Consider the following 57376-nt stretch of genomic DNA (forward strand, 5'->3'; position numbering starts at 1 on the left):
AAGGGCGTTAAAGAAGAGGTGATTGAGCAAATCTTAGAACATATTGAACTGGAAGAAGTTCGCGCCCTAGATGAAGCTCGGAAAAAAATGCGTGGATTTAAAAATGATACAGATGAGACGATAAATACAAAATTGGCTCGTTTCTTAAGTGGCCGAGGTTTTTCCCATGCTACGATAAAAACCGTACTTAAACAGTTAAGTGAAGAACAGACTACTTAAAGTTTTAGATAGTGTAGTGGATGAGTACAACAATCATTTGCATCCTTAAGAAAAGAACACAGTAAATTAAACTCTGAATGAAATGATAAACTTACAACGCATCATGATTATTGGTCGACCAGGAAGTGGCAAATCCACTTTTTCTGTTAAGTTGCAAAAGAGTCTAAATATTCCCTTGTTCCATTTAGACAAATATTTTTTTATTGCCGATTGGGTGCCACGAGAATATGAGGATTTTTTGTCACTCCAAAAAGAATTAGTTGCTAATCCTTGCTGGATTATTGATGGTAATTCCAGTAAATCATTCGAGATACGTTATCGCGAAGCCGACATGTGCTTGTACTTTAATTTACCCAAATGGCTATGTTATTGGCGGGTATTTAAACGCTTGTTTTATAAGGCTTCAGAAATCGATGATAGAGCCGCTGGTTGCAATGAAACGGTACGATGGTCGCTATTAAGTTATATGTGGAACTATGAACAACGGATTAACCCTTTATTAAATGCTTTAAAGAACCAATATCCAAAAGTGAAATTCATTGAGCTGCGTAGTCCATATGATGTGGCGCACTTGATGCGTGTGCTTACACATAAAGAAGAGTACAGTATTGTGACAGGATTTTAATAAATGATGCCGACGAATATGATGATACTCTTGATGGGTATTGCAGGTACCGGTAAAAAAACCATAGGCGAGGCAATTACAACACTGGCTTCTCAGTTTCGATTAGCGCATCACCATGCTTGGATCGATCCGGTTCTAAAACTTCTAGGTAACGATGATCAAGTATTTTGGTCTCTTGATGATAAAGGATGGGCAGCGCTTAACAAGGCCCGAGATGTGATTTTTGATACGATGACTGAGGTTTGTTCTAAAGAAACGAGCTTTGTTATTACCTATGAGCTCTTAGCGAATAATTCTTGGCATCAGGAGTTTTTTAATCAAGTACAAGCCGTTGCTCAAAAACGGGAAGCTATGTTTGTTCCTATCCGATTGATTTGTAATGGTGCAGAGCTTGTTAAACGCTTAAAATATTCAGATCGAAAAGGCTATTTTAAAACACAGGATGAGGCACTCATTACAAAAAGACTGTTTGAAGAAGACGTTTATTTTAGCAAAGAGCCGTATGAAATGACTCTAGATGTTAGCTGTCTTTCAGCAGAGGAGTCAGCGCGTCGTATTTTGGATTGGACTTCCTTAGTTTATGGGAGTAAAAATCAGAATCTTGAATTTAAACCATTGGGTCAAAGAGATTTGAACTTAATGACCCAATGGTTTGCAGAGCCTACGGTAAAACAAGGATACGCACGAAATCAACAGTTTTCTTTGGAAGATATTAGTGCAAAGTACTCACCCCGAATTGAAGGCATTGAGTGTATCCCCAGTTTTATTATTTATTTAAATCAAAAACCAATTGGTTTTATTCAATATTACTGTCTTTCCGACCATTTACCCGAAGGAATTTCAGGACATAATGCTTCCTTGTTTGACGAGGCAACACCTGAACAATTGGCTGGTATCGACCTTTTTATTGCAGAGCCATCGTTTCGTGGAGTAGGGTTGGGCAGACAAATTATAAGGCGTTTTATTGCCGAACAACTCTCCAAATTTAAAGCCGTTGTGGTTGATCCACAAATTGGAAACGAGCAAGCCATTGCGTGCTATCAAAAGGCTGGTTTTCTTCCCACGCAATACAGTGAAGACGCTAATTACCTACTCATGATAAACATGCTTTCTTATAGAGGCTCCTATGAATATTCTTGAAACTTCCCGTCTGATTTTACGTACTTGGAGAGAAGCTGATCTTGATCCTATGTCACTTATTGATCAAGATAAAAAGGTATGCCAATTTTTACCCGGAATAGGGAACAGGAGTGCTACAAAAGCAGGCATTGAGCGGATGATTGCACATGATAAAGAGAAGGGATTTTCTTTGTATGCTGTTGAACTAAAAAATACTGGAGAAATGATAGGATTTTTAGGGTTAATGACCCCTTCTTTTGAAGCGCACTTTACCCCTGCTGTTGAAATTGGCTGGAGACTTTCCTCAACGCATTGGAATCAGGGTTATGCTACGGAGGGAGCAAAAGCGGTTTTGCATTATGCATTTACCTCTTTAAATCTTCCCGAAGTAGTTTCATTTACAGCAGTGAATAATCTAGCTTCAAGACGTGTTATGGAAAAAATTGGTTTACAACATAATACAAAGGATGATTTTGATCATCCCAAATTGGAGCACAATAGTCCATTGAAACGACATGTGCTTTATCGATTATCCAGAGCTGATTATCTGAACAGTAAGAGTATCCAAAAATGATTTGGGAGACCACATTAAAAAAAATTACGGATGAAACGGCAAATCGTGCTGCTAATAAGTGGGTAAAAAACCCTACCCATCTTAAGCTTATCAATAATCAAATTAACTGTGTTTATCGATTTGAATCTAAGAACCAAGGCTTTTACCTTCGCATGACGCATGAAAAAATACGAAAAGCTCATGAACTTTTGAGTGCCATTGATTTTCAGAAGCATTTATATTTGCATCAGGTTCCTATTTGTGAACCGGTTGTATCCCAAGAAGGAAATGATGTCGAAACGGTACACCAAGATGATTTGGAATTTTTTGTTCATGTTTGCCGTGAGGTGCCAGGGCAAATCATGAATTTTGATTATCCAGATAAAAAAGCTTATCTAACATGGGGCCGTGCCCTAGGTCTATTGCATCAAGCCTCGCAAAGTTATGTTGCATCGGAACATCATTTTTTAACTTGGGAAGATTTGTGGCGTGAAACTTGGGATTATGCGCGTCAAGAAGAGGCTCTGATCCAGGATTTATACCAAACCATCACGACACGCTTCAAAACTTTTTCAATCAACTCAGCACATTTTGGCCTAACCCATGGGGACCATCGTCCTGGCAATGTGCTTTATGATGGTGAGAGCGTTCATCTGATTGATTTTGATGAGCCAGTTTATCATTGGTATCTTGCCGATATCGCTAAACCTTTTTTGGACTTATGCAATAAGCCATGGCCTCTCTGGAAACCCCTGTTTGAATGGTTTATAGAAGGGTATAGGCAAATCCGGCCATTGAGTTCAGACGAATTAAAAGAAATGAATCATTTTTCGCAAATGAAAAGCTTGGATATCTACCTTTGGTGTAAATACAACTGGTTTGAAGAAACAGCGCCAGGAGGAAAGCCACGCAATGAGTGGCTTCATGACTTAAAAACTATGGCATTAACGCCTTTGTTTTATGTACCATAATCGATTAAGGCGATTTATATTGGGGTGGGTAATGAATAATATCATGGATGCGCGATAGTTCATTGGTTGGATTCCGGTAGCCATGCGGTTGATTGGCATTAAAACGAAGCCCTTCTCCTTTAGAAAGTTTTTTCCAGCTCCCGCCTAACAAAAGCTCAATGGTTCCATCCACAACAATGACATGCTCAATGACTCCATGTTTATGGGGAGGTGAAAGATGTTCACATTCGGGCAATAACTCAATAACAAACAATTCAAAATGTAACTGCTCATCAAAAGGAAATAGAGGCAGTACTCGTATTTTTTCATCATCTGGATGCAAGGTTTCAGCATGTCCCGCCCTATAAACAGGATTGGTTGAATTATCCAGACTGTCTTCAATAAACGAAGAAAAGGAGGCTTGAAAGCCGCTCGCAATTTTCCATAAGGTAGAAATCGTTGGACTTGATTCTTCTCGTTCAATTTGCCCGAGCATCGCTTTAGAAACGCCGGTTTCAAGCGCTGTTTTGTCTAAACTCCAACCTCGTTCTTGTCTTAATGATTTTAATGTTTTTGCAATACGTTTTGAAATTTCTTGCATGATATCTCTTAATAAAAAAGCTTGTGCGTTTTAGCGCACGGGCATATACTGGTTTATTATGCGTTATAACGCACGAATTGGGAAGTAGATTGTGGAGAACTGTATGGTTGAACACCCTTTTAAAAACAAACTGGTTGCGGTACTTAATAAGCGTATTGAGCCAGGCAAAGTGATGAATGCGCTTGCTCATATGTGTATTGGTTTAGGTTCCGTAATTGGTGAAGAAGAGCTGCGTTTAACCGATTATCGAGATGCAGATGGAGGATCTCACCCTTATATTTCAGAAATACCTTTTATCATTCTTTGTGAGAACCCCAACAAAATTAGAACATTACGCCAGAATGCTTTAGCAAAAAATGTTCTTTTTAATGATTTTACCGATACGATGACTGTGGGTACCTATCAAGAGCAAATTGAAAGAACGGCACAGGTTAAAGAGAATGATCTGATTTACTATGGCATTGTTTTGTTTGGAGATTGGGATGTGGTGACAGAGCTGACTAGAAAGTGTTCTTTGTGGCGATGATGGGTGGGTGATAGCGATGAATGAAGGTAAAAATTTAAGTAAAAGCGCGCAAATCATACAGGATTTTTTATCTCAAAAGGGGATATCGTGTGAGGTCAAGGAACTTGATTCGAGCATACGCACTGCAAAAGATGCTGCTGATACTTTGGGTTGTGGTGTTGCTCAAATTGTGAAATCACTATTATTTTGTACTGAAAAAACCAACAAGCCGGTATTGGTATTAGCAAGTGGTGTTAATCGTGTGAATGAGAGCCTGATTGGGAATCTCATCAATGAATCTATTGGGAAGGCTGATGCAGATTTTACACGAGAAATAACTGGTTTTGCGATTGGTGGGATCCCTCCAGTTGGCCACAAAAATGTTATTAATACGGTTCTTATCGATGAAGATTTGTTATGCCATGAAGTCCTCTGGGCCGCAGCAGGAACGCCCAACGCAGTATTTTCATTATCTCCAGAAGCACTTAAGCAGCTAACCAATGGGATAGTGGTAAAGATTAGAGAGTAAGTTATGCAAAAAATATTTTGGGATAATCCCTATCAACGCCAATTAATGACTAAGGTGGAGTCGGCAAATGAGAATCGACTACTTTTTGCAGAGACTATTGGTTTTTCGTTTTCCGGTGGTCAAGAAAGTGATACAGTTCGCGTGAATGGCCTGATGGTCACTCATTCTGAAATAGAAGATGACTTGATTTATTATACATTACCTTCGGAGCATGGGCTTTCTGAGGGCGATGTTGTCCTTATGGAAATTGACTTCGTTCGTCGCTACAAATTGATGCGTCTTCATTTTGCTGCTGAATTAATCTTTGAACTTGTCCAAAGAATGTTTCCTATTGAAAAAATAGGTGCTCATATTGCTGAGCATAAGGCTAGAATCGATTTTAACTATCAGCACAATATCTCGGATATCTTTGACACTCTCTTGCTTGAATACAATCAAATTATTGCAAAAGATATGTCTATACGCACTGGGTTTTCTGATGAGAAGAGTCAAAGACGTTATTGGGAAATCGAAGGATTCTCTAAGGTTTCTTGTGGTGGAACACATGTAAAATCAACCGCGGAAGTGGGCTATATTACGTTAAAATGGGCGAATGTGGGTAAAGGTAAAGAGCGAATTGAAATTTATCTGGTACAATAAATCAGCCTAAACGTAGAGTGTTGGATGTTAGCCAAAAAAGAAGTTTTTAATACCATAGGAATTACGTGTGAATGCACAAGAAATTACAGTCTTAAATGATTTAAAAAACGACATAAACCAATTGCTGGGATTTCATGAAGAAACACCAAGGATTAATTATGGTCCTTGTGGTGCGTTTGCCAAATTATTTTTTGATGCGTGGAATAGCCGATTTAAGGATAAAGTGCATATTGTTTTTGTGATGGTGACATCCCATGAAGAGTGCTGGCATATTGCATTACGTATGCCTTCAGGAGAACTTTACGATGGTGGAATTGGCCTTCATTGTGAAGAAGTTTATGGAGAAGGTTATTTATTTGAAGACATGATCGAATATGACCATGAACGTTTGGAAAAATGGTCTTATGGTCTTGAACGTGACTATCCACGATTTTGTCCTGACTTTAATAAAGAAGTGGTTAATTCATTGATTACTCATCATCTAGATCGATTGCAATCTCAAGGAATTTGACTTAATGCGTTATTTACCTCAAGAAGCAATTCAAAAATTAAGTAATGAGCATCAACCCGAACCGCGTGCTATTTTTTGGCTGGCTCTGTTTCTCGAGAGGAAGGAATGCAAGCTCAGATATTTGATGAGAATATCGCTATGAAACAAGAACACCAACTGATTTATGAGCTAGAGATTTCTCTTTTAAATCCGCAAACGAGAAAATCGATTACACAACTGAAGCTACTGATTGCTGATGAATTTATTGAGTATGGTGCTTCTGGTTTAATTTACAATAAGAACGACTTACTTGATTCTCTCCCTGAAGAAGAGCCACAGAGCTATATGGTTAATGATTTTTCAGTTTTAGAGGTGTCGTCCGAAGTCATGTTGGCAACTTATAGGGTCACTGTTGCCTCAAAAAGTTCTTTACGTTCTTCTCTCTGGCAATACAAACACAATCGTTGGCAAATGGTGTTTCATCAAGGCACGCCTTGCCAAGAGTAATAATTTATTTTTACAGGTATTATGATGATTACAATAGCCTATTTAAAACATCACTCAGATTGCATACCAGAGCTTGCTAAGATTTGGCATGAAGTATTAGGGCAAATTTGGGTTCCTGATGTGCCCACCTCACGTGTAGAAGAAAATTTACGAAATCATTTAAACATCGAACAGTTACCGCTCACTATCGTTGCCTTTGATGAAGATAAACCTGTTGGGATGTGCTCTTTACGCGTGAATGATGGAATCCGCCCTGAATTAACCCCATGGCTAGGCTCATTAGTGGTATCACCAAGCCATCAAAAACAAGGTATTGCAAGACAGCTTATTCATCGAGTAAAAGAAGAAGCCCAAGCATTAGGGTTTAAAAATCTTTATCTTTTTGCTTTTGATCCTACTCTTCCAGAATATTACAGTCGTCTTGGTTGGTGCATGATTGGCATGGATGAATTTAAAGGACATCCTGTAACAGTTATGGAGATAATGTTGTGAAGATTAGACAGTTGTTTGATACGGATTGGCATCTATGGAAAGAAATTCGTTTGGAAGCTTTGAATAATTCACCAGAAAATTTTGGCTCTTCTTATGAAGATGAAGTGCATATGTCCGATGCTGATTTTCAAAATGGATTAAGTAAAGGATATGTATTGGGCGCATTTGTTGACGATTTATTGGTGTCTTGTGCTGGATTCTATACACTTAACTCAATTAAAACAAAACACCGTGGTGTGCTTTGGAGTATGTATACTCGTCTTGAATACAGAGGGAAAGGTATTGCAACAGCATTAATTCAGACCCTGATCCAACATGCAAAAACCAGCGTTACTCAATTGCACCTAACCTGTGTAGTAAGTAATTTTGTGGCTCAAGCTTTTTATCAAAAGCAAGGATTTCGAATTTATGGTACCGAACCTAAAGCACTTAAAATTAATGATACCTTTTATGATGAATATTTGATGGTATTGGATTTCAATGAGGAACCCATGAAAAAACTGGATACTTATCAGAGCCTTTGTACTGAAGTATATGATTTAAGTAAACCTAATGCACCACAAGATGAATACTCATTCTATCGAAGCTATGCCGCAGAGGTTAAAGGCTTGATTTTAGAGCCTATGTGCGGCACAGGTCGATTTTTACTGCCTTTGGCTGCAGAAGGATTTGATGTTCATGGCTTTGATGCAAGTCAACCAATGCTAGAACGACTGCATGCAAAAGCGAAGAGCAAAAATCTTAAGCCAAAAGCCTGGCATGGTTTTATTGAAGATTTAAATCAATCCGCTAAATATTCTTTAATTTTTATACCCAGTGGTTCATTTGGTCTCATCACAGAAAAGGTGGATATCCAAAAAGCCTTAAAAACCATTTATGAACATATGGAAGATAAAGGACTTTTTGTATTTGAAGTAGAAACACGCTATGCGGTTCCTAAAGAATTAGGTATATGGAGAGGCACAAGATGGCCAAAAGAAGATGGCACAATCATCCTACTCAGCCAATTAGCTATGCTCGATGAGGAGATTTGTTACTCTATAGGTAAATATGAACTGATTGATAACAACCGTGTCATTCAAACAGAGGTTGAGGAATACAAAATTCGAATTTATCAAGATCTTTCTTTCTTGCTCAATTTGCTCAATGAGGTTGGTTTTAGCAATGTACGAACGGTTAAAGCATTTGACCGAAATGCATCGCCTAATGAAACAGACGAAAGTATTGTTTTTGAGTGCAGAAAATAATTGAGGTAATAAATGAATATTCTATGTCCAGAACCACTACAAAGAGGAGATATCGTGGGGCTTATTTCTCCCTCGAGTCCTATTACGGAAAAAGCAATAGAAGTAGGAGTTCATTTATTAAAGTCGAATGGATTTAATGTAAAGTATGCAAAGCATATGTTTGCATCAGAACGATTTTTAGCTGGTAAAGACCGTGACCGTGCACAAGATGTGATGGATTTCTTTATAGACTCAGAAGTGAAAGCAATTATTGCAACCCGAGGAGGACAAGGTTCGCAACGACTTTTACCTTTCTTAGATTATGAATTGATTAAGAAAAACCCAAAACCATTATTCGGGTTTAGTGATACTACAGCGTTGCAATTAGGCCTATTTAAAAACACTGGCTTAGTAAGTTATACAGGGTTTACTTTGACCATTCATTTAAGTACCCAAGTTAAAAAAACATTATTTTCTTCTTTGTTAGGCCAAGAGTACACAATTCGCAAAGGAATAAAGGTTCATGGAGGCGTTAGCCGAGGTACTCTTCTTGGTGGCAATTTAACCCTTATGACTAATTTAATGGGCACGCCTTACATGCCTACTTTTAAAGGATGTATTTTGTTGGTAGAAGATGTTGGCGTCGAGCCCTATAATATTGATGGCATGTTCTCACAATTAGATTTAGCAGGAATTTTTGATGAAGTTTCCGGCGTTATTTTTGGTACATTTGAACAATGTAAAAGTAAGAAGTCGAATCAGAGCGATGGTACGGTAGAAGATGTAATCAATGAATGGGCTTCTAAATTAAAAGTCCCTTGTATTAAAGAGTTTTCCTATGGACATGGTAAGCAAAATTGCATTCTTCCAATTGGCAAAGTAGTTACTTTAGATGCAGATACTACTTGCGTTACGATTCAAAATTAAAAATGAAGAAATAACCACTTGATAAAACTGATGAGAGCATTGGTTTAATAGAGGCATAAATGAATACACAAGAAATACCCAAAGAATATCAACACACTTCACCAGCAGGAGCTGAAGTTCGATTGCTGATGAATAATCATTTAGGTGGAATGGCTCACTGTACTTTGAAGGCAGGCACAATTTCCAAAGCAGTTCGTCATAAAACTGTATCTGAATTTTGGCATGTCCTTTCTGGTGAGGGTGCAATTTGGCGTAAGTTGAACGATGAAGAGAGCATTACCCCTTTAACTGCTGGAGTCAGCATCGATATTCCCTTGGGAACACATTTTCAATATCGAAGTGATGCAGCAGATTTGGTGTTTATTTGCGTTACTATGCCACCTTGGTCAGGCAGTGATGAGGCAAGTTATGTGGAGCATGGTGCCTGGCCTCCTACAGTGGAATACATTAAATGACTTTAAAATTATCGTTTTTAGAAAATCCAAACCCTGATGATGTTCAAATATTAACGAATGGGATTAAGGCGTACGCCAAACAAGCAAGGGGCTTCGAGTCCTTAGATTTCTTTGCATGCTTTATTCGTGATGCAGACAATAGCATTGTGGGTGGTTGTAGTGGTGGAACACTCTATGGAGGACTTCATGTCGATAATCTTTGGGTGAGTGAGTCCATCAGGCATCAAGGATGGGGAACAAAGCTTATGCAAGAGGCATTGAAGTACGGTAATGAGAAAGGCTGTGCTTTTGCAACAGTTAATACTATGGATTGGGAAGCAATAGAATTTTATAAAAAATTAGGTTTCGAACTTGAGTTTGAGCGGCATGGGTTTCAGAAAAACTCTATTTTTTATTTTTTGCGTAAAGAATTTCAGGGAACAAGAGACATCGGGCTCTTAAATGATGATTCAGTCTCGGACTTAAGTCAAAATCTAAAATCGTCTATATCAGAATCTGTAGTGAGAGAAGAGGTTGTCTCAATAAGCAATGCGCCTCATTTTAAGTGGGGACAAAATTGTGATGCATGGTGGTTAAAAAATGATGGTCAGTTTAACGTTCTTTATGAAACGATGCCCTCAGGCAGTTTTGAGGTAAAACATTATCATCAGGAAACAGAACAATTTTTTTATTGTTTGCAAGGACAATTGGTTATTGAGTTTGAAGACTATGAACAGGTGTTACAGGAACAGGAAGGAATAAGTATTAAAGCAGGGATAACCCATAAAGTGAAAAATAGTTCCGGAAATTTGGTTTCTTTTTTGGTAATTTCATCTCCTAATCTAATCGGGGATAGAGTCAATCTGGAGTCATAAAGTGTCTTCTGAACTGATTATCCGCAAAGCATTAATTGATGATGTTCAACATCTTCACCCTTTAATGGAGCAATTGGGTTATCCACAATCGTCTGAAGAGTTGCAAAGACGACTTGAGCTATTTACTAGTGAACTGCATTACGGTGTTCTTCTTGCGGAAATTGCAGGAAAAGTTGTTGGTTGGATTGCTTGGTCTAAGAGCTATCTTTTTGTTTCCGAAACAACAAGATTTCATATTGAAGGCCTTGTGGTCGACCAAAGTTATCGTAATCAAGGAATAGGTAAAAAGCTTATGATTACTGTTGAGGAGTTTGCCAGGCAATTTAGTCCCTGTATCATTGATTTGACATCTGGACTTAGGCGAGCGAAAGAGGGCTCCCATGATTTTTACAAATCGCTTGGATATCAGAATGAAGGTCATATGGCGAAACTGTATTTAAGGAAAATGCTGTGAACATCAAAGAATTACAATCTGCTTTAAAAGTTGAGACAGCAACATTAGATGATTATCCTACCATCCAAAACATGGCACGATTTTATGTATATGAACTCTCGCGTGACTGTGGTTTTATTTCAGATGATTGGGCTTTGCCTTCCGATGGCCTGTATGAAAGCTTCGATTTTAAAAAATACTTTGAAGAGCCGACAAGAAAAGCCTTTCTGATTAAAGTTGGTAATAAATTAGCTGGTTTCGCTCTATTAAATCACGAAGGAGTTTACCCTGATACTGCATGGAATATGGGCGAGTTTTTTATTACTGCTAAGTTTCAAGGCAAAGGTTTAGGTTATTTAGTTTCCTCTGAATTATGGAAAATGCATCCAGGCTTATGGGAGGTTTCTGTGATTCCAGAAAACAAGCGAGGACTTAGTTTTTGGCGCAAGGCTATTTCAAGCGTTACAGCGGGCAATTATCAGGAAGAAATTAAAACAATCAATTATGATACGCACCAACCACAACGAGTTATTTTTCGTTTTGATAGTACAGCACATGAATGCAGCGAGCCTTTAGAAAGCGAGAACGAATATCAAATCCAATTTGTTGATGAGCTTGATGAAGCTACGGAAAAACGCATGACAAAAGGATTTATTGCCTATGAAGCTCAGCATGGTATTGACGTCAATTATCGACGTTTTTCAGTGACCATCTCTTCTGCCCAAGGAAAAATTTTTGGTGCACTTAATGCCTTTACTGCATTTGCAGAAATTTATGTGGATGATATTTGGGTAGACAGTGCTTATCGTGGTAAAGGGTATGGCAAGCAGTTATTGCTTGCTCTAGAACATCACTTCAAAGGCCAGGGCTTTAATAATATCAATTTAGTGACCAGTGCTTTTCAAGCCCCAGAGTTTTATAAGAAGTGTGGCTTCATAGCAGAATTTACGAGAATAAATAAAAAAAATCCCAAGTTAAGCAAGACATTTTTTGTTAAATTTTTTAACGAGGAATCAGAAACACAAGGCACTCTTAAGGCAGCTCATGGTGAATAAAAATCAACTGGAAACAATCTGTAAAAAATTAAAGATGAACCAACCTTGCGACTTGCCTCAAAGAGTTCACGGTGGTCTTTTACATAAAATGTGGTATCTGAAGTGCAATGGCTCGCAATTTGCTGTAAAACAGCTCAATAAAAGGCTTCAGTTAACTGAAGAAGTTAAATCCCAATATGAATTGACAGAAGAGATAGCCTTCCAATTTTCCCAGTGTACTATTCCCGCAGTTCATGCTCTAAAATTAGAAAATAATTACTTAATCCTTTCAGAAGATGAGGCCTTTCTTGTTTATCCTTGGATAACAGCAAAAACATTGGATAAAGACGCTATATCTGAGATGCATGCGCTTAAAATAGCCACTCTTTTGGCTAAAATTCATCGTATTAATCTTAATGTTCCCCAGCTAAGTGCTCAAGAATTTGATATTCATCCCAATGAAAAAATTAGTGTGTTAATAGACCAGTCAGCAAGCAAAAATTTGGTGTTTAAGGAGCAATTAAAAAGTAATCAACGAGTTATAATTGAGCTTAACGATATCTATCAAAAAGCAATACCTATTTTACAAAGTAGTAGTGTAGTAAGCCATGGTGATTTGGATCAAAAAAATGTTTTATGGGATAAAAATGATACTCCATTTCTCATTGATTGGGAGTCTGCGCGAAAACTTAATCCCACTTATGAAATAGTCAATTGTGCTCTTGATTGGAGTGGAATTACTACTCCGCTGTTTAATAAAACTTTATTTATAAAAATGCTAAAAACATATGCGTCTTCTGGAATAACAATAAATCAAGATCATTTGGAAGCTGCTTTTTATGGTGTTCTTGGCAATTGGATCAATTGGCTAGTATATAATATAAACCGTTCTTTTAGTTCTGATAAAGAGCAGCAGGACATTGGTATTGAGCAGGTGCTTCAGGTTTTACCTACTATTATTCAAGTCAAGGCGAGTATTCCAGAATTAACTCAATTAGTAACACATGAATTAGGAATAACCTTTTAACTTTCGCCAACTTTGATTACCATACCGCACGAAAGTAACTTAAGTTTCAAGGAATGCTTCATGACGAACATCAACAATAATAAAGCTGCATTAGTGACCGGAGCCAGCCATGGAATTGGTCTTGAACTTGCTAAAATTCTTTTAGGTGACGGCTGGGTTGTCTATGGAACAGGGCGGGATGTGAGCAGCTTAGAGGATACTAAAGCGCTATTTCCTCGTTTTGTTCCCATTCAATCGGATTTTACTCGCAATAGTGATATCGAACAGGTTGCTAAAACTATTAATGATTCTGGAATACCGCTTCATCTTTTAGTTCAAAATGCAGGAATGAAAAGTCCTCCACGTCCGTTGACCGAATACGATTGTGACAGTATTGACGAAGTTTTTCAGGTTAATTTATTAGCTCCAATGAAACTTACGGCACTACTTGCCGCGCAGATGCCTGAGAAGTCTCGGATTTTATTTGTTACATCAAGAGCAGCTACTCTGAAACTTAAAGAAAGTTCAACATACTGTGCCAGCAAAGCAGGTTTGGATGAAGTAACTGCTATTGTGAGAAAAGAGTTAGCAGAGAAAAATATTGGTGTGTCTTGTATTATTCCAGGAGAAGTGGATACAAGAATTCAAAAAATTTTAAGAGAAACGACTTCATTTCATTTACATAAAATGTTTGATGAAGCTTATCAGTCCGGTCAATTAATAAGTCCGGAAACTTGCGCGGAATTCCTTAAATGGTTTCTTTGCGACTTATCTTTTGATGAATTTAAGCAAAGCAATATGCCCGTTTCCATTTATGAAGAGTGGCACCATCCATTCTGGCTTAAAGATAGGAATCAGTTACCTCCTTTTCCTTTCTAATTTGTTTATGAACTTTTACGAGCATTTCCAATAAAAGTTTAACTTTGGAGAATAGATGCTTCGTTTCTTCTGTTCCTTTTTCAAGGCATACTCTCTTATGGGGGATATGCCCCACTCTTTCTACAATTGTTTTCTAAAATAGATCCGATCATGTCCTTCTAAATAATTTTTAATTGTCCCTATGTGCTGATAACCTTGTTTTAAATAAAATCCTTCTGCTTGAAAAGAAAAAGTATCTAATGTTGATGCAGGAATACCTCGCTTAATTGCTTCGGCTTCAACGCTGCGTAATAGTTCAGCACCGATACCAAGGCCACGGTATTCTTCCTTAACCCAGAGGACATCAACGTATATTGAGCTTTTATGAGCATACACAATAGCTCCGCCAATAATATTACCCTCCTTACCTTTCACATAGACTGAGTAACGCTCTGGTTTGGTTCCTGTAAAAGGAGCATTATAATTTACTATCCCATCACGAATAATTTTATCTTGCTGTTCCAGTAGATTGGTGTCTATAACAAGCTCTAGTTGGTAATTTATTTGCGATTGATTCATGAGTTATATCTTCTAAAATTAGCTTGAATACAATAAATCATTGACCACTTCCATAGTAATTTCGGGTAGTTTTTGTGTTTGATCAATACACTCTTGGATGGTTATAACCGCTTTTCTAATTTCATTGGGTAACATCTCAGATGGTGCATTGTCGCCTGGCCAAGAAGCATCTCGAGTAGCTTTATCGGGCCAACGAGAATAAGCAAGCCACATACCATCGTTAGTTTTATGCAGGCAAGAACCTAAGGCACCGCGATATTGCACAAAATAGGAAGCAACCTGATGCCAAGCTTTTTGATACTCCATCTCAAGTCCAGGCTTAATAAAGGCTCGGTAAATAACAGCAAAACATTTTTTTGAAAGCAGCTTAAAATGTTCAAGCGCTTCTTCAGGTGTTAAATCCTGGGTACCCAAAACCTCCTCTGCTTTGAATATGTTTATACCTTTGGGAATTGAAAATTGGGAAGTAAAATACATCTGATCAAGGCCTATTCCGAAAGCACAATCCTCATAGCCTAGAACACGAAAGTAATTAATTGATTGCTGATTTTCATTAGTTAAGACATAGTTTCTGAATTTGGGATTATAAAATCCATAAGTCATGTAGTAATGAATACCTTGGCTTTCAAGATGTTGAATGATTTGCACCAAATTCTGGTGCAGTTTTTCAGGCGAATAAAGTTCAATATACATCCCAGCTTTTTCAAGCGTCGAATGTTCATTCTCTGGATAAGGAGGATTCAGTGCCACAAAATCACCAGGTGTCGCAATCGAAATCACGTCCATAAAATCACCACTTCTGAATGAAACTTGATTCGCATTAAGAAGGTTAGATACTCGGTCAATCTCACTCAAGAACATTTCTAGGGACAAATTCGCATGCTCAAGAAATCGATTAGCCTTTTTTCCTTCAAATAGTTCACCTTCACGGTAGATAATGTTTAATTCCTTATCATAAAAAAGGATTCCACCCCATGAATGATTAATGATAAAAGGGAGCAGTAATGCTTTTTCTTCATCAGTTATTTGGTTGTAATTCCTAATCACTTCAAGGAAAAAATCTTTTTTTGATAATGAGGCATCATATTTTTCTACTAATGCTGCATAGGGCTCTTTGATTAGATCTGGTTTGTCTTTAATTAATTGAAGTGTATTAATAAGAATTTTATTGCTGTCATTGATGATATATTCCTCTGCAAGACCGATCTCCATTGCGGCCATACTCCAGGAAGCAGACCCTGCAAAAGGTTCGATTGCTTTCTTGTATTTTTGACCATTATTATTTGCCAATAATACAGAGAGATGCTCATTCAACCAGCTAGTATCAGGGGACATATGCCCTGTCAAATCTGGAAGAGTCAGGTACCTATTTCCGAGATAATGGAGCGGTCCCCCATGATTTTGAGTTAATTGAATAGAACGTGGATTCATAATGGTCACTATGTGGTAAATTTATTTATAAAGCTGCACATCTTAACATGAAATAATAAATTTTTTATTGTATTGAACAAGCATATCTTATTTTTTAATTATTGATGTGGCTCATTATTGTGATATTAAAACATACTATTTGGATTAGCTGATTTTACCGGAATATCTTGTATTGCGTCCCAATGCTCTATGATTTTCCCGTCTTCTAATTTGAATAAATCAAAAATAGCTCTACCCCGAGTGCCAGGCTCACGAATAGAATGTACATGAAGAATAACATAGTCCCCCTCAGAAAAAATTTTTTTAATTTCACTATGAGAATTAGGATAATATTCAATTAAATATTGAATAAATGCTTTTAAACCTTCAGGTCCATCAGCGGCAGCAGGATTATGTTGTTTATAATTTGTTCCCAGGTACTTTGATGCTGCTTCAAAATTTTTTTGATTAATTGCTTTTTTATAAAACTCAGTAACTATTTGTTTATTCATTTTTTGTTGCTCATCAATAAATGCATAGCTATTGTTAATAATTGATAGAAACAAACTTATAGCAAAGATTTTTGATTTATTAATAATCATAAAACACCATTGGTTATTTATTCTCAGGGTTTATCTTGAGATAGCCATCAAAAAATTCGGGTAAATCTTTCAATGCTTGTGCTCTTGCTGCTTCATTAAAACCAATATGATAATGTTCTCCTTTTTCGTCAATAACTTCTTTTGAAACTGGAAACTCAAAGTTATCAAATCCATGCAATGCATTTTCATAAATTTGGATGGAAACATTTTGATTGCTACCAGTACTTTGGTTGACTAACTGAATGCAATCTTGGGTTGTTGCACGATCATCATGTTCTCCAATAAATAGTTTGGTGATTGCCCTTAGTTTTGTTCCTTCTTCAAGTCGATGACATACGCCATAAAAAGAAGCCGCTGCTTTAAAAGAGAGCTTTTGGTATGGTTTCGGATCTTGTTGTGATAACGCCATGATTTTCAATACATCAAAGCCTCCCATAGAGAATCCCAAAAGTCCTATTCGGTCAGGATCAACAGAAGGAAGCTGCTTAAGGTATTCATAGGCAGGAACGATATCATCAAGTTGTGCTTGTGTTGCTCTTTCCCAGCCTACTGAGCGACGATCTTCCCAACCTCTGGGTTTAAAACTGTCTATCATATAGACTACGTATCCATGCTCTTTTAATCGGGTGGCCCAATCATAATTCACTTTTTCGATACCGGTACTCGCGTGCAATAATAAAATAGCAGGGGATCTCATCGTTGCATCAGGAATATAAAGACTGTGATGTGGATCATTGGGATCAAAGATATAATCTTCATTATGTGCTAGTACTTCAGTACACACTAATAAAATAAATAACATAAAAAGCATTTTGGGATGGAAAAACATAATTTTAATTCCTTAGTTTTAAACAGTTAGCTTTAGACTGGATGCCTCATTATTTTCTAGCTTTTCCATGTGCTCTTTTAGATTGCAAATTTCATCAAAACGAGCACCTTCATGAATTCGAGTGAGGGCAGCCGCTTCTTTTTCCTTAATCTCTTCCGCTTTATTAATAGCATTAACTGCTTCTTCTTTATTCATGACAATAATGCCGTCTTCGTCAGCAAATATCAGCTCACCAGGATTTACCTCAACAGAACCACAATTGATTGGTTTTCTTATACTGCCAATTTTATTTTTACTTCCTGATTTGGCGCATTGTCCCTTAGCAAAAAAAGGGATATTTGTTGTTCTGACTTCAGAAACATCTCGACAATTTCCATCAGTAATAATGCCACCAAAACCCTTCGTTTTTGCTACATCTGCACACATGCCACCTGCTACAGCAAGCTTGGTGCCGCAGGAAGCGATAACCAATAAAATGGGAACTCTATCATCATAACAACCAAGGGCAAGCATAAAATCAGGCAAGTCATCCAAAGCCTGCATGGTAGATAAAGAATCTTGAGCCGAGTTAACAGTATAAGCTCTTCCTACAATTCTTGTTTGTGGCGATGTGTTAAAAGAATGAATATCTGAATCCATGAGACGCACACTGGGTAAAGCATCACAGATTAAGGGCGTTGTCAGTTGAGATAATCGCTTACATAGTTCAACATAGCTATGTTCGATCTTTAGTTTCATAATAATCCTTAATATATCGATTCAGTTCTATCCAATTTGTATGAGGTTTTAGGGATAAAATAGGTGAAAATCTCCCTCATTTAATAAAGTTGTTATTTGTTGATAATCTAAAGTATTTGCTGTTTGAGAAGCATTTTGGAATTTCAATCCGATGACGGATGCCATTGCTGACCAGGAGGAGGGTTTAAAATTGTACTGTGTAACATAGCCTTTCTCATAAAGGTTTGTTGTTACAAAATAATCATAACCTCGAGCAATATTATCAGGTTTCCAAAGTATTTCTTCTCCAGGTGCTGGGGTAAGGATAATTTGGTTTGCTTCTGCTATTTCTTTTTCAAGATTGTAATTATCAATACCATAGGTAGATAATAATATTTGTATTTGATATTGCTTGAGTAATTCCTGAGTCAAGCTTTTGAGTTTATCTTTCTGGGATTCGGTGTCTAGATAAACAATATCGGGATCATAAACTTGATTGTCAATTAAAAGTCCACCGCTTTTGATAACAGTACTTTTCCAATATTCATATCCTCTTAGCATTTCACGACCTTTAGAACCATCCTTCCCTGTCAATGGTAAAGCAACTCCCATGCGCAGTTTTTTGTGTGTTCTTTGGGTAAACTCAGGGATGAATGCTAAACCATTTGGTCCAGCATGGGTTGGAATAGAGATGAGTTCAAAATTATGCAAATCTATTTTAGATAAATGCTTGTCTGTTGCATTAGATACATAAGCATATTGACCCTCTGGGTCAATTAAAACGTTAATCGGATTTAATCCGGTGACTAATCGTTTTATCACTTGGCCTGAATGAACATCAATCACTGCAACTTGGTGATCAAAGGGCGCCGGTGCTAATATATAGTTTTGATCAGGAGTAATATCTGAGTAAAGAATCGGTCCTAGATTCAAATTAGTGAATTGTTTTTTAATGGCGAGGGTATCGGGATCAATAAAGACGATCTGATTGACAGCTGATACCATCAAGGAACGATGATCTGGCGTATATTTTAAACCCCGTACAGCTGAGGGCAATGTGAGGTTTCCAGTAATTATTCCTGAATCAGGATCGATTCGAATGACGCCATCTTTACCCGCCATTAACCACAAGGTTTTTCCATCATTAGAAAAAAACAGATTATGTGTATTAGGACTGACCGCAATTTTTTTGACGATGGTTTTGGTATCAACATCAAAGACGAGAATCTTACCGCCTTTTTCCACATTCACAAAAAGTTGTTTTTCAAAAGGAGGTCGTAACTTAACACCATGAGGCGCACTATCGATGTCTGCATAGTCTTTGTTCTCTAGTGATTCAAAAGTAAATAGCCGATATTTCTCGACTTGATTTAATAAATCGATAACAGAAATGGACACACCAGGTATACCAGAGCCACTATCGTAGTCTCTAATGCCGAAATTGCTGACAAAAGCTGTTTTCCCATCTTTTGTAACAGCAATCTCATGAGGGAGGAAGGCAAGTTTCAGGCTACCTTTTCTTGCACCTGTATCGGGATTATAGAAACTGATACGATCGGCATTTTCTTCAACAACAGCTAACGTGGTGTTGATAGAAGAGGAATAAGTGAGGCCATTGAAAATCGATAGAGCAATAAATAGGCTGCTAACTTTTTTGAACATCATTAAATCCCTTTATAAACACAAAAAGTGCCGCCATGATAGTAAGGGAATACGATATTGTCAATATATATAGGTGCCTATATAATAGCGCAAAAAGGAACTATCCATGACATTTAATTTGAATGAACATACTGGTGTCTTGATTAAAAAGGCAGCTCGCTTGTTTGAACGTGTTTCAAATCTCAACCTTGAAGAACTTGGTGTGACCTATAGTCAGACTATTTTTCTGGTTCGCTTGTGGGAGCGGGACGGCCAAACGCAAATGGAACTCACAAAAAGTGCGGGACTGAAACAACCTACCGTAGTAGGTATACTTGATAAGATGGAAAGAGACCAGCTTATCACACGTGTTCGAAGTGAACAGGACAAACGTTGCTATCATTTTTTTCTTACTGAAAAAGCGAAACATGCTTGTCGCGAATTAGAAAAGCAGGGGATATTGATGCAGAATTTGTCTGCGGGTAATTTACCCAATAAAGAAGTTAGCAAGTTAAATGAGAATCTATTATCAATTATAGAAAACCTAGAGCGTTTTATTGAAAAAATTCAGGGGTAGACTTGATGGCCCCATGTTCAGTCACCTGAAATGTAGAAGCAAATTGATCCATCACCAAATCTACATCACGATAAACCATAAATGAAGAATGTGGTGTAGGAACAGGATGATTGTAATTTGCTACAGGCCCTATACAAACTAGATTTTCATGTACCTTTCCGTATGTATCGATCACTTGATAATGATCCGTTAAATGGATGCCACCATAAGGCTTAGTGCTTATTAATCCGGTTTGTGCCAACTTGTCTAATAACATGGGCTTGACACTATTGGGATCTGGTTTGTAACGATATCCAGTTGCATCAATAAGAGTTGCAGCATGCAAGACTTCGCCTGATGTAAATAATAATTGGAATCTGTGATTTACTTCATCATAGCTTACAGAAGCCAAGCTATGATGCTCAATAATTCTATTTTTCTCATAGAGATGGAGCATGATTCTAGCATTCACTGGTGTGATACCAGTCAAATAAGCCATTAAAAGAGAATAGAAGTATTTTAGAAATTGTTCTTTGCCTTCAACATTCAAGCTTTGCCACATGTGAGTATAACAACCACTAAAATAAAAAGTTTTAATAAATGCTCGTAGCTCATCAATATTACCCAGTATGGGATTGTTTTCTGGCAGATGATCAAATTTATTCATTTGATAACGTAAAGTCTCAAGAGCACCAGGGGAATGGGTAGGAGTAATAGGATTTTTAGCATCATTTTGATAAGCATTCCAAAATAATGTTTTTGCTTCGGAAAAGGTTAAACTGTCAGGAAAGCGTTTTTGTAGACTATTTGATAATTCCTGTTGTTTCGTAGTGTCACAACTATCTGTATTGCCTTTGGTTGTTAATATATTAGGATTTCGCGTGACACTGTGTATTTTTCCTGAGTACTGCTTTTTCATAGTTAACCAAAGTGCGGCATCAACAAATGCTGCCTGACCACCAATGATATAAACATCATCTGCTAAATCCCATGCATCTGGATTTCCTGTTGTGTTTTCAAAACGGAGAAAACCTGGTTGATTCTCGACAGTATGAAAAAAAGGATTTGTTAAATGTCCAGTTGTTATAAAAAGTCTATCAGCGATATAATTTTGATCCATGCATGCTATCTGATAATTCCCTTCTTTTAGTGGACAAATATCTGAGATTGGCAAAAAAATTTCTTTGACTGTTATCCCTAGTGATTTAACCAGTGTTTTATGTTTTTCATATTGAGCGCGTAAATAATGACCCACTACAGCACGAGGAATATATTGTTTGTCTCTATGTGGATAATGATCTTGGAGCAACTCTGGATTAGCATCTATCCATTCTGTTAGGCTATCTGTAGTAGAAGTAAATTTGAAACCATCAGCTGGATTATTTAAAGTCCAGAATTCTGGGCTATCAATAGAATAAGCAAATCCTGTAGCAAGGTATTGTGGATTTTGTTCAAAGATTAAGATAGTAATGTCATCGTCAGAATATTTCATTGTTGCAAGCAAGTGACTTAAACGGCAAAAAATAGCATTTCCGCAGAGTCCCATTCCCGCAATAGCAATTACTTTTGGCATTATATCAAGACAATTGTTGGATCAGAGGAAAATTCTAGGGTTTAACCTCGATACTGTCAATTTGTAGATTTCTTATCTTTAAATGACAACAGATTGATCGATCCACATCCTTAATTTAGAGCTAAATCGTCCCTGACGGCAAAGAGTTTTGACGGCCTTTGTAGTGATGCTTTTAATTAAGCGATATTCCCCCAGTACTGCATGTATAGACCAACATTGGTTAATAATTGTATAGTCTATTATTCTTCAGTTTCACTGGTGTAAAATTGAAAGTGTCTTTTAAATAGGAGTCCTTAATGCAGGATGCAATAACGATTGAGAACAATTGGCGCTCTCGTGGCTTTAGTTTTGAGCTTTGGGAAGATCCCCCAGGTCAAATTTGGAAGGATTTTAAGCATGAAACGGATGAGTTATTCATGTTGCTTGAAGGTGAAGTCATTTTAACCGTGGGCAATAAAACGTTAAAACCTGCTATTGGAGGTATTGATTTCAGGAGGAGTAGATCATACGGTTCAAACCAGTTCCACCACAGGAAGTCCTTGGTATTATGGTTACAAAATAAGAAGGTAAGGGAATGACACAAAAGAAAATATCACTAGAAAATGATGCTGTTCTGCAATTCATTGTTGATGAATTAATATCTTTACATCATTGCCATACAATTATTTTATATGGCTCGCGCGCACGAGGAGACTTCACAGTAACCAGTGATTATGATTGCAGGGATTAGGGAAAAAGGAGATAAGCAACGAATTGCACGCTTTGATGAAGCACATCAAGTTTATCATGATATTTTTGTTTATCCCGAGAATGCTTTTGATTCAATTTCTGATGAACATTTATGTATGTCAGATGGCATCGTTGTTCTTGAAAAAGCTCATTTTGGCACAGAGTTATTAAAAAAACTCTCTGCTTTTTTAATATTGCCTGAGTCCCTCCCTCCTGATGAAATTACAGCACGTAGAGTGTGGTATCAAAAAATGCTGGCAAGGGCGTATACTAGAGATTTAGAAGGAAAATATCGCCATATTTGGTCAATCTTCACAATTCTAGAGGATTATTTTGTATTCAAAGAATTGCGTTATCAAGGTCCAAAAAAGCATTCAAGTATTTAGAAACACACGATCCAGAGACTTTATCATTATTTGATGAGGCCATAACGAATATCGATAATTTGGATGCCTTAAATAGGCTAATTACAAGAGTTATAAAGATAGACAAAACGTAGGATAATTATGCCAGAATTAGATATTGAAATTATCAAAGATAATCCAGAGTACTTTCTTGTGAAAAGGCATCTATTATTTTTATTTAGAGTGCCTAGTAATGAAATTTAATATTTATATTAAAATTTTGACTGCGTTCTTTGTGATTTTTTTAATTCTTGTTTTGGCATTTTTTAAATATTTAAAGTCAGTTGAGACAAAGATAGTTGTTAATGCTGGAAAAACGACCTCGCAAGGGCTTTTAATTAGTTTAGAAAAAGAGTTAATTAATAACCCGAAATCAAACTGGGATGCGATAATAAAGAAGAAAACAGATAATGTTATTCATCTTATAGCAATCGACAGTCTAAAACTCACCCTGGTGCAGAATAATCAATTAAATAATGATGAAATCATTTTTTTATCAGGTACAACCTATCAATTTCTAAACGAGGTCATTGTAGAACATACTGCGTATAAAAAAATTGGTAATACCCCATATGCATTAGCTTACAATTTTTCAGATCCTGGCGAAATTATTTTTAATTATATGAATCCTGTTTTAAAACAAGTCGTTCAACATTTATTATCAAAATCAAAAAATACCTGGAGTAATGAACTATTACATTTAGAAAAAATATATGGTTTCCCTCTTCATGTTTATAAAACTAAAAGTAAATACTTACCAGGTAATATAATTAATTCTTTATCAACAAAGCGTCTAGTATTTGAAACAAATAAAAACTCGTCACAAATTGTTATTCTCTATTATCGTTTTAGTGGTGGAATACTCAAAATTGGCCCACTAAGCTATCTGCCAGTTATGGCAAGAATCAGTGATGTTATGTATTATTTTATAGGAACTTTCTTTTTTATATCCCTTTGTCTTATTGCCTTATTTTCATTGCTTTTTGTTAGAAATATGAAAAAGGTGTATCAGATAACTAAAAATTTCAGTCAAGGGAACTTTGATTTTCATCGGAAAATAGGTACTACCTCTGTTTTGTATGGGCTGTATAGAAATATCATCCAAATGGGTGAGCAATTAAAAGAACTGATTGAATCACATAAACAATTGTGCCGGTTTGTCGCGCATGAAATTAGGACCCCTTTGTCAACCATACAAATGGCGACGGATAGTATCAAAAGGAAAAACGCTGAAGATGCATTGCTCAATAAACAGATAAACAGCATACAAGAAGATATTGCAGACATAAATCGCATCGTCAGCACTTTTTTGATTTACTCAAAAATGCATTCAAACGAATTGAAATTAAAACAGTCTGAGACCGATATAATAGTATGGTTAAGAAAGTTATTAGAGTCTTATTCTTCCTCAACATTTGAAATTACATTTTATTCTAATGAGTTAAATTCTTTGAAAGCATACATAGATGAAAATATTTTAAAACACGCTGTTACCAATTTGATTACAAATGCCATGAAATTTGCAGAGCACACTATTTCTTTAACCATTTCGCTGGATAATAGTCATATTTTACTTCACGTAGACGATGATGGCCCAGGCTTGCCGGAGGAGGGTGCGGATGACATTTTTTCTGAATATACAATTGCTGAAGACGCAGGAATTGGAGATAAACATATTGGGTTAGGATTAGCTATTGTTAAAAAAGTTGTTAATCTCCACGGAGGAAAGGTCATGGCTACACAATCACCGATATTAAAAGGTGCTCGATTCACCATAGTACTTCCAATATATTCTTAACGATTAAGATTTTAGTTTTGGAAGTTGGTCCTCAACTGTAGTATCTTTTGAAGTATCCATCTCTTGTTTCATCCCAACCAGTGCGTCGATAACCGCTGTTAACTGGAGTTTTGCATTTTCAAAACGTTTAGGGATAAATTCATCTTCCTCACCATCAATCGCTTCTCCAGTTCCAATGCCTTTTTCAAGAGCGCTGATAACCACACTAAGCTCTGATTCAAACGCCGATAATAGTTCATTACTCCCCGTTGCAGATTGCAAGATTCCATGCAATTTTTCCACTGCATCTTCAGGAATATAAAGAGTGCCCTCACTGCATTTGCTATATTCACGTTTCGCAATAGGTAATGAAAGTAGTTCATCAGCCTTGTGTTGACTCATCTGAAATATTTGTCTAACAGATTGTTTTAGTTCTATGGGAGTTGGTGGCGAATTGCTAGATTTCAAAGATGCGAGAAGCTTATCACTAGCAGTTACTCTTCCATCTTTGCTATGTTCTTGCGCTGTCTCGATAGGAGTCTGTCCTTTTTCATTTCGCACTTCAAGACTAGCACCACACTCTAATAACTTTTTAATGAGATGTAACGGCTCTTTTCTATAATTATAAAAATTCTGTACCGCATAGTGCAAAGCCGTCATGCCTTTTTTATCAGCACTATTAATATCAGCGCCATGTTTTAATAATAAAGCAATGACGCTATCATTACTTGGGTTACCAATAAGGACTTTTCCACAACTTACCATTGCCAGGTTTAACAAAGCTTTATTAGCTAGAATTGACTCTAGCAAGTCTTCATGACCTTTAAATACAGAAGGTTCTTTTAAACCTAAGAGAAGTTCTAGTACATCTCTATCTGTCAGTTGTTCTATAGGGTCCGCCCGACCTAAGATATCACGGACATGTGTTAAATAATTTTCTTGTTCTTTACCTAATATTTGATTTTCCTGTTCAACAAACTTTGCAACATCTTCTCCTTCAAATCGCAATTCTGGAAAACCCTCAATTTTCTTTAAATCTTGAATGTTTAGAATATCTCGATTTAAAGCGATTTTTGCTATCAGTTCATCGGCTCCGTCTTTACCTAGAATTGCACGGGCATATTCTATGGTGTTAACTTTTAGTTCTTTAGCTGTTTGTGTTGAGGCAAATAAAGATTTTCGAACGGCAACTTGATATTCACCATGATGAAAAATAACACTGTTTCCAGCCTTCCAAATATTTCCTGCCATCGATGTGATAGGGGATGCCGGCGAAAGGGATCGGAAGCCGGTCTGTACATCTTGCGCATTCCATGGTCCAGTTCCACCAAACGTGATTTCTGGATGTTTCACTGATACTCTTTCTAAAAATGTTTTTTCCTGTGAGTTTGCTGCAGCATTAAGTTGATTGTCTGTATTACAACCTTCTAAAGTCACAAAAACTTCACCATGATGTGCGGGCAATGCTCGTTTAAAACCATGTAATAAATTATCAAAATTATCATCATATAACTGCTCACTTGGGCCATGGCAATTACCCATACCATATTCGCCACCACCAGCATGGCCCATAATAAATAATTTTGGGTTCTTCTCAAATATATTGTCTAGTTCTTTCGGTAAGTCTCGTTTGAGTTCATCCAAACTACTATAGATTTTTGGGGATTTATCACACTGATCGAAAAAATAATACTTCAAATCAGAGCCTTCTAAATAGACGCCAATTGGAACAAATTGCTTGAACCGTTGTTTTAAGTGAGGATTTATCACCACACCTCTCTGATTTTCAGGCAGTGGATGATCTGGATCTGGTTTATATATTAAGATTTCTATTGCAGCGTCTTTCATGACTCATCTCGACTATTACTTAAAATAATAGGTTGATTTTATCAAAAACACTCGGCTCAAATGTATATATATTGTACAAACGTTCTAAAATGATACTTTTGTCGAGGGCAAATGATTATAGATTTGCGATATATTTGGTGAAGCTTTCATAACTGGACGAAAAATCTCAAGATCGAGGCAAAAGAATTTTTTACTATTTTTCATAAGTCTTACATAAGATCGGTGGCTGTGATCTGTATTTATTCCCAAGCCGCTGATACAAATATATATCCTTTTTTATGGATTGTTTTTATACGATAGGGCTTTTTATTATTATCATTCAATGCTTTTCTTAAACGTGATATTTTTAAATCGATACCTCTATCAACCCCATCATATTCATGCCCAGAAAGAGCATACATAATGCTATCTCGACTCAGCAACCTATCATGGTTCTTAACCAACAAAGCAAGCATTTCAAAGTCACTGGTGCTTATTGAAATTTCTTCATCAAAGAGATGAACACTCTTAGTACTAAAATTGATAGAAAAATTGCCAAATTGAAATTGATTTTGATTATTAACTAAATTGGGTCGACGTAACAATGCCTCTATTCTTGCTTTCAAAACCTCATCTGCAACAGGTTTAGTTAAGTAGTCATCTGCTCCTAAATTTAAAGAGGATACTTCACTTTCAATATCATTAATTGCTGTTAGCATGAGTATTTTCCCCAAATACTCATCTCTAATGGTATGGCATATTTGATCTCCATTCATGCCAGGAAGCATTATATCTAATATGACTAGGCAAGGTTGCTCACGAATGATGCGATAGACCGCTCTATCACCACGTTTTTCAATAGAAACATCATAACCTGCTTCTTGTAAGCTTTCTTTGAGGTAATTGGCTAACTTAACGTTATCTTCTACAAGCAATATTGATTTATCTTTCATTCGTTCTGTCTAAGCCTCTTTAAATAAGAAAACTCTCTAAACAAATTTAGTCTGAATTGATTTTTAAGTTCAGTGTTACATAGATATCAGTAGGTAAGCAAACACACGGCGCATCCGTACATTTTATATACAATTGATCTGTTTTAACTCGATATAATGATAGCTAATGGGCGAATCTGTGGAGATAAATTATGAGCGCTTATGTTAAAAATTTTGATGAACATAAAGAAATCAAGTCTTCACGTGACATTTGCAAATCATTAAAACCTGTTCCCACAGCATATATGGACAATAAACATTGTGAGCATTGCTATCCCGAAAAACGTTCTCATTTTCGAAGAAAATTTTTTAATTTATTCCATTATTTTATATTCAATCCATTTATCTATCTTTTATCTAAACTCTTTCTCCTATCAGAGCATGATTTTTTACGATTCAATAACCTATTAAATCAGTTGGTCATTAATATTTTTCAAAAACTAAAACTATATACCAAGACTCAGACCATTGATAGGAAACAATTCAATAACAGTGTCCTTGCATTTTGGGATGAAGCACAAAAAAGAGGGCTAGAGCTGTATAATTTTAAGGAATCTAACTTGCATACTCTGTATTTTAAGTTGGTCTACAATAAGAAAAAATATTATTTCATACAGACTCCAATCTCTCTTATTTCTCAAAAAAATACACGCTTTGATGAGGATACTAAATATGATAATAAATGGATCTTCAAGAAAAAATTATTAGATAGCCAAATTCCCTGCCCCTTAGGGAGGGTTTTTATTTCCAGCAAAAAAGCCTACAACTATGGCATTTCATTGGGATTTCCTCTTGTGGTTAAGCCATTATCTGAATCTCTAAGTATTCACACTTCATGTACTATTCAAACTCCAAATGAATTAAAAGAAGCGATAAACATAGTAAAGCAAGTTGATTTTCGCGTGCTGGTTGAAAAACACATACCTGGGGATGTTTATCGGTCATTAATTATTAATGATTCATTAATCGCTTGTGTGAGGCGACAACCTGAGAGCATTGTTGGCGATGGTGTCACTATACTTCAAGAGTTAATTGATAAAAAAAATAAAGTTACGTGGAAAGAAGGTCATGGTAAATATCCATATAAAATTACTCCAAATAGCAACTTGATAAACATTTTGTCAGCCCAGGGAGTTGCTCTTAATACGGTAATAAACAAGGGACAACAAATCTTTATTGCAAAAAAAGTTACTATGAGTAGTGGTGCAAAAATCAGTGATGTTACCGATCTGATACATCCTGAGAACAAACTATTATTGGAAAAAGCACATAAAATCCTCAATATACCGCTTACGGGTCTTGATTTTATTTGTCAGGACATTTCTCTTCCATGGCATAAGCAACAATTTGGAATTATTGAAAATAATAGCTTCCCTTACATTGAATTACATCTCAATCCGTCTGATGGGAAAGGAATTAATGTAGCAGGTAAAATTTGGGACTATGTACTCGATGTTTTAAGTCAAAAAAACGAGTAACCCAATAAATGTACAATTTATATACAATTGGGTTTTTTTAACTCGGTATAATAACAGATAAGTAAATCTTTATTCGGATGAAACCATTATGAACTTGCACTGGAGTATTCTCATGAAAAAAGACAAAGAAAAGCATCAGCCTGTCCTTGAATCCATAACGGCAGATGAACCCAAAACCTCTTCTATAGCATTAGCTTTACAACAATTTAGAAAGGAAGCAGAAAAAAAAGAGGCTGCTGAGGAAGGTGCAAAAGTACGCTGTCCGACTTGTTTTAAAGAAATCGCACCTAAGCGCCTTTGTTCCGGACATGGCGCAGGTGGTAGCGGAGGTGATAGTGCCACCTCTGATAAGAAGACATCTGAGGAAAAAGCGAGTCCTGGTGAAGATAAATTCCTAACTAAATCAGGCAAAGTAGTTGGGTCTGAAGATGAATTGGTAGGAGTGTTTGGTTCAGAAGAACTTGATTTAGAGTCTGGTTTTGACCCAGAAATAATTGAAAAATTAATTGCTGATGGGAAATTGTTGGTTGATAGTGATCGTGAATCAATGACTCTTAAGCTTGAATTACAATGTGATCCTAATGAATTAACTCCAAAGCAACGACATGAATTAAAAAAATTCATGGAAGCGATTATAAACGAATTCAGTGAATTTAAAGAAGAAAATCATCTTTCTGATGATTGCATACAAATCCTTCAGGATGAGGAGGGAAACATACATTCTCTTCGCATTACCATGCCCACATTAGCTTTATACGATGCATTTATCCAACAGCTAGCAAATAATTTAGTACCCGTACCCAGTCCGAAAGCACAAGAAAGAGATGAGGTAACAAAAGAGCAAAGCTTTGCTCCAAATCCACTTTCGAGGGAACCCAGGCCGTCTAATAAAGATCAATCCTCCACACAAGAAGCTAATGAGATACATACTAAATCTGAAGATGGGGAACAAGAAATTTTTAACCCATCTCCTTTTAATATGAAGCCGTGGTAATAAAGAGCAGGGGTTTATTGATTATTGAAAAGAACTATTCAAGATCCCCTTTCGTATCCAATAATACGATTACGTAATTGGGAAATACCATTTATGCTTTCTCCAAGACGGAGCCCTTAAGTCTTGGCACAAGAGCGTTGAGGTCATTGGTTGTAGTGTTGATGCTCTTCAGTGGGGCGTCGATTTATAACTGATATTTATTTTTCTGGTTTTCCTATTTATCTGATTGAATGGTGTAGCTTTTTAGGCTATGATTGAAGCTTAGTTGGCTTCAAAATAAAAATCATGTTTGATACTTCAATATTGTTTTCTGAATATCGGCGGCGTGTGCTGGCACTTTTATTGCTTCATCCTGATGAGCGTTATCATGTCCGAGAGATTGCGCGGTTAACGAATACCACAGCGGGTACACTTCATCGAGAACTATCCAAACTTGCTAAATCCAAAGTACTTCTGCGCGAGCAGAGTGGTAATCAAGTTTATTACCAAGCAAATCGAAATTTTCCTATTTATATGGAGCTTACAAGCATTTTAAAGAAAACGTCTGGTTTGGTGGATGTGTTGTTTGATTTTTTAACTCCATTAGCTGAAAAAATTGAAGTGGCTTTTTTTTTGTTCGGTGGCCAAAGGAACTGAAAACCTTGGAAGTGATATTGATGTGCTTATTATTGGTGAGGTTGACTTTACAGAAGCAGTTGAGGCTCTTTATGCTGCTCAAGCTAGTTTAGGGCGAGAAATTAATCCCAAAATATATTCCAGGGAACAATGGAAGGCATCTTTACAAAAACAAGATCTTTTCATTCAGGAGGTTTTAAATAATCCCAAGCTATTTATTATGGGAGCTGAACATGACCTTGGATAATTTAATTGGCATCAGCCTGGAACAAATGGATGTGTATCAATCCGATGAGGTGCAGGATTCATTTGATGGTGTTAAGCCAAGCATTAATGGGTTTTATGCAATAAAAAAAGAACCTCCATTTTTGTCTGTCCCTACCCATGGAGTTGCGATGGTCGCTGTAGTAAGTGGAGCTATTTTTCTTGAGGACTGTGTTTGAACAGGCATTGGCTTTAAGATTAAAATGCCCGCATAGGGAAAACCCATCAATTAATGCTTTTTTGCAGCATTTATTTTGAACTAAAACGAGTAAACTAACATGGAAATAAGAACCGTAGCCTTTGAATCCGATTTAATTATTACCCTGGAAGGCAATCAGAAGGTAGTTATTACTCCCTTTAAGACTCTTGAGCCTGGCAACTTTAAGTTGGGTATTGAGGCTCCTAAAAATATATCCATTAACAGACAGGAAATCCATTTAAGAAAACAAGAACAATTAAAGAAATATGAGGGTTAGGGAAGACTGGTGCTATTTTCGTAATCTGCTGCATCGCAAAGAGGTGAAAAAAATTATTCAATAGGTAGAAAGTAGATTGAATTAAAAGGAGGTTCCTCTATATTGATATGATGGTGATCGTGTTAATGGGTATTTTTGAGCATTAATTGGGAACAAGAAAAGGCCATTCTAATATGTCAGTCAAAATCACACTGTATCGTTGGGAAGGACAATATGGGGCTTTCAAAATCAAAGTCCCTTGTGGTGAATGTTCGCTCACCAAGGATATTATCTTGGATGCGATTGCAACGGATTTAAAAGACATTCCTGTCGAATTGGACATTCATGCCTGGCTTAATGAGTGGTGGAAGCCGTTATTGAAAGGGGCGTGGCATGCCCCTATTGTACTGGTTGAGGGTAAAGTGATTAGCCAAGGCCATGCTCTGAATCGTGGGGTGTTAACTCAAGCGGTGATTGAGGCCCATGCAAAACAAACCACATTAACGGGGAATCATATTTTTGGTAAACCCCATTGCATCCACTGCCAGCATGCCAAACAGTATTTCGAAGAAGCCAAACTTTCTTATGAATTTCACGATGTGGTAAAAAATCCAAGGGATTTGTATGAGATGCTGGCACGGGTTAAGCCCATTGTTGGTGCAAAAACACCGATAACTGTTCCTCAAATATGGCTTGATAGTCAATACGTTGGAGGAGCTGAGGAATTAAGTGCCATTCTTGGGCGAGAGGTTGAGCCTAATCCTGAGCGAGGGATTTGCTCTCTTACCGCAAAAGGCCATGAGAAAAATTAAACCACTGATTAAATCAGTTCAACGTCTTCTGCTTGCAAAGACAATGTGATTAAAGATACCAAAGACTGGAGAAAAAGTAATTATTTTCTTGTGCTGATTATTATTGCACCGCCTAAGATAATCATAGTTCCATGTGAATTAGTCATGATGATTCTCCTTAGGCTCCAATGTGGTGAAAAGAAGGGCAGAGGTTATTCGGTCGATGCTGTTTACACGGATGCAGTAAGTGCTGCAATGCCACCTTTAATCGCCTTAACTCTTCAATTGGTGGATATCATTATTCTGGGGATTTTCCAGCAAGATTTTTATGAATTTACTGTAACTCCAAACGGAACAAACAGTGTTTTCCCATCGATTTGCACTTGGGCGAACATTTTAATAAATCCTACTTTGTTAGGTTTTATATGAAATAGCAATTCAGGTCCTCCTCGTTCCGTATTATTTGTAGGCTCCTTGCCCATTGGATGAACATGAGTTACTGTTTTAAAGTCCTCATTAAAACCAACGATGTGGGCATAAGCACCCATAATGGGCTCTAAGGTATGAACTGGGTTTTCCTTTGCATCGGTGATGTCAATTTTGCCCATGACTGCTTGACCGACGTGCAATGGTGTTTTATCAAAAGACAATTTAAAATGGTAGCCATCAACACTACTTTCAAATAATGGTTGTCGATGAATAGGATTTTCCAATTTCTTTTTTGTCTTTGGGAAAGGTAAATCGGCAACTACATATTCTTGGGTTTTTGTATTAGTCGGTATAAGATCAGCCCATGCTCGATAGGAGGCACTCTTAAGCGTAGGCTGCCATTCAAATTGATAGATGCCTGGTATCGTTGTTTCGACTGGATGGACATGACTATAGTCAAGGAGGCTATCATCGATAATCAACAAATGAATCTTTTGTGTATGTGCTTCAATAAGATCGTTTAAGGTGATTGGTTTATTGTTTTTTGTGTCAATTAATTTGATGAACACCAGTTTCTTGTCCTTTTTATCCATTATCTCTTGAATAGATAATTGCAAGGTATTTTTTGATTTCAAAGAATGTGTTGCTTGATTGTTCATCATGCGCTGATTAGGCTTTTCCGAGAAAGCAGTGGGATGATATAAGTTAATGAATATCAAGCTCATTAGGGTGATGGCAAATTTCTTCACAATATTTTTGTCTCCAAGAAAACCAATTGGTTATAAAATAATTTCTTATAGTCCTATTCTGTAAGCTATTTATTTTGATCAGCATATAGAATGATATCATGATTGTCCTTTTAAGACAGGCATTAAATATAAGTAGAGGTATCTTAAATGTTTATTAGGAGCGTCATCGATGTAATTGATTGGGATGACGAAATTGATGTGATATGTGTCAATTAATAGTTTAATATTTCAAAAAACCAGCTCAAATTTTGAATCGGTTTAGGATACGAAAAAAGTGAGCTAAAAACAATTCAACTATCATTCAATTAATTCAAAACAAAGGGACAAAATTTTCTTTTGCACGCTAAATCTTTTTAGGTTTTTTTGAGGACACATCAAGACATTTTAATTGGGTTTCTCAAAGGTTATTCTTAGCTAACTGTCTGTCAAAGCAGAGAACACTTTGTTTTGACTTATCCATACCAAAGAGTCTATATTGTAATTATTTCCCTTTAAAATCAAGGATAGAAATCATCATGAAACAAAGTCATTGGATGGTTTTGGCGTGTTGTTTTATTCTTACTGCATGCATGAGCAGTGGCACGAGCAGTAAGAATACTAAGAGTCTGGAAGAACATGTCGCTCAAGGCCATGTTGGTCATGGTGGCGGTGGTGGTCGCTAACACTAAAATCTTTTACTCAATCCTAAAGGTTAACATGAGCGCTCACTCTATTAAATAAGAACTATTTGGGCACTAAAAATTGGGATAAAATGATGCGCACCACATCATAATGGATGGCGAATGCAAAGGATGGCTGTTATGGCAGAACAGTGGCACGAAAAATCACCTGCAGATATGGCATTGTTGTTTGAAACTGACTTATCTTTAGGACTATCTGAGAAAGAAGCACAACAGCGGTTAAAAGAAGTGGGACTCAACCTGCTGAGTCAACAGAAAAAAACGTCTCCTTTCCTCATTTTTTTGCAACAATTTGCAAGTGTGGTCACCTGGGTGCTTTTAGGTGCTGTTGTTGTGTCTTTTTTGTTGGATGAAAAAGCCGATGCCATTGCCATTTTGGCCATTGTCATTTTAAATGCCATCATTGGATTTGTTTTAGAATATCGTGCCGATCGCGCCATGCTTGCTCTTCAACAAATGGCCGCTCCTAAAGCCACCGTGTTGCGAGATGGCCGCGTGAGGGTGATAGCTGCTTCTGATATCGTACCAGGAGATATTCTTCTATTTGAAAGCGGTGATTTAATCGCTTCCGATGCTCGCCTTTTTGAATTATCAGCGCTTAAAGTCAATGAAGCACCACTCACCGGAGAATCGATACCAGTCGCTAAAAACCTAGAGATTTGTGCTAAAGAAACGCCTCTAGCCGATCGTAAAAACATGGTGTTTATGGGCACCTCTATAGCCGATGGCACAGGTCGCGCGCTTGTCGTGGCGACTGGTATGCAAACGGAAATGGGGCACATTGCCAAAATGCTGGGTGAAGCGTCTCGTGATGAAACGCCTTTGCAGAAAAAACTCAATCAAGTGGGTTCTCGTCTATTGTGGCTTTGCTTTTTCATTATCATTGCCATTTTTGGCTTAGGTCTCTTACGTAACATCCCTATCTTCAGTTTGTTCATGAGTTCAGTCAGTCTTGCAGTGGCTGCAATTCCTGAAGGATTACCTGCTGTAGTCACAGTGGCTTTAGCGCTTGGCGTGCAGCGTATGGTACGGCGTGCCGTACTGGTAAGGCGATTATCGGCGGTTGAAACACTCGGCTGTTTACAAGTCATTTGCACCGATAAAACAGGAACGTTGACGGTAGGGGAAATGACGGCGCGTAAGCTTGTGACAGCAAGTGATGTTTATAGCATTCAGGGAGAGGGTTATAACCTGACAGGGGGATTTTCACTACAAGGCCAGGAAATTAATGTGTCTGATGACACGTTGTTGCAAGCTACCTTACGAGCAATGACAGTTTGTAATAACGCAGAATTTAGCGAGCAAAATGGACAGACGACAACCGTGGGAGACCCAACTGAAGTGGCTCTTTTGGTTGCTGCAGCCAAAGGAGGCGTTTGGCAAGGGGAACTGCGATCCTCTTATCCTCGCATCAAAGAGTTACCCTTTAGTTCCGAACGCAAACGCATGACGGTTGTGTGTCGACAAGACCATCAAAACATCGCTTTTGTTAAGGGAGCACCCGAACTCATTTTGGAGCGCTGCACCTATATTTTGACCAAAACAGGCATTAAAAAATTAACACCTAATGATAAAGCGCGCATGAAACAATCCTGCGAACTCATGGCCAGCGAAGCATTAAGACTGTTAGCTTTTGCTGAGCGTCAAATAGAGCCTATAGCTTTAGAAAAAGAAGAGGAAGAGATTGAAAATAACCTGGTTTTCTTAGGTCTTATTGGTCTTCAGGACCCCCCTCATGCGAGTAGCAAGGAATCCATCAGTCGCTGTAAAAAGGCTGGCATTAAACCAGTGATGATTACAGGAGACCATCCTGATACAGCAAAAGCCATTGCCAAAGAGCTTGGCATTTTGGAGGCAGGGGATCGATTGCTCACTGGCAACGAACTTGAAAACATGTCAGAGGAGGAGTTTAACCATTGCGTCAAAGACATTGCTGTTTATGCTCGTGTGACTGCGGAGCATAAATTAAAAATCGTACGGGCCTGGAAAAAACAACAAATGGTGGTGGCGATGACAGGCGATGGGGTGAATGATGCACCTGCTTTAAAAGAAGCATCTGTGGGGATTGCGATGGGAAAAACAGGCACTGCAGTTACCAAGGAAGCCTCTGACATCATTGTCATGGACAATAATTTCACCTCGATTGTGGCGGGCATTGAAGAAGGCCGGACTATTTACGATAACATTGCCAAAACACTTGGCTTTTTATTAGCAGGCAATAGTGGGGAGTTACTGGTTGTGTTTGTAGCCCTTTTAATTGGTTGGCCATTGCCGTTGCTTCCTATCCAATTATTATGGATTAACTTAGTAACCGATGGTTTACCGGCCATTGGCTTAGCTACCGATATGTCAGAGCCAGGGATTTTGAATCGTCCCCCCAGAGCCACGCAAAAATCCATGATGGATATGGCGTTTTTCAAACGAGTAACCTTTGTGGGTTGTTTAACGGCTTTAGTCACTCTTGGTGTGTTTGCTTATGAATATTTAATCGATAAGGATTTAGTCCAAGCCCAGGATGCGGCGTTTTCTGTCTTAGTAACCGCCGAACTTTTACGGGCCTTTGGAGCACGAAGCGACACGAAGAACATCTGGCAAGTAGGATTGTTTTCCAATTTAAGACTCTTTTTTATTGTGAGCATCAGTTTTTCCCTGCAGGTCTTGATTCATCATATCCCGGCGCTGCGCGAATTATTTGGCATTGAACCGGTCTCACTCACTCAGTGCGTTGTTTGGATTCTATTAGGCATGGTGCCTTTGTTAGTGATAGAAGCTCAGAAGCGGCTAAGGAAGGCACCAAATGAAGCATTTTAGTGTTAAAAAAATGATTTGGACTATTCTCTTAGGTTTTTCATGTTTTACAGGACCAGTATCTTATGCCAAGATACCGCCTGCTTTATCGCAGCTAATCAATGAGGCCACGCAAAACAATCCTCAAATTCGTGCGGCACGCGACCGACTGCTGGCAGCAATCCATGTGATTCCACAAGCGCGTGCGTTACCTGATCCCAAGTTGAATGCAGGGTACATCAACATGTCTGAGAATATCCCTATGGATGTGGATCCAAGGCGAGAGCAAATGTTGGGTGGCCAACAAGAAATTCCTTTTCCTGGTAAACTCATTGTGCGAGGAAGGATAGCAACGCTAGAGGCCAAAAGAGCGGAAGCAGAATATCAAGCCACTAGTTTCGCCGTTATTGCTGAATTAAAACGGCTTTATTACGACCTTTATTTTGTCAATAAATCCATTGAAATCGTACAAAGAAACCAAGAGCTTCTTCATGAAATGGAAAAGAGTTCCGAAGCCAATTACAGTGTGGGGAAAACACCACAACAAGATATTTATCGTGCCCAAACTGAGATTTCTCGTCTGCTGATGCGTTTAGTCATCTTAAAGCAACAACGGGGATCCCTGCAGGCGGGTATCAATCGCCTTTTAAATCGTTCTTTAGAAATTACAATCCATACACCAGCAGTGCTCCCTGTAACGCCAATGTGTCATAATTTAGAGTATTTTTATACGCTCGTTAAGAGCCGAGCGCCGCAATTAATCATGCAGCAACGTGCTGTTCAAAAAGGACGGCAAGCCATCCGCTTAAGTAAAATGGAGTATTTCCCGGATGTGGAAATCGAAGGGGGACGACTTCATGATACGGGAATGCACACCAAAGGCTATCAAGTCTTGTTAAAAGCAACCGTGCCTCTTTATTTCATGCAAAAGCAAAATCATGCCGTGCGCGAATCACTTGCGCGGTATAATGCGGATATTGAGGATTTGCAGACCACCTATCGTATGCTTTCTTTTCAAGTGAAAAATGCTTATTTGTTGGCAGAGCGCTCTGCAAAACTCATTCATCTGATTCAACATACCATCATTCCACAAGCCAGCTTAACATTTACTTCATCGCAAGCCACCTACGGCGTGGGCAAAGTGGATTTCTTAACGATGCTGAATAATTTATTGACGCTGCAAGAAAATGAATTGGAATGGCACGGTGAACTCGCTGAACATGAAAAAGCGATAGCACAAATCGAAGAAAGCACAGGGACGTTCTTATGAATTTTAAGATGATAATCAAGGGTGTGGTTATCTTGAGTTTACTTTCGTTGTTGCAGGTAACTCAGGCGCAACAGGCCATGGATAATCATGACAAGATGGACATGAAACAGTCCACTCAAGGAAATGAGATTGTGATTGATCCGGCTCGTTTACAAGCCATTGGCATTACGTCAGAGCCGGTGCGTCGCCAAGTGGTTGAAAAAATAATCCGTACCGTGGGGCGTGTTGAAGCCGATGAGCGGCGTGTTGCCCATATTCATGTGCGCTTTGATGGGTGGATTGAGAACTTATTCATTAATTTTACTGGAGAAAAAGTCAAAGCAGACCAAGCTCTTTTCACCGTTTACAGTCCTGAATTGGTCGCCACCCAGCAAGAATATTTGCTCGCCCTTAATGCCCAAAAAATATTAAGCAAAAATACGACATCGAGTGCGGCTCGTGGTGCGCAGTCTGCTTTTCAAGCAGCCCACCAAAGGTTGTTGCTGTGGGGGATTTCCGAAAAAGACATTGAGCAATTAAGACGTACGGGCAAAATCACTCGGACGATGACGATTCATTCCCCCATCCAAGGTACGGTGCTTAAAAAAATGGCGCTGGTGGGCATGCGCATTGAGCCAGGAGATGAACTCTATACCATTGCTGATTTATCACGCTTGTGGGTTTTAGGGGACATTTACGAATATGAGCTTCCTTATATTCGTCTTGGTCAAATGGCTGATTTGACCCTTACCTACTTGCCCAATGAATTATTTAAGGCCAAGCTTGATTTTATCTACCCTACGATTGACATGAAAACACGTACAGCCAAGGTTCGCTTTGAAGTGGACAACCAGAAGGAGCAATTAAAACCGGGCATGTATGTGAATCTGGAACTCAAAGTACCTTTGGGTGAACGTCTTGTGGTCCCTAAAAATGCTGTTCTACTCACAGGTGAGCGCGCAGTGGTGTTTATTTACCATGGTAATGGCAAAATTGAATGGCGGGACGTGACCTTAGGGGTTAGGGCAGGGGATTTGCTTGAGATAATCAAAGGGGTTAAAGAGGGCGATCAAATTATTACGTCTGCCAATTTCCTCATTGACTCAGAGAGCCAGTTGAAAGCGGCCATGGGAGGCATGCAACATCAATAGATTTTCTTTCTGAACCGCTATAATGGGAAAGAAGCTCTAATAAAGAGGCGTGATTTGGCCTTGGAATAAAGGGATTTTATGGTCGAACGGATTATTGAATTTTGTGCACGCAACCGGTTTATTGTGTTGCTTTTTGTGCTCGGGTTTTCTTTCATGGGCTACATTGCCTTGAAGAATACCCGTATGGACGCATTGCCTGACATTTCAGACACTCAAGTCATTGTGTATACGACCTGGATGGGGCGCTCGCCCGATCTGATGGAAGATCAAGTCACTTATCCCATTGTAACCGCCCTCTTATCTGCACCAAAGGTTGTTGCTGTGCGGGGATTTTCTGATTTTGGCTTTTCTTATGTCTACATCATTTTTGAGGATGGCACGGATATTTATTGGGCGCGCTCTCGGGTCTTGGAGTACATGAGTCAGCTGGCTGGAAAATTACCTGAAGGAGTGACTCCTCAATTGGGGCCTGATGCGACACCGGTGGGTTGGATTTATCAATACGCCTTGGTGGATGACAATGGCAAGCATAACCTGGCTGAGTTACGCACATTTCAGGATTGGTATTTGCGCTATTGGTTAAGAGCGGTTCCTGGGGTGTCTGAAGTAGCCAGTGTGGGAGGTTTTGTCAAGCAATACCAAGTCAATTTGGATCCAGTCAAAGTCCTTGCCTACAACCTATCGGTTCCTGAGATTGTTGAAAAAATTCGCATGAGTAATAATGACACCGGTGGTCGAGTCATTGAGTTTTCGGGCGTGGAATACATGATTCGTGGTCGCGGGTACATTAAGTCTACTGAGGATATTGAAAAAATTGCCGTGGGCACCAATGCCAATGGCACACCGATTTTATTACGTGATGTGGCGACTGTTCAGCTTGGCTCGGATATGCGCCGCGGGGTGGTCGATTTAAATGGCCAAGGCGAAGCCGTGGGCGGTATTGTCATCATGCGCTTTGGTGAAGACGTGTTGCAAGTGATTGGCCGCATCAAGGATAAATTGAAAGAATTAGCTTCGGCCATCCCGGAAGGGATAAAAATGGTTCCTGTGTATGACCGAAGTAACTTAATCAGAGAAGCGATTTCCACGGCCAATTGGAACTTGATTGAAGAACTGGTGGTGGTTGGGTTACTCATTATTGTGTTTTTAGGACATTTTCGTTCCGCACTCATTCCTATTATTACCTTGCCGCTGGCGATTTTGATTTCGTTTATCCCCATTTATTTCTTACATGTTGGACTGAATATTATGTCCATCGGCGGCATTATTGTCGCCGTTGGTGATATGGTCGATGCGGCCATCATCATGGTCGACAATGCCCATAAACGCTTAGCGGATTGGGAAGCAAAAGGAAGCCCAGGCGATCGCACCCAGGTGTTAATCGATTCGGCGAAAGAGGTGGGGCCTGCCATTTTTTCATCCCTTTTGGTCATTGCCATCTCTTTTATGCCTGTTTTTACTTTGGAAGCTCAGGAAGGGCGGCTGTTTTCGCCCTTGGCTTATACTAAGAATTTAGCCATTTTCATGAGTGCTTTACTTGCCATCACCTTAATTCCTGTCCTATTGCCTCTTTTGGTGCGTGGTCGAATCATTCCTGAACAAAAACATCCGATTACGCGGTGGATGCAAGCCATGTACGCGCCCGTGTTGAGGCTTGCTTTGAGATATCGCCAATTTGTGGTGGGAATTGCCATTGTATTGGCTATGGCCACCATTCCTCTTTATAAACTCATTGGCTCTGAATTCATGCCCCCTCTTTATGAAGGGACGATTTTGTATATGCCGGTTACTTTACCAGGTATTTCAGTCACTCAAGCGACGGGTTTACTTCAGGAAATGGATAAGAAATTAAAAGCATTTCCTGAAGTGGCGCACGTTTTTGGCAAGACGGGAAGAGCCGAAACGTCCACCGACCCTTCTCCATTTAATATGATGGAAGTGATTGTGGAGTTAAAGCCTAAAGAATTTTGGCGCAAAGGAATGACTTATGAAAGCCTGGTTGCCGAAATGGATGAAGCGTTGCAATTTCCAGGTGTGAGTAACGCTTGGACCATGCCCATTAAAGCACGCAATGACATGCTCACCACAGGCATCCGAACGGCTGTAGGGATTAAAGTTTTTGGTCCTGACATTAAAAAGATTGAAGCCATTGGTAAAGAAATTGAAATGGTGGCCAAAGAAGTGAAGGGCACCAGTACGGTCTATGCAGAGCGGGTGGCTGGAGGTTACTTCCTTGATTTTCAAATTAATCGGGACCAGTTGGCTCGCTATGGCTTAACCATTATGGACGTCAATCGCATCATTGAATCCGCTGTAGGTGGTGAAAACATTGCTACCACGATTGAGGGGCGTGAGCGCTACCCAGTGAATGTGCGTTATTTGCGAGAATTGCGTGATGACCCCGACAAACTCAATCGTATTTTAGTCAAAACACCCAGTGGTGCGGAGGTACCCGTTGCGCAATTGGTGACTTTAACCTTTCGTTCAGGACCTGCCATGGTTCGCGATGAGAATGGCATGTTAGCAGGTTACGTCTTCATTGACATCAGTGGCCGAGACATTGGTGGCTATGTGGAGGAATTAAAGCAAGTGGTCAACGCCAAAGTGAAATTGCCTCCAGGCTATACGCTTGCTTGGTCGGGACAATATGAGTTCATGCAACGGGTCTATGAGCGACTTAAAATTTTTGTGCCACTGACCTTGGCCATCATTTTTGTCTTATTTTACTTTACTTTCCGCACCATTACCGAGACCTTGATGGTGATGCTTGGCGTACCCTTCGCTTTATTTGGCGGCTTTTTGCTGCTTTATATATTAGGGTACAACATGAGTATTGCCGTTTGGGTGGGGATGATTGCGCTTGCTGGTGTTGCGGCTGAAACCAGTGCCGTGATGCTCGCTTACCTTGATTCTGATTACAATGAACAAAAGGAAAAAGGGTTGCTCAAAACATTGCCCGATTTAATTCAGCTGGTACAACTTTGTGCGGTCTCCCGCATTCGTCCCATGGCCATGGCGGGTCTTGCTAACATCATTGGCCTATTACCGGTGATGTGGGCTACAGGCATTGGGGCTGATGTGATGAAGCGTCTTGCAGCACCCATGGTCGGTGGGGTTTTTTCTGCCCTTTTATTGACTTTAATTGTGATTCCTGTGGTTTATGTGATGTGGCGTTGGCAAGTGGATTTGAAAAAAACAGCAGACTTAACGGAGGCAAGATGAAATTAACTTTTTTAGGAGCAACTGAGACGGTTACTGGTTCTAAATATCTTTTGACCATTGGTTCTAAAAAAATCCTGATTGATTGCGGTCTTTTTCAAGGCTACAAAGAATTACGATTACGTAACTGGGCGCCCTTGCCAATTGATCCCCATGATATTGATGCGGTGATTATCACTCATGCGCATATTGACCATTCAGGCTATCTTCCCTTGCTCGTCAAAAACGGATTCCAAGGCAAAATTTATACAACACCGGGTACCAAAGCACTGTGTTCCATTTTGTTACCCGACAGTGGTCATCTGCAGGAAGAAGAAGCACGCTTGGCCAATAAGTATGGATTCTCCAAACACCAACCTGCTCTTCCTCTTTATACTGAAAAAGAAGCTCGGACAGCATTGCAGTATTTTGAAACCATTGATTTTGATACCCCGCATCAATTATTCCATGATTTCAGTTTTGAGTATCATCGTGCCGGTCACATTGTGGGTGCGGCCATGGTCAAAATAAAAACCCAAAAGGGTTCCATTGTGTTTACTGGAGACATTGGCCGTCCTTATGATCCCGTTATGAAAGCCCCTGCCTTCATTCAAGAAACGGATTATCTGGTGATGGAGTCCACCTATGGTGACCGATTGCATGATGCCACAGATCCCTTACCCCAAATGGCTCAGGTGATTAATCAAACCGTTAAACGAGGGGGCTCAGTCATTATTCCTGCGTTTGCAGTAGGGCGTGCGCAAAGTCTTCTTTATTTTATTTATGAACTGAAACGACAAGGGCAAATTCCCAAAGACCTTCCTGTCTTTTTAGACAGCCCCATGGCCATTGATGCCACTCATTTACTCTGCGCTTATAAAGAAGACCACCATTTAACTGCAGAACAATGTCGTGGACTATGCCATGTTGCCACCTATGTGAACACACCTGAGGAGTCCAAGGAGATTGACCGTCATCACATGCCGCAAATCATCATAGCGGCCAGCGGCATGGCGCAAGGCGGCCGCATTCTGCATCATTTAAAAGCCTTTGCGCCTAATCCTAAAAATACTCTACTTTTTACTGGCTTTCAGGCAGGTGGCACTCGTGGTGCTCGAATTGTGAATGGGGAGAAGCAAGTCAAAATTCACGGGAGTTTTATTCCGATACAAGCTAAGGTCGTAGTCATGAGCAGTACATCGGCTCATGCCGACTACCTGGAATTGTTAGAATGGCTAACTCATTTGACTAATCCGCCTAAAAAGGTTTTTATCACCCATGGGGAGCCTCACAGCGCCCAATCGCTAAAACAGAAGATTGAGAAGCAATTAGGTTTTTCTTGCACCATTCCTTCTTATCTGCAAACGGAGGAATTGTGGTGAGTAAGAAAACCTCTCATGGGCTTCGGTTAAAACATTTAGGGATTAAAACTTATCACGAAGCTATTATTTACATGCGCGAGGATTGTCATGTTTGTCATTCGGAAGGATTCGAAGTACAGACGCGTATCCAAGTGACTTTAGGTCAGCACTCTATGATAGCCACTCTTAATGTGGTGACCTCAGAGCTACTTCAGCCTGGTGAGGCTGGTTTGTCGGATTACGCCTGGGAGTCTTTACATGCCAAAGAAGGCGATGAAATTCAGGTCTCCCATCCAAAACCCTTGGAATCCTTAAGCTATGTGCATACCAAGATTTATGGCAAAGAACTGTCTTATGAACAAATGAAGATCATCATTGATGATGTGTTAAGCGGTCGTCTTTCTGATGTACAAATCTCCGCTTTTTTAGCGGCAAGTAGTGCAGGACGTCTAACCCGTACGGAAATCATGAAACTCACCAAAGCCATGATAGACAGTGGTGATCGCTTATCCTGGTCTTCACCTCTGGTCGTCGATAAACATTGCGTGGGAGGATTGCCGGGAAATCGCACAACTCTGATTGTAGTTCCCATTGTGGCCGCTTTTGGATTGATGATTCCAAAAACATCATCGCGTGCCATTACATCACCCGCGGGGACTGCGGATACCATGGAGACTTTAGCTCCAGTCCACTTAAGTCCCCAAAAGATGCGCCAAGTGGTTGAACAAGAAAACGGCTGTATCGTATGGGGTGGGGCTGTGAGTTTAAGTCCTGCTGATGACGTGCTCATCCGTGTGGAACGAGCCATTGATTTAGATAGTGAAGGGCAATTAGTGGCTTCCATTCTTTCTAAAAAAATTGCAACAGGGGCCACACACGCGGTTATTGATATCCCCGTAGGACCTACTGCCAAAGTGAGGAATCAGTCTATGGCGCTCCTTCTGAAACAATTGCTTGAGGAGGTAGGTAACGAGTTAGGGCTTGTTGTCCATACTTTATTTACGGATGGGACGCAGCCGGTAGGCCATGGCATTGGCCCGTCGTTAGAAGCTCGCGATGTATTGGCAGTATTACAAGGGTTGCCTGATGCGCCCAATGATTTGCGTGAACGAGCGTTGACGCTTGCAGGTGCTGCGTTAGAGTGTTCTTCGAAAGTACCAACGGGTTTAGGTAAATCCATTGCGACGCAATTATTGGATAGTGGACAAGCGTTTAAGAAATTTCAGGCCATTTGTGAGGCTCAGGGTGGGATGAGGGAATTGACCAAGGCACGTTTTACTTATCCTGTTGTGGCTGCAAAGGCAGGAAAAGTCTCCCTCATTGACAATCGAAAGCTTGCAAAAATAGCTAAGCTTGCTGGTGCGCCTAAATCGAAATCGGCGGGTATTGACCTCCATTCCCATGTCGGCGAATCCGTTGAAAAAGGCGAACCTTTGTTTACAATTCATTCGGAGTCTTCAGGGGAGCTCCATTACGCCTGTGATTTACTTCGCGATAAACAAGACATCATTATTTTAGGAGAAAATTCTTGAAGCCTCTGTTATGTTCATTATTTGATTCTTCAGAAATTGCCGGACAATTACAAAAGACACTTCAAGTGGAAGTGGGTAAGGTCACATTCCACCGTTTTCCTGATACAGAATGGTACTTAAAAATTGATTCAGAGGTTAAAAGTCGCAGCATTATGGTAGTGGACAGTTTAAACCAGCCGGATGAAAAAATACTGCCTTTGTTGTTTTTTGCCAAAACGGCTAAAGAGTTGGGGGCTAAAAAAATCGGTTTGATTGCTCCTTATCTTTCCTACCTACGGCAAGATAAACGTTTTCACGAAGGAGAAGGAATTACTTCACGTTATTTTGCGGACATTTTATCGACTTCATTCGATTGGCTCATGACGATTGATCCGCACTTGCATCGCTATCACTCTTTAGATGAAATCTACTCAATTCCCACTTTTGTTTTGCATGCCACATCGATGATTGCCACATGGATTAAACATCATGTTCCTAAGCCAATTCTTATTGGTCCTGATATGGAAAGTGAGCAGTGGGTTGCCGATATTGCAGAAAAAGGTCGTTTTCCTTATGCGATTTTGGAAAAGATTCGGCATGGTGATAAAGAGGTGACTATTTCAGTACCCTATATTCCTGAGCTCGAATCTTCGACACTCGTGCTCGTCGATGACATCATTTCCACCGCCAGAACCATGGTAGAGACGGTGAAGCATTTACAACAAGCAGGGAGCAAGTCCATCGTTTGTATTGGTGTGCATGCGCTGTTTGCAGAAGACGCTTATTCTCTATTATCTGCGATGAAAGGGGTGCAAGTCATCACGTGTAATACCATTCATCATGTCACCAATGCGATCGATGTGAGTGGTTTGGCTGTGGACGTTTTAGTCCAAAACAAACTGGCCGCTTTAAAAAGTAAGCGTAAATGAGTTGATTATTAACAAGGAGTATCCATGTTGAAAGCCTTTAGAATGATTGCAGTGCTTATTGGGTTAATCGGAGGACCATTCTTTTTGAGTTCCTGCGATGGAGCAGTGAAGCATGGCTCCCAAGAGGTCGATGGCGGCTATGGAGGACACAGCGCGGGTGGGCATGGTGGTCATGGCGGTGCTGGGCATTAAGCCCATTCGCTGCATTGGTAAATCAAGCCAAAGCATACTCACACTTAACAGGTAGGGCAAACCATGAAACACGACCACCATCAAGGACATACCCATTCTGGTAAAGGACATGCTTGTCCTCACGAACATAATTCTCCCAAGACTCAGCAAGCCTCTTCCAAAATGGAGGGGCCTATTGTTTATACGTGTCCCATGCACCCAGAAATTCGCCAATCTGCCCCTGGTCATTGTCCTCTTTGTGGTATGGCTTTAGAACCGGAAACGGTGACGGTTTCGGAGGTTGTGAGCCCTGAATATCTTGATATGAGACGTCGATTTTGGATTGCATTGATGTTAACTATACCTGTTGTGATATTGGAGATGGGTGGACATGGTTTGAAGCATTTTATTTCTGGTAATGGTTCCAGTTGGATCCAATTGCTTCTTGCCACGCCAGTGGTGTTATGGGGAGGTTGGCCTTTTTTCAAGCGCGGTTGGCAGTCTCTAAAAACAGGCCAACTCAATATGTTTACCTTGATTGCCATGGGTATTGGTGTGGCGTGGATTTACAGTATGGTGGCTGTCCTTTGGCCAGGTGTATTTCCCCATGCGTTTCGAAGTCAAGAAGGAGTAGTTGCTGTTTATTTTGAAGCGGCAGCAGTGATTACTACGCTTGTCTTGTTGGGGCAAGTGCTGGAACTAAAAGCTCGAGAACAAACGGGTAGTGCCATCCGTGCCTTGTTAAAATTGGTCCCTGAAAGTGCACACCGAATTAAGGAAGATGGCAGTGAAGAGGAAGTGTCCCTGGATAACGTTGCCGTTGGTGATTTGTTGCGTGTTCGGCCTGGTGAAAAAATACCAGTGGATGGTGAAGTGCAAGAAGGCCGAAGCTTTGTCGATGAATCCATGGTGACGGGTGAGCCCATTCCAGTTGCTAAAGAGGCCAGCGCTAAAGTTATTGGTGCTACGATTAATCAGACGGGTAGCTTTGTCATGAAAGCGCTGCATGTGGGCAGTGATACCATGCTTGCACGCATTGTGCAGATGGTGAGTGATGCCCAACGAAGCCGTGCGCCGATTCAGCGACTAGCCGATACCGTCTCAGGATGGTTTGTGCCCGCTGTGATTTTGGTTGCGGTGCTGTCTTTTATTGTGTGGGCACTGTTGGGTCCGCAACCAGCGCTTAGCTATGGTTTGATAACTGCTGTGTCAGTACTCATCATCGCTTGCCCTTGTGCGTTAGGTTTAGCAACGCCCATGTCCATTATGGTCGGTGTTGGAAAAGGAGCACAAAGCGGGGTATTGATTAAAAATGCCGAAGCGTTGGAACGAATGGAGAAGGTCAATACCCTGGTGGTCGATAAAACGGGCACGCTTACTGAAGGTCACCCTAAATTGACACGCATTGTGACCGATGATTTCGTGGAGGATAATGCTTTAGCATTAGCTGCGGCACTTGAGCATCAAAGTGAACATCCGCTGGCCAATGCTATTGTGCATGCTGCAAAAGAAAAAGGATTGTCCCTTGGAACAGTCGAAGCGTTTGAAGCGCCCACTGGAAAAGGGGTTGTAGGTCAGGTAGACGGCCATCATGTTGCTATTGGTAACGCCAGATTAATGCAAGAGCATGGAAGCGATAATGCCCCTCTTTTTGAAAAGGCTGATGAACTTCGTGGTAAAGGCGCCTCAGTCATGTTTATGGCGGTTGATGGTAAAACAGTAGCTCTCTTGGTGGTTGAAGACCCTATTAAATCGAGTACTCCAGAGACCATCCTCGAACTTCAGCAAAGTGGCATTGAAATTGTCATGCTCACCGGAGATAGCAAAAAAACAGCAGAAGCGGTGGCAGGGACCCTCGGCATTAAAAAGGTGGTAGCTGAAATCATGCCTGAAGACAAGAGTCGCATCGTGAGTGAATTAAAAGACAAAGGTCTTATTGTTGCCATGGCAGGAGATGGGGTGAATGATGCCCCAGCGCTTGCCAAAGCTGATATTGGTATTGCCATGGGAACAGGCACTGATGTGGCCATCGAAAGTGCTGGGGTCACCTTGTTGCATGGAGATTTGCGTGGTATCGCCAAAGCGCGACGTTTGTCAGAAAATACCATGAGCAACATTCGCCAAAATCTTTTCTTCGCATTTATTTATAATGTACTGGGTGTGCCTTTGGCTGCTGGGGTTTTGTACCCCCTAACCGGCTTGCTCTTAAGTCCTATGATTGCAGCAGCGGCGATGGCGCTTTCTTCAGTGTCAGTGATTATCAATGCGCTGAGACTAAAGAGAGTGACACTATGAAAAAAGGATGGTCAGATGAGCTTAAGATGTGATTAGTCTTTATTGTATTGGCTAAACAAAAATCATCACGATCACTTCATTGAAGAAAAATCAAGTCTATACTAAAAAAATAGTTCAGACTGTATTTAAGGCAAAATCATGGTTATCCCAGTTGTTATGATAGTGTTTGGTATTGTCTTTCTTGCTAAAGGAGCTTATTTAATCAATGGATTAGTGCAACAAGGGAATCACTATCGGCGACTAAGGTTTGTTTCTCTTTCTTTTATTGGCATTTTTATCCTCAGTTATATAGCCAGCATTTTTTATGGTTTATTGGTCGATCCTCATTGCCTTAATTATTTTTATGGCAGTGTATTTTTGTTAGCAGCGACTTATACTTATTTTTCGTGTCATTTGGTGACTAAGACCATTCAAAAAGCGGAATTAATGGCTGATTTTAAAAGTCGCTACGAACTATTAAGGCAGCATGCTCAGTATGATTCGCTAACTGGCTGTCATAACAGAGAGACCCTTTTTGAGGTTTTGAACACAAGGCTCCAACAAATTAAGATGCATGGAGGATGGGTTATCGTTCTTTTTATTGATATGGATAAATTTAAGACGGTCAATGACCGTTATGGTCATGATGCGGGAGATAACACGTTACAAACATTTGGGCAACTCCTAACGCAGCGATTGCGAAAGGATGATATCGTGGCTCGTTATGGTGGGGATGAGTTTATTGCCGTGATGGAAAACATCTCTATCGATGAGGCGAAAAAGATTGCTGAAAATCTTATCACTGTGACGAGACAATCGTTCAAAGAAGGTATTTTATCGGAGCTTAATCTAGGTTGCTCTATTGGCATCACTCAGATGAATCCTCACTCGGCCTCAGTGAATACCGTCATCAAAGAAGCGGATTTGGCGTGCTACGCGGCAAAACAAAGAAAAATCAATGGCTCGGTTTGTGTCTATAGTCCAATGCTTGCAACAACAAACCATCTCATCGACACGAGTATCCATCCAATCGCTGACTAGAAAAAGAGAATGCATAAAACAGTCATCTTACTGCAGAAGCAGGTACGACATCATCTATTATTTTACAACCCATTGTTTAATGGCATTGGGTGGGAGATACTAGAAAATAAAAATAATAAAAAGAAGGGATTAATTTATGACTCATTATCTGATGAAACGCACCCTCCTGGTGATAATTCCCGCCTTTCTGGTGGGTTGTTCCTATAATGCCAAGTTAACCCCTGAAGGAGAAAAAGTAACCATTCTCCAGTCAGGTCAGCTCTCAAAAGGCTGTACTTTTTTAGGGGAAGTCAGAGCCTACGATCGCAATGGCATGAGCCAATCCTATCAATCACACGAGCATTTGATCAAGGACGAACGAAATATCCTAAGAAATGAAGCGGCGTTATTAGGTGCTAATACGGTTTTGGTGAGTCAACATCAGCAAACTTATGAAGGCAATCCCAAAAATGATTTCGTGGCAGACCATTGGATGGTAGGTCGAGCCTACCGATGCAAGATAAAACAATAGATAGACCTCTTTGAGCCATTGTTTATGGAATATCATCGTGCTTGGCGGTTTTCTTATAGGGTCGTTCTTCTGTTGCTGTATGCCTCTTTGGCAACAGCGGGGAAGGCATGGACTCTTCAGGAAATAACTCAAATGGCTTTTGCAAACAACAAGGATTTAAAAGCCGCTCGTTATAATGTGGCTATTGCCAAGGCCCGTTTGCTACAAGCTGGCCTTTGGCCCAATCCAAGCCTCAACCTCTCCAACAACGACGATCGCTTATTTAATGATGAAGGGGAATATTCACGAAGTGCTGGGTTTAATCAAGCATTCCCTATTTCTGGGCGTATTGCAAAGCAAAAGACAGTGGCGCGTTTAGATGTATTGAAAGCCATGGCAGAAATCAGGGAAGCAGAGCGCCAATTAAGCGCCAAAGTAGCAAATGCATTTTATGCCGCGATGATTACTGAGCGTCGCACGCAACAGGTGAATTACTTATTACGGATAAACCAAGAGCTTGTTGATGTGATTCATAACCGTTATCACGCGGCTGAAATTTCAAAGCTGGATGAGAATGCGGCACGCATTGAGTATCTGCGTATCGGGCAAGAAAAGCACCTGTTGCATAGTCTTCGTATTAGCCAATATGCGCTACTGAATCAATTGATGGGGCGAGAAGCCAATTCACCCTTATCCCTTAAGATGGATTTTATCGCTGAGAGAACGCTCCTTAAATTACCCCGCTTAAAAGCCTTAGCGCTTAAAAATCGTCCAGACCGTCAATCCATCGCATTATCGATTGAACGCGCCAATGCCGATCGCCGTTTGGCCAAAGCCGAGCGTTTTGCTGATTGGACGGTAGGGCTTGGGGTACAACAAGATAAAATTGTGGTCGAAGAGGGCCCACCTCAACCTGCCGATAGGACTTTGGGTGTGACTCTTTCCGTGCCTCTTCCTCTGTTTAATCGTAATCAGGGGCGAATTTTAGAAGCAAGTCACACAGGGACTCAGGCAATAATGGCTTTGCGTGCTTTGAATTTAAGTATTGAGACGGAAGTAACCAGTAACTATGGGCAATTAAAAGCGCTGCAAATGAGTCTTAGGGAAACGCAACAGGTTTCTCTGAAATTAGCGGTTGAGAATGTCACACTGGCTCGTGACTCTTATGAGAATGGACAAATTTCTTTTTTGAATGTGCTGCAAGTACAAAAACAACAAAATGATTTACAAACGACTTATCTCAACACGTTAGAAAAGTATTTGCAAGTGTATGTGGCTTTATGTACAGCTATTGGTCCTGGTAAAACCAATGGGTTTTGCCCTTATTTAGCGTATCAAAGGAATGGGGATAGTAAATGAGATGGCAACAGCGCATGAGAAGGATGGCATTAATTAGTCTGTTTCTTAGTCTACTCTTTCCTATTCAAGGGTGCTTTGCCCATGGAGAAGAAATTGAAGTGAGTGAGGGAGGAGCTAAAGGCCCAGTTCATTTAACACCCCAGCAAACCAAGATGCTTGACATCAAGGTAGTGGAAGCAACCAATCGTCCTATGGCGCAAATGCTTGGTTTAAATGGCCAAATTCAATTGTTACCTGATGCGCAAGCGGATGTTAGCATTCGGATTAGCGGAAGTGTGACGGCCATTGATGTGAATTTAGGAGATAATGTCAAGGCAGGACAACGCTTAGCCACAGTGCAATCAAGATTAGTGGGTAATCCTCCACCAAGTGTTGCGGTCACGGCACCCATTGCGGGCATCATTGATGCCAGGAACATTAACTTAGGTCAAGCCGTTGAACCGAACACCGTTCTTTTTCACATCAGCAATCGCGACAAACTGTTAGTCATCGCTCAAGTGTATGAAGAAGATTTAGATAAGATTAAGGTAGGGCAAGAAGTGAATGTTCATGCCCTAAGTTACCCCAAGCGAACTTTTCCAGGCCAAGTGACTTTAATTGAACCCAATCTTGACTCCTTAACCCGTACCGTGAATGTGCGCATCACCTTGGATAATGAAGAGAAACTCCTAAAGCCCGGAATGTTTGTACGCGCCAACGTCATTTTAGCGCGTAATGAAGCAGCACTTGCCGTACCCAATGCGGCCGTGTTGCAGGCAGATAACGAGTCGTTTGTTTTTGTGCAAAATAAGGATATTTATGATCGCGTCGTTGTTCAAATGGGTGCCGTGGATGATGAGTATTCAGAAATTAAAGACGGGCTAGTTCCTGGCGACCTTGTTGTGACGCAAGGACATCGTGAGCTTTATACTTTGTGGTTGAGTGGGGGTAGTAAGCCTCATTCAGGCCAAGAGGAGCCTCACTAAATGTTTACGCACTTAATTGCCTGGTCGTTACATAATCGCCCCTTGATTTTGGCCTTAACGATTATTCTTTGTTTGCTGGGTGGTTATACTTTAAAACAAATGCCAGTAGATGTGTTTCCCGAATTTGCCCCACCGCAAGTGGTGGTGCAAACGCAAGCGCCTGGCATGGCCACGCAAGATGTAGAAACTTTAATTACTTATCCTTTGGAAAGTGCGATTAATGGCACGCCAGGGGTGGTTAGTGTGCGCTCTAAAACGTCTGTGGGACTGTCCACCATCACGGTGGTGTTTGACGACCAAACTGACATTTATCGTAATCGCCAGTTAGTTAATGAACGCATTCAACAAGTAGTCAATCGCCTCCCTCCTGGCGTTGAGTCACCCATCATGTTACCGGTTACGTCTGCCGTGGGGTGGTTGGTCAAATATGCGTTGGTGAGCCGCACCGAAAGTCCTGAAACCTTGCGCACTATTTCGGATTGGACGATTCGTCCCAGGATTCTAGCATTAGGTGGCGTAGCTTCTGTAGTTTCCCTGGGTGGTGAGGTCAAGCAATACCAGGTGCGCCTCATTCCTGAGCGTATGCTCGCTTATCGAATCTCGGTGGAAGACGTGCGACAAGCGCTGACATCGGCGAATCAAAACGTACCCGGTGCCTTTGTTCACCAGGCAGGAACCGAATTCGTAGTGAGTACCCTTGGGCGGATTAAGACGCTTAAAGACATCAAAAAAACATTGATTGTGGTTCGTAATGGGGTACCTATTACCATGAATAATGTGGCAAATGTTGCTTTTGGTGGAGAAATTAAGCGAGGTGATGGAGCTTATAATACCCAAAATGCGGTGATTGGGACAATTTCTAAAGCCTATGGGGCTGATACGGTCACGACCACAGAGAAAGTCGAAAAAGCACTTGCGGAAATTAAAAAGTCCTTGCCTCACGATGTGACCTTAATGACTAATGTGTTTCGCCAAACCAGCTTTATTGAATCTGCCATTCACAATTTAACTCGGGCTTTGCTTGAAGGGGCTGTGATTGTTATTGCGGTTCTTTTTGTTTTTTTGATGAATTGGCGCGCTTCGTTTATTACGTTCCTTTCGATGCCCGTTTCGTTCGTAGTGGGTATTCTAGTGCTTCATTATTTTGGTATTGGCATCAATTCCATGACCTTAGGTGGTATGGCCATTGCCATTGGAGAAGTAGTCGATGACGGCATCATTACGGTGGAAAACGTGGTGCACCGTTTACGGATTAATCGTCAGGAAGCCCATCCTTTACCCACCATACAAGTAGTTTTTGATGCGGTGCTTGAAATTCGAAGTTCAGTGGTTTATGCCACGATTATCATTAGTTTGGTTTTTTTACCCATCTTCTTTTTATCGGGGATTGCTGAGCATATTTTTAGCCCCTTAGCCATTGCCTACATTGCCTCGGTATTGGGCTCTCTCGTGGTCTCCATCACTATGGTTCCTGCTTTGTGTTACTGGTTACTGGTGTGTGGTCAAGAAAAACAGCAAGATGTTGAAGTGAGTCTGCACGCTTTATCGAATAAGGAACGGCATTATGCCGTAGAAAAGGAAGGTAACCATCAGGCGGAGTCCGAAACTCGCTTTGTCTTGTGGCTTAAAAAGCATTTTTTAACAGCACTCCAATGGTCTATTGCCCACTGCAAAATGGTTCTTGCGTTTGCATTATCGGCTTTTGTCTTTGCACTGGCGTTACTTCCTTTTTTTGGCACGTCTTTTTTACCGGAGTTTCATGAAGGCAACTTTATTGTCGTGATGAGTACCTTGCCGGGAACCTCCCTTAATGAATCCATGCGTTTAGGTCAACAAGTACAAAAAGCATTGCTTCGCTATCCGCAAGTGATTTCCATTGCGCAGCGGGCAGGGCGCAGTGAGCTTGATGAAGATGCGCTACCACCCAACATCAGTGAATTTGATGTGCTTCTTAACTTTGATAAAGACAAGTCCATGAGACCTGATGAATTGCTGCGTCGCATTCGTGCGGATTTGGCGAATATTCCTGGAGCCGTATTTAACGTGGGGCAATTCATTGCTCATCGTATGGATGAAGTGCTTTCTGGGGTACGCGCTCAAGTGGCCGTTAAGATTTTTGGGGATAATTTATCCACACTCAATGAACTAGGACAATCGATGGAGACCCTGTTAAAATCAGTACCAGGGGTGGTGGATGTGAATAAGGAACAACAGATTAAAGTCCCTCAATTGGTGATTCAACTCGATCGCGAAAAAGCAGCGCGCTATGGAGTCAATGTGGGGCAGATTTCGGAAGACGTGCAAGTGCTTCTGAATGGCGTGAGTGTTTCCAGCGTTTTAGAGGGGCAACGCACGTTTGATTTGTATCTTCGAATGGATAAACCAGGGCGTGACAGCGTCAAGAACATTCAAAACATGCTGATTGATGCTCATGGCGTGGGGCAAAATACCATTACGCAAATCCCATTGCGGGCTGTGGCTGAGATTGCATTGGAACCGCAACCTTTTGCAATTAATCGTGAGAACGTGCAACGGTTGCTGGTGATTTCTTTTAATGTGGAGGGGCGGGATTTAGGTAGCGTGATTGCTGAAGTGCAACAAGAAGTGCAGGAAAAAATCAAACTACCCACTGGTTATTTTATTCAATACGGCGGCCAATTTGAAAGCCAGCAACAAGCCTCCAGAGTGATTTTGGTTTTTGGTGGCTTGGTGATTTTTGTGATGCTGATTTTGCTGCATAAAGCGTTTGGGACGTTTCGAGAGGCTTTATTGGTGATGTTTAATTTGCCCTTGGCACTTATTGGTGGGGTCATTTCATTGTTTGTGGTGAGTGGCGAGATGAGTGTGGCCGCCATGATTGGGTTTATTACGCTGTTTGGAATTGCGGCGAGAAATGGCATTATTTTGGTGAGCCACTATAATCAATTACGATTGCAGGGAAAAACTCGGGAGCAGGTGGTCATTGATGGCACCATGGACCGCTTGGTGCCCGTATTAATGACAGCTGCTACAGCGGCACTGGGCTTGATTCCTTTGTTGTGGGGTTCGCCTGCCGGAAAGGAACTTGAACGACCTTTGGCCCAAGTGCTTTTAGGTGGGTTATTGACTTCTACGGTTCTCAATATGTTGGTAGTACCTACGGTGTATAACGCCATTGAAGTATGGCGAAAAAAACGGATGCAATTCAATGAAACAGAACAAGGAGAAATAACATGAAGCACATTACTTTGAAACAAAAAAACCACTTCTGGTTGGGGCTTATAGCCAGTGTTTTGATGGTTTTCGGGAGCTCCCAGGTTTTTGCTAATCCAACTGAATCTATTCCTAAAACCGTCCCAGCCATTTGGGAAGCAATAGACAAGCATTCTGCATCCATTAATCAAATATTAGGCGGGGATGATTTAACGTCCATACACGAGCATGCGTTTGCCATTCGTGATTTAGCCAATGCATTACCTGCTTTAAGCAAGGATTTATCAGAGGAGCAGAAAAAGACACTGCAACAAAATCTAAGCTATGTTGGTCAATTGGCGACTCGTCTTGATAAAACAGGAGATGCCAATGATAAAGAAGGGACGCAAGCCAACTGGCAAAAATTGCAAAAAGTGTTAGCACAGCTGCGTGCGCTGTATACTCCCAATGCCCCTAATTAATCAAGGAATGAGTCATGAGGGGTGCAGGAATTCAATGGATTGAACATTTTTGTAAAAATCTGTCCACAACAGATAAAGATGTGGATTATTCAGGATGGTGGTGACGCATGGACAAGGAAAACACCGATTCGCCTTATCAAATGGGGCATGATTTTATTTCTTATCAACTGGATTGTTGGCAGCGTTCTATTTTATTTTGGGATACCTTGCGTGAACGCGCCAATAATATGATGGAGCACGAACAACAAGGGTTGCCACCACTGCTTAATTTCAAATATGAATTAGTTTTGGATGGGAAATCATTGGAACCCAAAACCAATTATGCATTGGTTAAAATTCTTGAGGTCGGTGATGTGTGCTTTGAAGAGTGTTTTGATCCTCATGCTCATCCGGTGATTATTGTGGATCCCAGATCAGGCCATGGGCCAGGGATTGGTGGTTTCAAACGGGACTCTGAAGTGGGCGTAGCACTTCATAGTGGTCATCCTGTGTATTTTGTTATTTTTTATCCTAATCCTGTGCCTCATCAAACGCTCGCCGATGTCCTGATGACTTTGCGCCATTTTGTTGAAAAAGTCCAAGCCTGGCATGAAGGTAAAGCCCCCATTCTTTATGGCAATTGCCAAGCCGGTTGGATGCTGGCTTTATTGGCCTCTGATTGCGCGAGATCGGTTGGCTTGACAGTCATGAATGGCTCACCGGTTTCTTATTGGTCCAACAGCGAAGAAGAAGCCAATCCCATGCAGTTATTAGGGGGACTCTTGGGTGGCTCCTGGAGTGCCCGTTTTCTATCGGATTTAAAAGAAGGGATCTTTGATGGGGCGTGGTTGGTCTCTAATTTTGAGTTACTCAATCCCACCACAGCCATTTGGGATAAGTATTATGGCTTATTTGATGAAATTGACACAGAGCAGGAGCGATTCTTGGAGTTTGAACGCTGGTGGAATGGGTTTTACCAATTTAGCCAGGAAGAGATAATGGCCACCGTGAATAATCTTTTTATTGGCAATCAACTAGAGCGCGGTGAAATGCGGATTCATAAAGGATGTGTTTACGATTTGAAACGCATTCAAAGCCCTATTGTTCTCTTTGCTTCCCAAGGCGATCAAATTACCCCACCGAGG

59 protein-coding genes and 1 pseudogene (2 of these 60 only partly in view) are annotated in these 57376 nt (G+C 40.1%); 49 read left to right on the top strand and 11 right to left on the bottom strand.

Annotation, left to right across the window (positions count from 1 at the left end):
- The 5 genes from ACN4Z1_RS04745 to ACN4Z1_RS04765 form a co-directional block, all read left to right on the top strand.
- On the top strand, window positions 1-219 hold the 3' portion of the coding sequence (locus tag ACN4Z1_RS04745; protein WP_021460575.1) for a regulatory protein RecX. Its footprint begins 240 nt before the window's first position; the window shows 219 of its 459 coding nt (coding positions 241-459); its start codon lies beyond the left edge, outside the window; it ends in the stop codon at window positions 217-219.
- Window positions 220-301: 82 nt separating this feature from the next.
- The gene (locus tag ACN4Z1_RS04750; RefSeq protein ID WP_025520183.1) at window positions 302-844 is read left to right on the top strand and encodes a DNA topology modulation protein; all 543 of its coding nucleotides are present in this window, start codon (window positions 302-304) and stop codon (window positions 842-844) included.
- 3 nt (window positions 845-847) lie between these two features.
- The gene (locus tag ACN4Z1_RS04755) at window positions 848-1984 is read left to right on the top strand and encodes a GNAT family N-acetyltransferase (RefSeq protein ID WP_021460591.1); all 1137 of its coding nucleotides are present in this window, start codon (window positions 848-850) and stop codon (window positions 1982-1984) included.
- Complete coding sequence (locus ACN4Z1_RS04760) at window positions 1971-2537, top strand: GNAT family N-acetyltransferase (protein ID WP_021460592.1); 567 nt, start codon at window positions 1971-1973, stop codon at window positions 2535-2537. Before ACN4Z1_RS04755 ends, ACN4Z1_RS04760 begins: the two co-directional genes overlap by 14 nt.
- Window positions 2534-3487 carry a phosphotransferase enzyme family protein gene (locus ACN4Z1_RS04765; protein ID WP_021582668.1) on the top strand — a complete coding sequence of 318 codons (954 nt, stop codon included), beginning with the start codon at window positions 2534-2536 and terminating at the stop codon, window positions 3485-3487. The genes ACN4Z1_RS04760 and ACN4Z1_RS04765 overlap by 4 nt, the downstream gene beginning before the upstream one ends.
- A gap of 4 nt (window positions 3488-3491) precedes the next feature.
- Here the strand turns inward: ACN4Z1_RS04765 and ACN4Z1_RS04770 are convergent, their stop codons facing one another.
- Window positions 3492-4067, bottom strand: coding sequence for a helix-turn-helix domain-containing protein (locus ACN4Z1_RS04770; RefSeq protein ID WP_011212585.1), 576 nt, complete (start codon window positions 4065-4067; stop codon window positions 3492-3494).
- Between the two features lie 103 nt (window positions 4068-4170).
- On the opposite strand from ACN4Z1_RS04770, the gene ACN4Z1_RS04775 reads away from it, so the two are divergent.
- The 15 genes and pseudogenes from ACN4Z1_RS04775 (at window position 4171) to ACN4Z1_RS04845 (ending at window position 14043) form a co-directional block, all read left to right on the top strand.
- The gene (locus ACN4Z1_RS04775; RefSeq protein WP_021460594.1) at window positions 4171-4593 is read left to right on the top strand and encodes a DUF2000 domain-containing protein; all 423 of its coding nucleotides are present in this window, start codon (window positions 4171-4173) and stop codon (window positions 4591-4593) included.
- 16 nt (window positions 4594-4609) lie between these two features.
- Window positions 4610-5101 carry a YbaK/EbsC family protein gene (locus tag ACN4Z1_RS04780; RefSeq protein ID WP_021582670.1) on the top strand — a complete coding sequence of 164 codons (492 nt, stop codon included), beginning with the start codon at window positions 4610-4612 and terminating at the stop codon, window positions 5099-5101.
- A gap of 3 nt (window positions 5102-5104) precedes the next feature.
- The gene (locus ACN4Z1_RS04785; protein ID WP_021460595.1) at window positions 5105-5740 is read left to right on the top strand and encodes an alanyl-tRNA editing protein; all 636 of its coding nucleotides are present in this window, start codon (window positions 5105-5107) and stop codon (window positions 5738-5740) included.
- A gap of 67 nt (window positions 5741-5807) precedes the next feature.
- Window positions 5808-6251 (top strand): hypothetical protein, encoded by a 444-nt coding sequence (locus ACN4Z1_RS04790; protein ID WP_010655431.1) that lies wholly within the window; start codon window positions 5808-5810, stop codon window positions 6249-6251.
- A gap of 105 nt (window positions 6252-6356) precedes the next feature.
- Window positions 6357-6737, top strand: coding sequence for a DUF4440 domain-containing protein (locus ACN4Z1_RS04795; protein WP_231296972.1), 381 nt, complete (start codon window positions 6357-6359; stop codon window positions 6735-6737).
- A 24-nt stretch (window positions 6738-6761) separates the two neighbouring features.
- On the top strand, window positions 6762-7229 hold the full coding sequence (locus tag ACN4Z1_RS04800) for a GNAT family N-acetyltransferase (RefSeq protein WP_010655429.1): 468 nt from the start codon (window positions 6762-6764) through the stop codon (window positions 7227-7229).
- Window positions 7226-7678 (top strand): annotated as a pseudogene (locus ACN4Z1_RS04805) (N-acetyltransferase family protein); the annotation flags it as partial. The gene ACN4Z1_RS04800 and the pseudogene ACN4Z1_RS04805, both read left to right, overlap by 4 nt.
- Window positions 7679-7720: 42 nt before the next feature.
- Complete coding sequence (locus tag ACN4Z1_RS04810; RefSeq protein WP_031297877.1) at window positions 7721-8476, top strand: class I SAM-dependent DNA methyltransferase; 756 nt, start codon at window positions 7721-7723, stop codon at window positions 8474-8476.
- Window positions 8477-8488: 12 nt separating this feature from the next.
- The gene (locus ACN4Z1_RS04815; protein ID WP_058393171.1) at window positions 8489-9382 is read left to right on the top strand and encodes a S66 peptidase family protein; all 894 of its coding nucleotides are present in this window, start codon (window positions 8489-8491) and stop codon (window positions 9380-9382) included.
- Window positions 9383-9441: 59 nt separating this feature from the next.
- On the top strand, window positions 9442-9837 hold the full coding sequence (locus tag ACN4Z1_RS04820; RefSeq protein ID WP_021460598.1) for a cupin: 396 nt from the start codon (window positions 9442-9444) through the stop codon (window positions 9835-9837).
- A complete protein-coding gene (locus ACN4Z1_RS04825; protein WP_021460599.1) occupies window positions 9834-10691 on the top strand; it encodes a GNAT family N-acetyltransferase in 858 nt (285 codons plus the stop codon). The genes ACN4Z1_RS04820 and ACN4Z1_RS04825 overlap by 4 nt, the downstream gene beginning before the upstream one ends.
- A gap of 1 nt (window position 10692) precedes the next feature.
- On the top strand, window positions 10693-11145 hold the full coding sequence (locus ACN4Z1_RS04830; protein ID WP_021460600.1) for a GNAT family N-acetyltransferase: 453 nt from the start codon (window positions 10693-10695) through the stop codon (window positions 11143-11145).
- Window positions 11142-12179 (top strand): GNAT family N-acetyltransferase, encoded by a 1038-nt coding sequence (locus ACN4Z1_RS04835; RefSeq protein ID WP_021582671.1) that lies wholly within the window; start codon window positions 11142-11144, stop codon window positions 12177-12179. Before ACN4Z1_RS04830 ends, ACN4Z1_RS04835 begins: the two co-directional genes overlap by 4 nt.
- A complete protein-coding gene (locus ACN4Z1_RS04840) occupies window positions 12172-13185 on the top strand; it encodes an aminoglycoside phosphotransferase family protein (RefSeq protein WP_025520168.1) in 1014 nt (337 codons plus the stop codon). Before ACN4Z1_RS04835 ends, ACN4Z1_RS04840 begins: the two co-directional genes overlap by 8 nt.
- Window positions 13186-13245: 60 nt before the next feature.
- Complete coding sequence (locus ACN4Z1_RS04845; RefSeq protein ID WP_021460602.1) at window positions 13246-14043, top strand: SDR family oxidoreductase; 798 nt, start codon at window positions 13246-13248, stop codon at window positions 14041-14043.
- Between the two features lie 120 nt (window positions 14044-14163).
- On the opposite strand, the gene ACN4Z1_RS04850 is transcribed toward ACN4Z1_RS04845, so the two are convergent.
- The 6 genes from ACN4Z1_RS04850 to ACN4Z1_RS04875 form a co-directional block, all read right to left on the bottom strand.
- The gene (locus ACN4Z1_RS04850) at window positions 14164-14601 is read right to left on the bottom strand and encodes a GNAT family N-acetyltransferase (RefSeq protein ID WP_021460603.1); all 438 of its coding nucleotides are present in this window, start codon (window positions 14599-14601) and stop codon (window positions 14164-14166) included.
- Between the two features lie 18 nt (window positions 14602-14619).
- Window positions 14620-16032: a DNA adenine methylase gene (locus ACN4Z1_RS04855; protein ID WP_419388093.1), complete on the bottom strand. Its 1413-nt coding sequence runs from the start codon at window positions 16030-16032 to the stop codon at window positions 14620-14622.
- A gap of 125 nt (window positions 16033-16157) precedes the next feature.
- The gene (locus tag ACN4Z1_RS04860; RefSeq protein ID WP_058393170.1) at window positions 16158-16613 is read right to left on the bottom strand and encodes an ester cyclase; all 456 of its coding nucleotides are present in this window, start codon (window positions 16611-16613) and stop codon (window positions 16158-16160) included.
- A gap of 13 nt (window positions 16614-16626) precedes the next feature.
- Window positions 16627-17415 (bottom strand): dienelactone hydrolase family protein, encoded by a 789-nt coding sequence (locus ACN4Z1_RS04865; RefSeq protein ID WP_239005346.1) that lies wholly within the window; start codon window positions 17413-17415, stop codon window positions 16627-16629.
- A gap of 45 nt (window positions 17416-17460) precedes the next feature.
- Window positions 17461-18180: an RraA family protein gene (locus ACN4Z1_RS04870; RefSeq protein WP_021460553.1), complete on the bottom strand. Its 720-nt coding sequence runs from the start codon at window positions 18178-18180 to the stop codon at window positions 17461-17463.
- A gap of 48 nt (window positions 18181-18228) precedes the next feature.
- Window positions 18229-19821 (bottom strand): hypothetical protein, encoded by a 1593-nt coding sequence (locus ACN4Z1_RS04875; protein WP_058393169.1) that lies wholly within the window; start codon window positions 19819-19821, stop codon window positions 18229-18231.
- 106 nt (window positions 19822-19927) lie between these two features.
- On the opposite strand from ACN4Z1_RS04875, the gene ACN4Z1_RS04880 reads away from it, so the two are divergent.
- A complete protein-coding gene (locus ACN4Z1_RS04880; RefSeq protein ID WP_021460551.1) occupies window positions 19928-20377 on the top strand; it encodes a MarR family winged helix-turn-helix transcriptional regulator in 450 nt (149 codons plus the stop codon).
- Here the strand turns inward: ACN4Z1_RS04880 and ACN4Z1_RS04885 are convergent.
- Complete coding sequence (locus ACN4Z1_RS04885; protein ID WP_021582645.1) at window positions 20355-21929, bottom strand: FAD/NAD(P)-binding protein; 1575 nt, start codon at window positions 21927-21929, stop codon at window positions 20355-20357. The genes ACN4Z1_RS04880 and ACN4Z1_RS04885 overlap by 23 nt on opposite strands.
- Before the next feature lie 296 nt (window positions 21930-22225).
- Here ACN4Z1_RS04885 and ACN4Z1_RS04890 point away from each other — a divergent pair, with 296 nt between their 5' ends.
- The 4 genes from ACN4Z1_RS04890 to ACN4Z1_RS04905 all read left to right on the top strand — a co-directional run bounded on the left by ACN4Z1_RS04890 (window position 22226) and on the right by ACN4Z1_RS04905 (window position 24860).
- On the top strand, window positions 22226-22507 hold the full coding sequence (locus ACN4Z1_RS04890) for a hypothetical protein (RefSeq protein WP_021460548.1): 282 nt from the start codon (window positions 22226-22228) through the stop codon (window positions 22505-22507).
- On the top strand, window positions 22504-22659 hold the full coding sequence (locus ACN4Z1_RS04895; protein ID WP_021460547.1) for a nucleotidyltransferase domain-containing protein: 156 nt from the start codon (window positions 22504-22506) through the stop codon (window positions 22657-22659). Before ACN4Z1_RS04890 ends, ACN4Z1_RS04895 begins: the two co-directional genes overlap by 4 nt.
- Window positions 22643-23044 carry a hypothetical protein gene (locus ACN4Z1_RS04900; RefSeq protein ID WP_021582646.1) on the top strand — a complete coding sequence of 134 codons (402 nt, stop codon included), beginning with the start codon at window positions 22643-22645 and terminating at the stop codon, window positions 23042-23044. Before ACN4Z1_RS04895 ends, ACN4Z1_RS04900 begins: the two co-directional genes overlap by 17 nt.
- 211 nt (window positions 23045-23255) lie before the next feature.
- Window positions 23256-24860: a sensor histidine kinase gene (locus ACN4Z1_RS04905; RefSeq protein WP_021582647.1), complete on the top strand. Its 1605-nt coding sequence runs from the start codon at window positions 23256-23258 to the stop codon at window positions 24858-24860.
- Between the two features lie 3 nt (window positions 24861-24863).
- Here ACN4Z1_RS04905 and ACN4Z1_RS04910 read toward each other — a convergent pair whose 3' ends face one another.
- Together ACN4Z1_RS04910 and ACN4Z1_RS04915 are read right to left on the bottom strand one after the other, a co-directional pair.
- A complete protein-coding gene (locus ACN4Z1_RS04910; RefSeq protein WP_021460542.1) occupies window positions 24864-26687 on the bottom strand; it encodes an ankyrin repeat domain-containing protein in 1824 nt (607 codons plus the stop codon).
- Window positions 26688-26926: 239 nt separating this feature from the next.
- On the bottom strand, window positions 26927-27619 hold the full coding sequence (locus tag ACN4Z1_RS04915; RefSeq protein WP_021460541.1) for a response regulator: 693 nt from the start codon (window positions 27617-27619) through the stop codon (window positions 26927-26929).
- A 191-nt stretch (window positions 27620-27810) separates the two neighbouring features.
- On the opposite strand from ACN4Z1_RS04915, the gene ACN4Z1_RS04920 reads away from it, so the two are divergent.
- The 7 genes from ACN4Z1_RS04920 (at window position 27811) to ACN4Z1_RS04950 (ending at window position 32276) form a co-directional block, all read left to right on the top strand.
- On the top strand, window positions 27811-29136 hold the full coding sequence (locus tag ACN4Z1_RS04920) for a hypothetical protein (protein ID WP_021582648.1): 1326 nt from the start codon (window positions 27811-27813) through the stop codon (window positions 29134-29136).
- A 112-nt stretch (window positions 29137-29248) separates the two neighbouring features.
- Window positions 29249-30130: a hypothetical protein gene (locus ACN4Z1_RS04925; protein WP_021582649.1), complete on the top strand. Its 882-nt coding sequence runs from the start codon at window positions 29249-29251 to the stop codon at window positions 30128-30130.
- Window positions 30131-30415: 285 nt separating this feature from the next.
- A complete protein-coding gene (locus ACN4Z1_RS04930; protein WP_021460536.1) occupies window positions 30416-30766 on the top strand; it encodes a winged helix-turn-helix domain-containing protein in 351 nt (116 codons plus the stop codon).
- Window positions 30750-30992 carry a nucleotidyltransferase domain-containing protein gene (locus tag ACN4Z1_RS04935; RefSeq protein WP_021460535.1) on the top strand — a complete coding sequence of 81 codons (243 nt, stop codon included), beginning with the start codon at window positions 30750-30752 and terminating at the stop codon, window positions 30990-30992. The genes ACN4Z1_RS04930 and ACN4Z1_RS04935 overlap by 17 nt, the downstream gene beginning before the upstream one ends.
- Window positions 30979-31188 carry a hypothetical protein gene (locus tag ACN4Z1_RS04940; RefSeq protein WP_029345383.1) on the top strand — a complete coding sequence of 70 codons (210 nt, stop codon included), beginning with the start codon at window positions 30979-30981 and terminating at the stop codon, window positions 31186-31188. Before ACN4Z1_RS04935 ends, ACN4Z1_RS04940 begins: the two co-directional genes overlap by 14 nt.
- A gap of 99 nt (window positions 31189-31287) precedes the next feature.
- Window positions 31288-31485, top strand: coding sequence for a carbon storage regulator (locus tag ACN4Z1_RS04945; RefSeq protein WP_021460533.1), 198 nt, complete (start codon window positions 31288-31290; stop codon window positions 31483-31485).
- Window positions 31486-31658: 173 nt separating this feature from the next.
- Entirely contained in the window at window positions 31659-32276 is a 618-nt protein-coding gene (locus ACN4Z1_RS04950) for a glutaredoxin family protein (RefSeq protein ID WP_021460532.1), read from the top strand.
- Window positions 32277-32581: 305 nt separating this feature from the next.
- Here the strand turns inward: ACN4Z1_RS04950 and ACN4Z1_RS04955 are convergent, their stop codons facing one another.
- Window positions 32582-33433, bottom strand: a complete 852-nt coding sequence (locus ACN4Z1_RS04955; protein WP_021582650.1) for a hypothetical protein — start codon at window positions 33431-33433, stop codon at window positions 32582-32584.
- A gap of 515 nt (window positions 33434-33948) precedes the next feature.
- On the opposite strand from ACN4Z1_RS04955, the gene ACN4Z1_RS04960 reads away from it, so the two are divergent.
- From ACN4Z1_RS04960 to ACN4Z1_RS05040, 17 genes are all read left to right on the top strand, one after another.
- The gene (locus ACN4Z1_RS04960) at window positions 33949-34095 is read left to right on the top strand and encodes a hypothetical protein (RefSeq protein ID WP_021460531.1); all 147 of its coding nucleotides are present in this window, start codon (window positions 33949-33951) and stop codon (window positions 34093-34095) included.
- A gap of 138 nt (window positions 34096-34233) precedes the next feature.
- The gene (locus ACN4Z1_RS04965; protein ID WP_031301740.1) at window positions 34234-36924 is read left to right on the top strand and encodes a cation-translocating P-type ATPase; all 2691 of its coding nucleotides are present in this window, start codon (window positions 34234-34236) and stop codon (window positions 36922-36924) included.
- Window positions 36911-38170, top strand: coding sequence for a TolC family protein (locus tag ACN4Z1_RS04970; RefSeq protein WP_021460529.1), 1260 nt, complete (start codon window positions 36911-36913; stop codon window positions 38168-38170). Before ACN4Z1_RS04965 ends, ACN4Z1_RS04970 begins: the two co-directional genes overlap by 14 nt.
- Window positions 38167-39300 (top strand): efflux RND transporter periplasmic adaptor subunit, encoded by a 1134-nt coding sequence (locus ACN4Z1_RS04975; RefSeq protein ID WP_021460528.1) that lies wholly within the window; start codon window positions 38167-38169, stop codon window positions 39298-39300. Before ACN4Z1_RS04970 ends, ACN4Z1_RS04975 begins: the two co-directional genes overlap by 4 nt.
- Window positions 39301-39378: 78 nt before the next feature.
- On the top strand, window positions 39379-42522 hold the full coding sequence (locus ACN4Z1_RS04980) for an efflux RND transporter permease subunit (protein ID WP_203107470.1): 3144 nt from the start codon (window positions 39379-39381) through the stop codon (window positions 42520-42522).
- Window positions 42519-43880, top strand: a complete 1362-nt coding sequence (locus tag ACN4Z1_RS04985; RefSeq protein ID WP_021460526.1) for an MBL fold metallo-hydrolase RNA specificity domain-containing protein — start codon at window positions 42519-42521, stop codon at window positions 43878-43880. Before ACN4Z1_RS04980 ends, ACN4Z1_RS04985 begins: the two co-directional genes overlap by 4 nt.
- Window positions 43877-45391, top strand: coding sequence for a thymidine phosphorylase family protein (locus tag ACN4Z1_RS04990; RefSeq protein ID WP_025519943.1), 1515 nt, complete (start codon window positions 43877-43879; stop codon window positions 45389-45391). Before ACN4Z1_RS04985 ends, ACN4Z1_RS04990 begins: the two co-directional genes overlap by 4 nt.
- Window positions 45388-46299 carry a ribose-phosphate pyrophosphokinase gene (locus ACN4Z1_RS04995; protein WP_021460732.1) on the top strand — a complete coding sequence of 304 codons (912 nt, stop codon included), beginning with the start codon at window positions 45388-45390 and terminating at the stop codon, window positions 46297-46299. The genes ACN4Z1_RS04990 and ACN4Z1_RS04995 overlap by 4 nt, the downstream gene beginning before the upstream one ends.
- Before the next feature lie 24 nt (window positions 46300-46323).
- Window positions 46324-46491 (top strand): hypothetical protein, encoded by a 168-nt coding sequence (locus tag ACN4Z1_RS05000; RefSeq protein WP_015961484.1) that lies wholly within the window; start codon window positions 46324-46326, stop codon window positions 46489-46491.
- Window positions 46492-46554: 63 nt separating this feature from the next.
- Window positions 46555-48765, top strand: coding sequence for a copper-transporting P-type ATPase (locus tag ACN4Z1_RS05005; protein WP_058393167.1), 2211 nt, complete (start codon window positions 46555-46557; stop codon window positions 48763-48765).
- A 138-nt stretch (window positions 48766-48903) separates the two neighbouring features.
- On the top strand, window positions 48904-49785 hold the full coding sequence (locus ACN4Z1_RS05010) for a GGDEF domain-containing protein (RefSeq protein ID WP_025519938.1): 882 nt from the start codon (window positions 48904-48906) through the stop codon (window positions 49783-49785).
- A gap of 136 nt (window positions 49786-49921) precedes the next feature.
- Window positions 49922-50296 carry a DUF4156 domain-containing protein gene (locus ACN4Z1_RS05015; RefSeq protein ID WP_021436947.1) on the top strand — a complete coding sequence of 125 codons (375 nt, stop codon included), beginning with the start codon at window positions 49922-49924 and terminating at the stop codon, window positions 50294-50296.
- A 24-nt stretch (window positions 50297-50320) separates the two neighbouring features.
- On the top strand, window positions 50321-51634 hold the full coding sequence (locus ACN4Z1_RS05020) for a TolC family protein (RefSeq protein WP_015961480.1): 1314 nt from the start codon (window positions 50321-50323) through the stop codon (window positions 51632-51634).
- Complete coding sequence (locus ACN4Z1_RS05025; protein WP_015961479.1) at window positions 51631-52599, top strand: efflux RND transporter periplasmic adaptor subunit; 969 nt, start codon at window positions 51631-51633, stop codon at window positions 52597-52599. Before ACN4Z1_RS05020 ends, ACN4Z1_RS05025 begins: the two co-directional genes overlap by 4 nt.
- The gene (locus ACN4Z1_RS05030; protein ID WP_058393166.1) at window positions 52600-55815 is read left to right on the top strand and encodes an efflux RND transporter permease subunit; all 3216 of its coding nucleotides are present in this window, start codon (window positions 52600-52602) and stop codon (window positions 55813-55815) included. It abuts the gene before it with no gap.
- Complete coding sequence (locus ACN4Z1_RS05035) at window positions 55812-56252, top strand: hypothetical protein (RefSeq protein WP_021460701.1); 441 nt, start codon at window positions 55812-55814, stop codon at window positions 56250-56252. The genes ACN4Z1_RS05030 and ACN4Z1_RS05035 overlap by 4 nt, the downstream gene beginning before the upstream one ends.
- A gap of 107 nt (window positions 56253-56359) precedes the next feature.
- A protein-coding gene (locus tag ACN4Z1_RS05040; protein ID WP_058393165.1) for a DUF3141 domain-containing protein crosses the window boundary here: on the top strand, window positions 56360-57376 show its 5' portion. The gene runs 663 nt beyond the window's last position; only the first 1017 of its 1680 coding nucleotides appear in the window; it begins with the start codon at window positions 56360-56362; its stop codon lies off the right edge, out of view.

Source organism: Legionella sp. ST3F1 (genome assembly GCF_048553315.1).
Lineage (GTDB): Bacteria > Pseudomonadota > Gammaproteobacteria > Legionellales > Legionellaceae > Tatlockia > Tatlockia donaldsonii.

What these genes read in the sequence shown, in the direction of transcription:
- ACN4Z1_RS04760 (WP_021460592.1), top strand. Translation starts at nt 1,971, where the DNA reads ATGAATATTCTTGAAACTTCCCGTCTGATTTTACGTACTTGGAGAGAA.
- ACN4Z1_RS04900 (WP_021582646.1), top strand. Translation starts at nt 22,643, where the DNA reads ATGATTGCAGGGATTAGGGAAAAAGGAGATAAGCAACGAATTGCACGC.
- ACN4Z1_RS04890 (WP_021460548.1), top strand. Translation starts at nt 22,226, where the DNA reads ATGCAGGATGCAATAACGATTGAGAACAATTGGCGCTCTCGTGGCTTT.
- ACN4Z1_RS04815 (WP_058393171.1), top strand. Translation starts at nt 8,489, where the DNA reads ATGAATATTCTATGTCCAGAACCACTACAAAGAGGAGATATCGTGGGG.
- ACN4Z1_RS04860 (WP_058393170.1), bottom strand. Translation starts at nt 16,613, where the DNA reads ATGATTATTAATAAATCAAAAATCTTTGCTATAAGTTTGTTTCTATCA.
- ACN4Z1_RS05035 (WP_021460701.1), top strand. Translation starts at nt 55,812, where the DNA reads ATGAAGCACATTACTTTGAAACAAAAAAACCACTTCTGGTTGGGGCTT.
- ACN4Z1_RS04910 (WP_021460542.1), bottom strand. Translation starts at nt 26,687, where the DNA reads ATGAAAGACGCTGCAATAGAAATCTTAATATATAAACCAGATCCAGAT.
- ACN4Z1_RS04750 (WP_025520183.1), top strand. Translation starts at nt 302, where the DNA reads ATGATAAACTTACAACGCATCATGATTATTGGTCGACCAGGAAGTGGC.
- ACN4Z1_RS04770 (WP_011212585.1), bottom strand. Translation starts at nt 4,067, where the DNA reads ATGCAAGAAATTTCAAAACGTATTGCAAAAACATTAAAATCATTAAGA.
- ACN4Z1_RS04945 (WP_021460533.1), top strand. Translation starts at nt 31,288, where the DNA reads ATGGAAATAAGAACCGTAGCCTTTGAATCCGATTTAATTATTACCCTG.
- ACN4Z1_RS05015 (WP_021436947.1), top strand. Translation starts at nt 49,922, where the DNA reads ATGACTCATTATCTGATGAAACGCACCCTCCTGGTGATAATTCCCGCC.
- ACN4Z1_RS04775 (WP_021460594.1), top strand. Translation starts at nt 4,171, where the DNA reads ATGGTTGAACACCCTTTTAAAAACAAACTGGTTGCGGTACTTAATAAG.
- ACN4Z1_RS04825 (WP_021460599.1), top strand. Translation starts at nt 9,834, where the DNA reads ATGACTTTAAAATTATCGTTTTTAGAAAATCCAAACCCTGATGATGTT.
- ACN4Z1_RS04875 (WP_058393169.1), bottom strand. Translation starts at nt 19,821, where the DNA reads ATGTTCAAAAAAGTTAGCAGCCTATTTATTGCTCTATCGATTTTCAAT.
- ACN4Z1_RS04895 (WP_021460547.1), top strand. Translation starts at nt 22,504, where the DNA reads ATGACACAAAAGAAAATATCACTAGAAAATGATGCTGTTCTGCAATTC.
- ACN4Z1_RS04855 (WP_419388093.1), bottom strand. Translation starts at nt 16,032, where the DNA reads ATGAATCCACGTTCTATTCAATTAACTCAAAATCATGGGGGACCGCTC.
- ACN4Z1_RS05030 (WP_058393166.1), top strand. Translation starts at nt 52,600, where the DNA reads ATGTTTACGCACTTAATTGCCTGGTCGTTACATAATCGCCCCTTGATT.
- ACN4Z1_RS04885 (WP_021582645.1), bottom strand. Translation starts at nt 21,929, where the DNA reads ATGCCAAAAGTAATTGCTATTGCGGGAATGGGACTCTGCGGAAATGCT.
- ACN4Z1_RS05020 (WP_015961480.1), top strand. Translation starts at nt 50,321, where the DNA reads ATGGAATATCATCGTGCTTGGCGGTTTTCTTATAGGGTCGTTCTTCTG.
- ACN4Z1_RS04965 (WP_031301740.1), top strand. Translation starts at nt 34,234, where the DNA reads ATGGCAGAACAGTGGCACGAAAAATCACCTGCAGATATGGCATTGTTG.
- ACN4Z1_RS04785 (WP_021460595.1), top strand. Translation starts at nt 5,105, where the DNA reads ATGCAAAAAATATTTTGGGATAATCCCTATCAACGCCAATTAATGACT.
- ACN4Z1_RS04765 (WP_021582668.1), top strand. Translation starts at nt 2,534, where the DNA reads ATGATTTGGGAGACCACATTAAAAAAAATTACGGATGAAACGGCAAAT.
- ACN4Z1_RS04920 (WP_021582648.1), top strand. Translation starts at nt 27,811, where the DNA reads ATGAGCGCTTATGTTAAAAATTTTGATGAACATAAAGAAATCAAGTCT.
- ACN4Z1_RS04950 (WP_021460532.1), top strand. Translation starts at nt 31,659, where the DNA reads ATGTCAGTCAAAATCACACTGTATCGTTGGGAAGGACAATATGGGGCT.
- ACN4Z1_RS04755 (WP_021460591.1), top strand. Translation starts at nt 848, where the DNA reads ATGATGCCGACGAATATGATGATACTCTTGATGGGTATTGCAGGTACC.
- ACN4Z1_RS05025 (WP_015961479.1), top strand. Translation starts at nt 51,631, where the DNA reads ATGAGATGGCAACAGCGCATGAGAAGGATGGCATTAATTAGTCTGTTT.
- ACN4Z1_RS05005 (WP_058393167.1), top strand. Translation starts at nt 46,555, where the DNA reads ATGAAACACGACCACCATCAAGGACATACCCATTCTGGTAAAGGACAT.
- ACN4Z1_RS05010 (WP_025519938.1), top strand. Translation starts at nt 48,904, where the DNA reads ATGGTTATCCCAGTTGTTATGATAGTGTTTGGTATTGTCTTTCTTGCT.
- ACN4Z1_RS04985 (WP_021460526.1), top strand. Translation starts at nt 42,519, where the DNA reads ATGAAATTAACTTTTTTAGGAGCAACTGAGACGGTTACTGGTTCTAAA.
- ACN4Z1_RS04870 (WP_021460553.1), bottom strand. Translation starts at nt 18,180, where the DNA reads ATGAAACTAAAGATCGAACATAGCTATGTTGAACTATGTAAGCGATTA.
- ACN4Z1_RS04800 (WP_010655429.1), top strand. Translation starts at nt 6,762, where the DNA reads ATGATTACAATAGCCTATTTAAAACATCACTCAGATTGCATACCAGAG.
- ACN4Z1_RS04865 (WP_239005346.1), bottom strand. Translation starts at nt 17,415, where the DNA reads ATGTTATTTATTTTATTAGTGTGTACTGAAGTACTAGCACATAATGAA.
- ACN4Z1_RS05000 (WP_015961484.1), top strand. Translation starts at nt 46,324, where the DNA reads ATGTTGAAAGCCTTTAGAATGATTGCAGTGCTTATTGGGTTAATCGGA.
- ACN4Z1_RS04905 (WP_021582647.1), top strand. Translation starts at nt 23,256, where the DNA reads ATGAAATTTAATATTTATATTAAAATTTTGACTGCGTTCTTTGTGATT.
- ACN4Z1_RS04915 (WP_021460541.1), bottom strand. Translation starts at nt 27,619, where the DNA reads ATGAAAGATAAATCAATATTGCTTGTAGAAGATAACGTTAAGTTAGCC.
- ACN4Z1_RS04850 (WP_021460603.1), bottom strand. Translation starts at nt 14,601, where the DNA reads ATGAATCAATCGCAAATAAATTACCAACTAGAGCTTGTTATAGACACC.
- ACN4Z1_RS04845 (WP_021460602.1), top strand. Translation starts at nt 13,246, where the DNA reads ATGACGAACATCAACAATAATAAAGCTGCATTAGTGACCGGAGCCAGC.
- ACN4Z1_RS04960 (WP_021460531.1), top strand. Translation starts at nt 33,949, where the DNA reads ATGAAACAAAGTCATTGGATGGTTTTGGCGTGTTGTTTTATTCTTACT.
- ACN4Z1_RS04780 (WP_021582670.1), top strand. Translation starts at nt 4,610, where the DNA reads ATGAATGAAGGTAAAAATTTAAGTAAAAGCGCGCAAATCATACAGGAT.
- ACN4Z1_RS04925 (WP_021582649.1), top strand. Translation starts at nt 29,249, where the DNA reads ATGAAAAAAGACAAAGAAAAGCATCAGCCTGTCCTTGAATCCATAACG.
- ACN4Z1_RS04820 (WP_021460598.1), top strand. Translation starts at nt 9,442, where the DNA reads ATGAATACACAAGAAATACCCAAAGAATATCAACACACTTCACCAGCA.
- ACN4Z1_RS04795 (WP_231296972.1), top strand. Translation starts at nt 6,357, where the DNA reads ATGCAAGCTCAGATATTTGATGAGAATATCGCTATGAAACAAGAACAC.
- ACN4Z1_RS04940 (WP_029345383.1), top strand. Translation starts at nt 30,979, where the DNA reads ATGACCTTGGATAATTTAATTGGCATCAGCCTGGAACAAATGGATGTG.
- ACN4Z1_RS04970 (WP_021460529.1), top strand. Translation starts at nt 36,911, where the DNA reads ATGAAGCATTTTAGTGTTAAAAAAATGATTTGGACTATTCTCTTAGGT.
- ACN4Z1_RS04810 (WP_031297877.1), top strand. Translation starts at nt 7,721, where the DNA reads ATGAAAAAACTGGATACTTATCAGAGCCTTTGTACTGAAGTATATGAT.
- ACN4Z1_RS04980 (WP_203107470.1), top strand. Translation starts at nt 39,379, where the DNA reads ATGGTCGAACGGATTATTGAATTTTGTGCACGCAACCGGTTTATTGTG.
- ACN4Z1_RS04880 (WP_021460551.1), top strand. Translation starts at nt 19,928, where the DNA reads ATGACATTTAATTTGAATGAACATACTGGTGTCTTGATTAAAAAGGCA.
- ACN4Z1_RS04930 (WP_021460536.1), top strand. Translation starts at nt 30,416, where the DNA reads ATGTTTGATACTTCAATATTGTTTTCTGAATATCGGCGGCGTGTGCTG.
- ACN4Z1_RS04975 (WP_021460528.1), top strand. Translation starts at nt 38,167, where the DNA reads ATGAATTTTAAGATGATAATCAAGGGTGTGGTTATCTTGAGTTTACTT.